Here is a 57157-nt window from a genome sequence, read left to right as displayed (position 1 = left end):
CTGGAAGTCCATCATCGTCCAGTCCGGGCCCCTGGGACGACCCCCCGGGCGGGTCCGTCTCCGGGTACATCCTGGCTCCGGGCCACTGCGCGGCGATCGCGGTCTGGACGTGCCGGGCCGTGCGTCCGGCGGCGTGGTCCAGCCGGACCCGCAGGTCGACGACGTCGGGCGCGGCGTCAGGCCCGAGCGGCACCAGACCCGCACCCGAGACGTGCACGACGGCGTCGGCGATGCCCGCCCCCAGCTCGGCCAGGTCCGCGAGCGCCTGGCGCGCGACCGCGGCGTCCGTCACCGCTCCCGCGGCGGCCCGCCGGTCGCGGACCGCCGCGACCATCGCGCGCGTGCGTGCCCCGGACTCCTCGAGCCGCTCGACACGCAGACGCCCGGCGGCGACGGCCCGGCTCAGCGCGTCGTACGACTCGGTGTACAGGCCGGGGTCGAGGCCCAGGCAGAGCAGGTCGGCCCCGGCCTCGATCGCGCGGACGGCGGCCTCGCCGACCGAGCCGGTGAGCTGGCGCAGCGCGCCCATGTCCAGGGCGTCGGTGATGATCGGGCCGTCGTGGCCGAGGTCGCGCAGCAGGCGCGTCGCCGCCGGCTCCACGGACGCGGGCGCCGGCCCGACGGCGGGGAAGAGCACGTGCGCGGTCATCACCGCATCGAGCCGCGACTGGTCGAGCCGAGACTGGTCGAGCCGCGACTGATCAACACGAGACCGGTCCAGCCCAGCCCGGTCCAGCCCAGCCCGCCCCTCGGGGCACAGCGCCCGCGCGAACGGCACGAGGTCACGCTCCCGGACCACGTCGAGCGGCTCGTCCACCACGGGCAGGCCCACGTGCGAGTCCACCGTGGTGGCGCCGTGCCCGGGGAAGTGCTTGCCGCACACGCCCACGCCGGCGCTGCGCACGCCGCGGGCGAACGCGATCCCGTGCCGCGCGACGGCGTCGGGCGTGGTGCCGAACGCGCGTACCCCGATCACGGGGTTGTCGGGGGCGGAGACGACGTCGAGCACCGGGCCGAGCAGCAGGTCGATGCCGGTCGCGGCGAGCACGCGGCCGAGGGCCCGCCCGGCGTCCAGCGAGATGGTGCTCGGCAGCTCGCCGAGCGCGGCCGCCCCGGGCAGGGACGAGCCGTCGGCCGCCTCCAGCCGCGACACGTCGCCGCCCTCCTCGTCGACGGCGATCACCAGGTCCGGCGAGATCGCGTGCAGGGCAGCCGAGAGCGCCGCCGTCGTCGGGACGTCCGGCGTGTTCCGCGCGAAGTAGACGACGCCGGCCAGCCCGGCCCGGGCGGCGTCGGCCAGCCAGGCGGGGACCGCGCCCCCGAGACCGCCGGAACCACCGGAGCCGCCGGAGCCACCGGAGCCGCCGGGGCCACCGACAGAGCTCTCGAACCCCGGCAGGAGCACGCCGTTGACGGCCCGCTCCGTCCGGGTCGGCCCCGCCGGCGCGTCGGTCATTCCCCCGCCCCGGTCATTCCTCAGCCCCGGTCATTCCTTCACGGCCCCCGCCGTCAGACCCGAGGCGAGCCGGCGCTGGACCAGGATGAAGAAGATCATCACCGGCACCGTGATGATCGTGGAGGCCGCCATGATGGCGCCCCAGTCGTTGGAGTGGACGCCGAAGAACGAGCGCAGCCCGATCGCCACCGTGTAGTTCTCGGTCGCCCCGCCGAGCATCGTCATCGCGAAGATGAACTCGTTCCACGCGGTGATGAAGCCGAAGATGCTGGTGGCGACCAGCCCGGGTGCCACCAGGGGCAGCAGCACGGACCAGAACATGCGGCCCCAGCTCGCGCCGTCGAGGTAGGCGGCCTCCTCCAGCTCGACCGGCACTGCCGCCACGAACCCGCGGAGCATCCAGATGCCGAACGGCAGGGCGAGCGCGACGTACACGACGATCAGGCCGGTCAGGGTCTCCAGGAGCTGGAGGTCGCGGACCTGCACGAACAGCGGGATCACGAGCGCCTCGAGCGGCACCATCTGCACGATGAGCACCAGCATCAGGATCTGGGTGCGCATCCGGAACCGGAAGCGGGCCACCGCCACCGACGCGAGCAGCGCGAGCGCCGAGGAGATGACCACGGTGCCGAGCGCGACGAGCAGGGAGTTGCGCAGGAAGGTGCCGAACCCGCCCTCCGTGAGCACGAACACGTAGTGCTCGAGCGTGGGCTCTGCGGGCCAGAAGCTGCTGGTGTGCCCGGCCTGCGCGTCGAGCGAGCTGTTCAGCATCCAGTAGACGGGGAACAGCGTGAACACGAGCAGCAGCGCCACGAGCACGCCCTTGCCGAGCTGCCGCAGGGGCGACCGGCGCCCGCCGCGCCGCAGCACCTGCGGGCCCGGCCGGGTGCGGCTCACCGCGCGCGGGGGCGTGCGGGTGGCGCTCATCGTTCCTCCTCCGCCAGGACGGTCCGCACGTAGACCGCGGTGATGGCGAGCAGCAGCAGGGTCAGCAGCACGGCGATCGCCGAGCCGAAGCCGTACCGGTTCTGCCCGAACGACTCGACGTAGGACCACACGCCCAGGTTGAGCACGGACCTGTTGGAGCCCGCGCCGCCAGGCATGAGGTAGACCTGCGCGAACACCTTGAAGTCCCAGATGGTCGACAGGATGATCACGACGGCGAACACCTGCCGCAGCTGCGGCACGACGATCGAGAAGAACCGCCGGAACGAGCCGGCGCCGTCCATCTCGGCGGCCTCCAGCATCTCCTTCGGCACGCCGAGCAGCCCCGCGAGCACGGTCACGGCCACGAACGGGAAGCCGTGGTGGATCACGTTGAGCAGCACGATCGCGTAGAACGTCCACCGGTTGGTGAACCAGTTGGTCGGGTCGTCCAGCAGCCCGAGGTTCATCAGGACGTCGTTGAAGACGCCACGGTCGGCGTCGAAGATCCACACCCACACGTACGTGCCGGTGACGGCGGGCATGGCCCAGGCCGCCATGATCGCGCTGGAGGTGACGGTGCGCCAGAAGGTGCCGAGCGACGCGAGCAGCACCGCGACCGCGGTGCCGAAGGCGACGGTGCCGACCACGGACAGCACGGCGAACCCGACGGTGTTGGGCAGCACCACCGTCCACAGCTCGGGCGTCGCCAGGATCTCGCGGTAGTTCTCCAGGCCGATCCAGTTGGGCTCACCCGTGGTGATCTCGCGCAGGCCGTAGTCCTGCAGCGAGAACAGGCCCACCCGCACCAGCGGCCACAGCAGCAGGACCGCCAGGACCAGCAGCGCGGGCGCGAGCAGCAGCCAGGGCCGCACGGCGGCGGCCCGGGCCCGTCCCGCCCATCCGCCGGCCACCCCGCCGGCCGCACCGGCCCCGTCGGGGGCCGCTGCGCGCGTCGAGGGCATGGGCGTCGAGGGCGTGGGCGGGGCGGGCGCCGTCATCCAGCGCCGTTCAGGATGCTCGTCATCTCCTCGGCGGCGGCGGTCGACGCCGTGGCGACGTCGGCGTCACCCGAGAGGATCGACTGCATCATCGTGCTGGTGGTGAGCTTGGCCTGCACCGCGCCGTAGGTGGGCGCTGCCGGGACGGACGCGCCGCCGTCGACGAACTGCTCGGCGAAGGGGGCCACCAGCGGGTCGGTGCTGGCCAGGGTCTCGTCCAGCAGCGACACCTGCCCCGGGAAGTACCCGGACTGCTCGGCCCACTGCTGCGCGAACTCACCGGTCGTCATCATCTCGACGAACGTCCAGGCGAGGTCCTTGTCGTCGGCCGTCTCGAACATGCTCAGGTGCGACCCGCCGAGCACGGACGGGGCGATGCCGCCGTCCTGGCCGGGGATCGGCACGGCGGCGAACTTGCCCTCCATGTCGGGGTTGGCCTCGACGATCGCGCCCGGGGTCCACGACCCCATGACGGCCATGCCCACGTCGCCCGCGGCGAACGAGTCGAGCACGTCGGTCTCGCGCCAGGTGGTGGCGCCGCTGGAGGAGTACCCGCCCTCGGTGGCCAGGCCCGTCCAGAACCCGATGCCCTCCTGCGCCTCCGGGCTGTCGAGGCCCGAGGTCCAGGTGTCGCCGTCCAGCGTGGCGACCTCTCCGCCGGCCGCCCACACCCACGGGTAGACCGTGAACTCGGCGTCCCCGGGGACCGCGACGGCGACCTTGTCGGGGAACTCCTTCTTCAGCGCGGCCGCGGCGTCCTCCAGCTCGGCCCACGTGGTGGGCGGCTCGACGCCGGCCTGCTCGAACATCTCCGTGTTGTAGACGAGCGAGCGCACGCCGGCGTACCAGGGCATGCCGTAGAGCTGCTCGTCGTAGGTGCCCGCCTCGACGAGGCCCTCGACCAGGTCGTCGGTGACACCGGCGCCGTCCACGTACTCGTCGAGGGGCGCGAGCGCGCCCGCGTCGGCGAACTCGGGGGTCCAGGTGGTGCCGGTCTCGGCGACGTCGGGGGTGGTCCCGCCCGCGATGGAGGTGACGAACCGGTCGTGGGCGTCGCCCCACTCGACGAACTCGACGTCGAGCGTCGCGCCCGTCTCCTCCTCGAACGCCGTGGAGACGTCGGCGAAGAAGTCTTCCGCGTCGGGGTTGGTGCCCTGCATGATCCAGACGCTGAGGGTGCCGTCACCCTCGCTGTCACCGCTACCACCACCGCCGCAGGCCGCCGTCGTGGCCGCGACAAGCAGTGCTCCGGTTGCCGCCGCCAGGGAACGTCGCATCGCTCGGGTCATCGTCTGGGCTTCCTTCCGCTGGTCCTGCGCTGGGTCTTGCGGTGGGTCCTGCGCTGGGTCTTGAGGGGCCTTGCGCCGAGAGCCGCGAGAGTAGCCAGGTCACATTTCCAAGAAATGAAATTCCCAATACGCGGCATTGCGTGGAGATTACTGACCGGGTGAAGTATCTGCTAGGGGTGTTACCAAACCGTGATTGCCCATCATGGCACGCCCCCTTTTCGCCCGCTGCTAAGGCACGCGCGCGGTCCATTCCGGTGTGCCGAACTTCGAATCCACCAGGGCCTGGGCCCGCCGCCACTCGTCGGCCGTGACCTCGCCCGGCACGGTCCGGTACCGCTCGCGGAACGAGGCCTCCAGCGCGTCGAGCACCTCGGCACGGGTGAGCCCCGTCTGCGACCGCAGTGGGTCCACGCGCTTGTTCGCGCTGCGGGTCCCCTTGTCGCTGAGCTTCTCGCGGCCGATCCGCAGCACGTCCGTCATCTTGTCGGCGTCCATGTCGTAGGCCATGGTCGCGTGGTGCAGGACGGCGCCCCCGGCGAGCCGCTTCTGGGCGGCGCCGGCGATCTTCCCGGCGGGCGAGGCGATGTCGTTCAGGGGCACGTAGGTGGCGTCGATCCCGAGCCCGTGCAGGGCGCCGATCACCCAGTCGTCGAGGAACGCGTAGGACCGCTCGAAGCTCAGCCCGTCCACGAGCGAGCCCGGCACGTACAGGGAGTAGGAGATGGTGTTGCCGGGCTCCATGAACATGGCCCCACCCCCCGAGATCCGCCTGATCACGCGGGCGCCGTGCCGTGCGGCACCCTCCGAGTCGACCTCGTTGCGCAGCGACTGGAACGACCCGATGATGACGGCGGACTCGTCCCACTCCCAGAACCGCAGGGTCGGCCCGCGGCGCCCCGCGCCCAGCTCCTCGGTGAGCACCTGGTCGAGCGCCACGTTGAGCAGCGGCGAGACGGCGGGGGTGCGGATCACCTCGAACTCGTGGTCGTCCCAGGCCGTCGCGTGGCCGAGCGCGCGCCGGGTGGCGACGGCCACGGCGTCGGCGTCGAAGCCGACGGCGGTGGCGCCGTCCAGGGCGGTCCGCACCGCCTCCGCGAGCTGCGCCTTGGAGGCGTCGGCGGGCATCCCGTCGAGGGCCTCGCCCATGGCCTCCAGGGCCTCGTCGGGCTCCAGGAAGAAGTCCCCGCTGACCCGCGTGCCCACCAGACGGCCGGGTGGTCCCGCCGCCGAGTCCACCTCGGTCTCGACACGAACCAGCTTTCCGAGTGGAACCTTGAACTCTCCTCGCACGTGTTCACACTAGGCGACGGTGCCTGTGGTGTCCGACGTCGGAGCCGCCTTAGGTACGGAAGGCAGGCGCCGACGTCGGGCACGTCCGATATTTGGCGAGAAGGCGCAGCAGAACAGACCAGAATTTCCTCTTCTCTTTAGACAACCTTGCCCTGGTTTCGTGTCAGAATGACCTGGTGTCGGAACTCTCACAGGGCATTGATGGAGTGGCGGTCGAGGCCGTTGACGCCTGGGTCGTCGCTCTCGACGTAGGCGGTAGCGGCTCGCGCCTGGTCGCCGAATTCGGCAACTCCGTGAACCCCGAGCGCATCAGCCTGAGCGGGCGCGCCGTCAAGGTGAACCACCACGGCAGCGACGCCTCGGCAGTCGTGGCCTCCCTGTGCCAGTCGTTCAACGCGTGGGCCGCCCGCATGGGCCACCACGGCATGAGCGACGGCAGCACCGCGCCCGTCTCCTCGGCCGCCGTCGGCGTGACCGGGCTGACCTCCCTGGTCGAGAAGCCGCTCGACATCCACGACATCCTGGCGCGCGAGCTGCGGACCAACCGCACCGCCGTCGCCGGTGACGCGCTCACCGCCCACCTCGGCGCCCTGCGCGGACGCGCCGGTGCGGTGCTGTCCGTCGGTACCGGCGCCGTGGCGTTCGGCTACGACGGCGTGAACCGCTGGCGCCGCGCCGACGGCTGGGGCCACCTGCTCGGTGACCTCGGTGCGGGTGTCTGGGTCGGTGGCGAGGCGCTGCGCGCCGCCGGTCGCTACCACGACGGCGCGAGCCGTGGCGCATCGAAGCGCCTGCTCGAGGCGGCCGTCGCCAAGTTCGGCCTCATCGAGAGCTGGCCCAACCAGTTCTACAAGAACGCCGAGCGCGCCAAGCAGCTCGCGTCGATGGCTCCCGAGGTGATGATCGCGGCCGCCGAGGGCGACAGCACGTCGATCCGCATCCTCGAGGAGGCCGGCCGGCACCTCGCCGACACGCTCGCGAGCGCGCTGGGCCGTGACATCCCGCCGCTGGCCTCCACGACCGGTCGCCTGGTCCAGGAGGAGTCGCCGCTCACGGTGTCGCTCACCAAGCACCTCTCCGAGGACCGCCCCGACGTCTCGCTGGTGCCGAGCCAGGGCTCGCCGCTCGACGGCGCGCTCCACCTGGCCCGCCGGCTGCGCGAGGCGCCCCACTCGGTGACCGGGTTCCGCCCGTGGCTCACCATCCGCGTGGACGGCCACCACACCAGCCGCGACACGCCGGAGGACGTGGGCGCCGCCGACGTGCTCACCGCTCAGCTGTCGGCCACCGACCTGCCCGGTGACGAGCTTCAGTGAACGACGGCAGTCACCCGCATGGTCCTTCACTGACGTGCTGTGCCCGGATCCCCGGTACGGGTGTATGTTCTCGACCCAGCCTCACCACACCATCCCGGGAGATGCGACATGACAGGTGACGTCCTCGTCCGACTCAGGCGCGCACTGCCGACCCTGCGACCCGCAGAGGCGCGAGTGGCGCAGACGGTCCTCGACGACCCGAACACCGTCGTCGCCTCGACCATCACGGAGCTCGCCGGGCACGCGGACACGTCACAGGCCACCGTGGTGCGCTTCTGCCGCGCCGTCGGCTACGCCGGCTACCCCGAGTTCCGCATCGACCTGGCGCAGGCGACCAGCCGCCGCGAGGTCGAGATGGAGCGGTCGGGCATCGCCGAGGGCGAGATCAACCAGACCGACGACATCGAGGCCGTCGTCTCCAAGATCGCGTTCCACGAGGCGCGCACCATCGAGGAGACCGCGCGCATGATCGACACCGAGGCGATCGAGCGGGTCGCCACGGCGATCTCCGAGGCCAAGCGGGTCGACGTCTACGGCGTCGGGTCGTCCAACCTCGCCGCCGCCGACCTCGCGATGAAGCTGCAGCGCATCGGCGTCTTCGTGTTCAGCTCGCCCGACCCGCACCAGCAGCTCGCCTCGTCGGCGCTGCTCGAGCCGGGCAACGTGGCCGTGGCCGTCTCGCACTCGGGCCAGACCCGCGAGACCAACCAGGCCCTGGAGATCGCCCGCAAGCGCGGCGCGCTGACCGCGGCGATCACGAACTTCCCGGACGCCCCGATCGGCCTGGTGTCCGACGTCGTGCTGGCCACCACGGCCCGCGAGACGCAGTTCCGCGTGGGCGCCATGTCGAGCCGCATCGCGCAGCTCACCGTCGTGGACTACCTGTTCGTCCGCGTCGCGCAGCGCACCTACGACCGCTCGTCGATCGCGATCAAGGCGACGTACGACGCGGTGCGCGACCAGCGCCTGGACTTCGGGACGACCAAGGCCGAGCAGCGTCCGGCGGCCCCGGTCGCCTGACCCACCCCGCCGAACTCACCCTGCCGAAGTAGAACCAGGGCGAGATAGAACTGGGGCGAGATAGAACTGCTGCAGTTCTATCTCGCCCCAGTTCTACTTCGGCAGGATGGGTTCAGGGCCGCGGGTCCACGCCCGACTTCAGCAGGCCGTACACGTACGCCTCCGTCACGGCCTCCCACGCGGCCTCGACCACGTTCGGCCCCACGCCCACCGTCGACCACGACCGCTCGCCGTCGCTGGTCTCGGTCAGCACCCGCGTGATCGCGTCGGTGCCGAGCTCGGTGTCCAGCAGCCGCACCTTGAAGTCGATGAGCTCGAACCGGGCCAGCTCCGGGTAGACCCGCGAGAGCGCGGTGCGCAGCGCCTGGTCCAGCGCGTTGACGGGGCCGTTGCCCTCCCCCGTCGTCACGATCCGCTCGCCGCCGGCGCGGAGCTTGACGGTCGCCTCGGCCACCGCGACGGCGTCCGGCGCGTGGACCGACGGCGGGGCCGCGCCCGCGGGGACGGTCTCGACGATGGTGCGCCACGACTCGACGGTGAAGAAGTCCGGCCGCTGCCCCAGCTCGGACCGCAGCAGCAGCTCGAACGACGCGTCGGCGGCCTCGTAGGTGTAGCCGGCGGCCTCGTCGTCCTTCACGCGGTTCGTGACGCGGGAGAGCAGCTCGCCCTGGCCGGCCAGGTCGAAGCCCAGCTCGCGGCCCTTGAGCTCGATCGAGGCGCGGCCCGCCATGTCGGAGACCAGCATCCGCATGTCGTTGCCGACCAGCGTGGGGTCGGTGTGCTGGTACATGTCGGGGTCGACCCGGATGGCGCTGGCGTGCAGGCCGCCCTTGTGCGCGAACGCGCTCGCCCCGACGTACGGCTGGCGCGCGAACGGCGAGATGTTCGTGATCTCGCTGATGGCGTGCGAGATCCGGGCGGCCTCGCGCAGGCCGCCGTCCGCCAGGAGGGTCATGCCGGCCTTGAGCTCGAGGTTCGCCACGACCGTGACGAGGTCGGCGTTGCCGGTGCGCTCGCCGTAGCCGTTGACCGTGCCCTGCACGTGCGTGGCGCCCGCCTCGACGGCGGCGAGCGAGTTCGCGACGGCGCAGCCCGTGTCGTTGTGCGCGTGCACGCCGAGCATCTGCTCCGGCCCGACGCCGGTGCCGGCCCGCAGCTCGCTCACGATCTCGCCGACCCAGGTGGGCAGCATGCCGCCGTTGGTGTCGCAGAGCGTGACCACCTCGGCCCCGGCCTCGAACGCGGTGCTGACGGCGCTGGTCGCGTAGTCCCGGTCGAACCGGTAGCCGTCGAAGAAGTGCTCGGCGTCCAGCACCACGCGGCGTCCCTCGCCCACGAGGAAGCTGACGGTGTCGCCGATCATCGCGAGGTTCTCGGCGCGCGTCGTCTTCAGCGCGCGCTCCACGTGCCGCACGTCGGACTTGGCGACGAGGGTCACCACGGGGGTCGCCGCGTCGAGCAGCGCGCGCACCTGCGGGTCGTCGCCCGCGCGGACGCCCGCCCGCCGGGTGGCGCCGAAGGCCGCGAGCACCGCGTTCTTCAGGGTCAGCTCGGTGGCGGCCCGGGCGAAGAAGTCGGTGTCCTTGGGTACGGCCCCCGGCCAGCCGCCCTCGATGTAGCCGACGCCGAGCTCGTCGAGCAGCGCCGCGATCGCGAGCTTGTCGGAGACGGAGAGGTTCATACCCTCCTGCTGCGCGCCGTCACGCAGCGTCGTGTCGTACACCTGGAACGAGGCGGTGGTCATCGATGCTCCCAACGATGTGTCTGGCTTGCGTGGCTGAGGTCAGATCTTCAGGCCAACAAAAAAGACCCTCCAGGGTGTGGAAGGTCTGCGCGTCCGGTGCGGTTCTCGCCGGACGCGCTACGAAATGATGATCACCTGTCGCAGGGTGGAGCTCGGGGTGAGGCACTGATTCATGCGGGTCATAGTGCCACAGCGTGGCGGGGCCCGGTAGCGGTGACCACCTGCCGGGCGGCGACCGTCCAGGGAGGCACGCCTCCTCGCCCTTGGCCGAGGCACCGGGGAGATCCCGCCGATGTCGGGAATCTCGCTTATCGCGAACGACTTTGAACTTTTGTTTGCTAATCGCCATAAGTGGGACTAGCGTGCTCGCGACGACGCCGTCGGACTGGGGAGCGATGATGCACCACGCCTCTGCACGCCACAAAGCAACCGCACGAACCGGTATCTGGTTCGTCGGGGCCCGCGGATCGGTGGCGAGCACCGCCACCGTAGGACTCGCGGCCATCGCCGACGGTCAGGCACCACCGACGGGCTGCGTCACCGCGCGGGAGCCGTTCGCCTCGGCCGGCCTCCCGGCGTTCGCCGACCTCGTGGTGGGCGGGCACGACATCTCCTCGGTCACCATGACCAAGCGCGCGGAGTGCCTGGTCGAGACCGGCATGATCGGGCCGCGCCTGTTCGCCGCCACCCACGACGCTCTCGAGCGGGCGGACGCCGAGGTGCGCCCCGGCTACGACCCGCACGGCTCGCAGACTTCCGGCTCGCCCGCCGACGGCGCCCGGGCCGAGTCCCAGCAGGCCGCCGCCGAGCGGCTCGCCGCCGACATCACGTCGTTCCAGGAGCGGCACGACCTCGCGCGCGTCGTCGTCATCGACCTGTCGTCGACCGAGCCGCCCGTGGTCCCGGCGCCCGAGCACGACGACGTCGACGCGCTGCTCGCGGCCCTGGCCGACCCGGCGCGCGCGGTGCTGCCGGCGTCCTCCGTCTCGGCGTACGCGGCGATCCTTGCCGGAGCCGCGTACGCCGCGTTCACGCCGTCGGCGGGCATGGGCCTGCCCGCGCTGACCCGGCTCGCCCGCGAGCGCGGCATCCCCGTGGCCGGGCAGGACGGCAAGACTGGGCAGACCTGGCTGCGCACCGTGCTGGCGCCCGCCTTCGCCGCCCGTGGCCTCAAGGTGCTCTCGTGGGCCGGCACCAACCTGCTGGGCGGGGGCGACGGCGCCACCCTGGCCGACCCGGACACCGTGCGCAGCAAGCTGGCCAGCAAGAACCGCGGCCTGACGGCGCTGACCGGCAGCGACACCACTCCCCTGCACATCGACAACGTGCCCGACCTGGGCGACACGAAGGTGGCCTGGGACCACGTGCACGTCGAGGGTTTCCTCGGGTCGCGGCTCACGCTGCAGACCACGTGGAGCGCGCACGACTCGATGCTCGCCGCGCCGCTCGTGCTCGACCTGGCTCGCCTGCTCGCGCTCGCGCACGCCGCCGGGATCAGCGGTCCGGTGCCGGAGCTGGGCTTCTTCTTCAAGGATCCCTGGGGCTCCGACGTGCACGACGCCGCCGACCAGGCCCGGGCCGTCGAGGAGTGGGTGCGCGGCACCGCGGCACAGGTCGGCCGATGAGCCCCCGGCCGACGGGCAGGCCCGGCCTCGCCGACGTCGCCGAGCTGGTCCGCGCCCCCGCCGCGCTCAGCGTCGTCGGCGACACCCTGGCCGGTCTCGCCGCCGGCCGGGCCGGTGCGCACGCCGCGTCCGGGGTACCGACACCGCTCCGCGCCCGGCACGCCCTGCTGCCCGTCGCCTCCGCCTGCCTCTACCTGGGCGGCATGGCGCTGAACGACTACGGCGACCGGCACGTCGACGCCGTCGAGCGGCCCGAGCGGCCCATCCCCTCGGGCCGGGTCACGCCGCGGGCCGCGCTGGCGATCGGCGCGACGCTCACCGCGGGCGGCATCGCGGCGGCGGGCCTCGCGGGCGGACGGCGCGCGCTGGCCGTCGCCGTGCCGCTGGCCGCGTGCGTCTGGACCTACGACCTGGTCGCCAAGGACCGGCCGGCCGGACCCGTCGTCATGGCAGCGTGCCGCGGGCTCGACGTGCTGCTGGGCGCCACGCCCGGCCGCCTGCGGTCGGCCCTCCCGGCCGCGGCGGGCCTGACGGCGCACACCCTCGGGGTGACCGTGCTCTCGCGCGGCGAGGTGCACGGCACCACGCCGCAGGTCGCGGGCGGGGTGGCCGCCGGGACGGTGGCGGGCGCGATCGCCGTGGCGGCCGCTCGTCCGGGCGCGGGCGCCGCGTTCGGCACTGCCGCCCGCTCGACCACTGCCCGCTCGACCACCGCCCGCTGGATCACGGCCGCTGCCGCGGGGGCCTATGCCGCGGCCACGCTGCCGGGGCAGGTCCGGGCCACGGCCCGGCCCACGGCCGCCAACGCGCGGACCGCGACCCGGGCCGGGATCCAGGCGATGGTCCCGCTGCAGGCAGCGTGGGCGGCCCGCGCCGGGGGCCTCGGCACCACCGCGCTCCTGGCCGGCGTCGCGGCGGCCGGCCACGGGCTGCGCCTGCTGGGCCGCCGGCGCGGTCGGGCCGGGGTGAGCATCACGTGAGGCCCCCGTTCCTGCTCGGTTACGGCACGAACGGCTTCGGGGACCACCCGCTCCGTGCTGCCCTGGACGTGCTCGACGACGTCGGGTACGACGCCGTCGCGGTCACGCTCGGCTTTCCGCACCTGGACCCGTTCGCGCCCCTGGCCGGCGACGACGTCACCGCGCTGCGCGCTCACCTGCGGCGGATGCGCGGGGGCACCGGGGCCGCCGCGGTCGTGGAGACGGGCACCCGGTACCTGCTCGACCCGCTGCACAAGCACCGGCCCACGCTCGTGGACCGGGACGCGACCCTGCGCATGCGGTACCTGGAGCGCGCGGTCGAGATCGCGGCGGACCTCGACGCCCGGTGCGTCTCGTTCTTCTCCGGCATCCTGCCCGACGACGCGAGCGCCGCCGACGGCTGGTCCCGGCTCAGCGAGCGCGTCGGTGAGCTCGTCGAGTTCGCCGGGGAGCGCGGTGTGCGGCTCTCGCTCGAACCCGAGCCGGGCATGCTCGTCGAGACGGTCGACGACGCGCTCCGGCTCCTCGGCGACCTGGGCACGCCGCCCGAGCTGGGCATCACCGTCGACGTGGGGCACTGCCTCGTGGTGGAGCCCGGCGGGGTCGAGGGGGCGCTGCGCGCCGCCGCGCCGTACCTGAGCAACGTGCAGCTCGACGACATGCCGACGACGCACCACGAGCACCGGCCGTTCGGCGAGGGCGACATCGACCTGCCGCTGGTGCTCGCGACGCTCGCCGACATCGGCTACACGGGGGTGGCCGCCGTCGAGCTGCCCCGGCACTCCCATGACGCGCCCCGGCTCGCCCGGGACAGCCGCGCCGCCCTGATGCGGGCGTGGGCGCAGGCGAGCAGCACCGGCACGACCAGCAACGACGCCAGCAGCACAGACGCCATCAGCAGCGAGGGGGCCCTGTCATGAACGTCGACACCACCGCAGGTCCGGACAGCATCGTGGGCAACTCCCCCGGGGCCGCCTGGTTGGACGAGGCGCGCGCCGAGGTCGCCCGTGATCCCGACAGCGTGACCCGCGCCTTCGCGTTCGCGGCCCGCCGGGTGGGGCGCGCGCCGCTGCACCCGGAGACCGACCCGAACGGCGTCGTGCACGGGACGGTGGACGACGCCGCGCGCGCCGCGCTCGTCGTCGCCCTCGCCGACGCCGTGGGTGTCGGCATGGGCGTGGGCACGGCCGTAGGCGCCGTCGCGGACCAGGACTGCGCCGACCGCCTGGTGCTCCTGTACCGGCAGGGCGACGGCGCCGAGCGGCGCGGCGTGCTGCGGGGGCTGGACGCGCTCACCACCCTGGGCGACCTCCACCCGGGCGCCGAGCCCACCACGCTCGTCACCGCCGGGCTGGAGCTCGCCGCCGACGCGCTGCGGGCGAACGACCCCAGCCTGGTCGCGGCCGCCGTCGGCCCGTTCGGGGCGCGGTACCTGGACCAGCACACCTGGCGGCACGCGATCCTCAAGCTCGTCTTCCAGGGCACGAGCCTGGCCGCCGCGAGCGACCTGGAGCGCCGGGCCGACGAGGAGCTGGCCCGCATGGCCCGCGACTTCGCCGCGGAACGCCGGGCGGCGGGCCGGTCCGTCCCGGACGACCTCGACCGCCTCACGGCCACCCGGCCCACGAACGCCCGGCAGGCAGACGCCCGGCCGACGGTCACGGCCACCACGGACACCCGGCTCAGCACCACGAAGGAGTGACGTTGCGCATCCTCGACCCGCACATCCACATGACGAGCCGCACCACCGACGACTACGAGGCCCTGTACGCCGCGGGCGTCCGGGTCGTCGTCGAACCCGCCTTCTGGCTGGGGCAGCCGCGCACCAGCGTGGGCTCGTTCACCGACTACTTCGACTCCCTGCTGGGCTGGGAACGGTTCCGGGCGGCGCAGTTCGGCGTCCGGCACCACGCGACGATCGCGCTCAACCCCAAGGAGGCGAACGACCCGCGGTGCCGTGAGGTGCTCGCCGAGGTGCGGCGCTACCTGCTGAAGGACGGCGTGGTGGCCGTCGGCGAGGTGGGCTACGACTCGATGACGCCCGAGGAGGACGAGGTCTTCGCCGCCCAGCTCGAGATGGCCAAGGAGGCCGGGCTGCCCGTGCTGGTGCACACCCCGCACCGCGACAAGCTCGCCGGCACGCGCCGCACGCTCGACGTCGTCCGCGAGTCCGGGATCGCGCCGGAGCTGGTGCTGGTCGACCACCTCAACGAGACCAACGTCGCCCTGGTGCGCGACGCCGGCGCGTGGGCCGGGTTCTCGATCTACCCCGACACCAAGATGGACGAGCACCGCATGGTCGCCCTGCTGCAGGAGCACGGGACCGACCGGATGATCGTGAACTCCGCGGCGGACTGGGGCCGCTCGGACCCGCTCAAGACGGTCCGTACGGGCCAGGAGATGCTGGCGGCCGGCTTCTCCGACGACGACGTCGACCAGGTGCTGTGGCGCAACCCCGTCGCCTTCTACGACCAGTCGGGCAACCTCGTGCTCGACCCGGTGCCCGGGTTCAGCGCGGGCGAACCGCCGACGCCGGGCGTCGAGTTCGAGGGATCGTCCGTGCTGCGCGGCGCGCGGGCCTGAGCGGACCTGAGCGAACCTGAGAAGGGATTTCCCGATGCTGCTCTCCTACTGCACCAACGTGCATCCTGCCGAGGACCTCGACGGGGTGATCGACCAGCTCGCCCGGTACGCCGGGCCCGTCCGCGAGGCCGCCGGCCTGGACACCCTCGGCGTCGGGCTGTGGCTGCCCGCGGAGCTGGCGCACCGCCTGGACACGTCTGCCGCGGACCGCGAGCGCCTGCGCGCGGCGCTCGCCGAGCACCGGCTCCAGGTGCACACGCTGAACGCGTTCCCGTACGGCGGGTTCCACCGCGAGGTCGTCAAGCTCGCGGTGTACTCCCCCACCTGGGCCGAGCGGGCGCGGCTGGAGTACGTGCTCGCGTGCGCGCGGGTGCTGGCCGACCTGCTGCCCGAGGGCGTCGCCGGGTCGATCTCGACCCTGCCGCTCGCGTGGCGCGCGCCCTGGACCCGTGCCGACGACGACGAGGCCACGCGCGCGTTCGCCACCCTGTCCGCCGAGCTGCGCGAGCTGGCACGGCGCACGGGCCGCACGGTGCGGGTCGCCGTCGAGCCGGAGCCGGGCTGCGTGCTGGACACCGTCGAGGACGTCGTCGCGTGGCTGGCGCCGCGGACCGGCGCCGAGTTCCCGGACGACCGGCGCATCGACCCCGAGCACGTGGGCGTCTGCCTGGACACGTGCCACCTGGCGGTGTCGTTCGCTGACCCGGCGGGCGCCGTCCGGAGGATCACGGACGCGGGCCTGCGGGTGGTCAAGGTGCAGGCGTCGGCGGCGCTGGAGGTCGCGGACCCGTCCGCCCCCGGCGCGCGGGACGCCGTCGGCCGGTTCGTCGAGCAGCGGTACCTGCACCAGGTGCGCGAGCTGACGGCGGCGGGCGACGTGCTGGCCTCGGACGACCTGCCCGTGGCGCTGGGCAACGAGGACCGGCGGCCCGGACTGCCGGGCGACGGGCCGTGGCGGGTGCACTTCCACGTGCCGCTGCACCACGAGCCCGCGGCCCCGCTGGCCGCGACCACCGACGTGCTGCGCGACGCCGTCGCCGCGGTGCGGGAGGCGCCGCACGGTGCCGAGGCGCACCTCGACGTCGAGACGTACACCTGGTCGGTCCTGCCGCCCGATGCTCTCCCCACGCAGCGGCCCGACGGCGCGGACGAGCTCGTCGCGGGGATCGCGGCCGAGCTGCGCTGGGCCGGCGAGCACCTGCTGACCGAAGGAGTCAGCAGCGTCGCCGAAGGAGTCAGCACCGTCACCGAAGGAGTCAACGCATGAGGCCCGTCCTGCTGCTCGACGTCGTCGGGCTGACCGCCCGCGCCCTGGCGCACATGCCGCGGCTGCGGCGGCTGGCGGAGTCCGGCTGGCACTCCGAGCTGGCCACGGTGCTGCCCGCGGTGACCTGCAGCGTGCAGTCGACGATGCTCACCGGCCTGATGCCGGCGGAGCACGGCGTCGTCGGCAACGGCTGGTACTTCCGCGAGCTGGGCGACGTCTACCTGTGGCGGCAGCACAACCGGCTCGTCGGCGGCGAGAACGTGTGGGAGGCCGCCCGGAGGCAGGCCCCGGGCTACCAGGCCGACAACGTGTGCTGGTGGTACGCGATGGGCATGTCCACCGACGTCACGATCACGCCGCGCCCGATCTACCACGCCGACGGCCGCAAGTCGCCGGACGGGTACGTGCGGCCGCCCGAGCTGCACGACGAGCTGGTGGGCCGGTTCGGCGACTTCCCGCTGTTCCAGTACTGGGGTCCGACGGCGTCGATCGCGTCGACCCGCTGGATCGTGGACGTGACGCGGCACCTGCTGCGCACCCGGACGTCCAACCTCACGACGGCGTACCTGCCGCACCTGGACTACGACCTGCAGCGGTTCGGGCCGCAGTCGCCCCAGGCCGACCGGGCGGCGGCCGAGCTGGACGCCGCGCTCGCGCCCCTGCTCGACGACGCCGAGGCCGCGGGCGTCACCGTCGTCGCCGTCTCGGAGTACGGCATCGGGCCGGCGGACCGGCCGGTGGACATCAACCGGGTCCTGCGCCGCGAGGGCCTGCTGGAGGTCTACGTGCAGGACGGGCGCGAGCAGCTCGACCCGTGGACGTCGCGCGCGTTCGCCGTCGCGGACCACCAGGTGGCGCACGTCTACGTGGACGACGCCGCGGACCTGGCCCGCGTGGCGAGCCTGCTGCGCGAGGTGCCCGGCGTCGACGAGGTGCTGGACCGCGAGGCGCAGGCCAAGTACGGCCTGGACCACGAGCGCGCCGGTGAGCTGGTGGTCGTGGCGGAGCCGGGCGCCTGGTTCACCTACTACTTCTGGCTCGACGACGACCGTGCGCCCGAGTACGCCCGCGGCGTCGACATCCACCGCAAGCCGGGCTACGACCCCGCCGAGCTGTTCTTCAACCCGGCCGACCCGCTCGCCAAGGCCAAGGCCGGCCTCAACCTGGTGCGCAAGAAGCTGGGCCTGCGGTACGCGATGGGCACCACCCCGCTCGACGCCTCGTACGTGCGCGGCACGCACGGCCGCCTGCCGGACTCGTCCGAGGACACGCCGCTGGTCCTGTGCTCGGACGGCCAGGTGCCGACGTCGGTCGCCGACTGGGTCGAGGCCGACGCGGGCCAGGTGCCGGCGTCGGCGGTGAAAGGCCTGGTGCTGGACCTCCAGGGCTTGCGCTGACTCCTGCGCTGACTCCTGCACTGACTCCTGCACTGACTCCTGCACTGACGTGTCAGACCCACAGATCCCTCTGGTGACCTGTGGGTCTGACACGTCGGTCCGGGTGCTAGCTCAGCTCGACGAGCCGATCGCGGTGAGCACGACGAACGGCTCGTCCTGCGCCACGTAGACGTCGGTGCTGTACCCGCCCCCGGACACCGCCGCGTCGAGCTCGTCCGACGACAGCCAGGTGCCGTCGGGGATCCGCTCCTCGATGGCGCTCACGACGTCGGGCGGGGTACTCACCTCCTCAGGGAGATAGGTGGCGCGCAGCTCGTCGGCGACCGCGGGATCCACCTCGACCACGGCGTCGATCCAGTACGTGCTGGGCCCGGGGGCGTCACCCAGGGTGCCGCCCATCCACTCGGCGCCGACCGGCGTGCCCAGGGCCGGGAACCGCTTGGTCAGCGGTTCCAGGTCCGTCCGCAGCTCACCGTCGCCGATCTTCTCACCCATCGTCGACTCCTCGGACATGCCGCCTCCTCCTCGTCCACCCGTACCGCTCGTCCCGTCCGGCCCGCCGCAGGCGGTGAGGAGGAGCACGACGGCTCCGACCCCAGCGACCAGCGCCCTGCCGGCCATGCCACGACCTGTCGTCATCACCGACCTCCTTCCGGCTCGGCGACCTGCACGCTGCCCGGGTCGCCCACGGTCCACGTGACCACGCGCGTGACCTGGCCGTGGCTCTCGAACGGCTTGGCCCACCCCAGCTCCGTGAACCGCCCGTTGACCGTGTCCGGCGTGCCGCTCGCGATGTCCTCGTCGCCGGCGTTGAAGTTGTAGTAGTCCTCGGCGTGCACCGTCACCGTCATGGTCGCCTGGTTCCCCTCGACCTTGACGTCGGCGCTGCTCCACTGCTGGTAGCCGCCGATCGTCTTCTGCCAGTTCTCCGTGGAAGGGTAGAGGTTGTCGTCCGACGTCGCGTGCGCGTCCCCGGTCACGGAGAACTCCCCGTTCGCGCCGGAGGCGATGAGCTCGTCGACGCCCTGCTGGGTCCGGGCGATCTCGTTGTCCACGAGCTGTCGCACGTTGTCGTCGTCGCCGTACGCCTCCTCGTAGTCGAACTCCTTGGGCAGCCCGGTGTTGTCGCGGTAGTGGCTGTAGAAGTCCGCGGCGTCCTGCAGACCCGGGTGCAGGTGTGCCGCCTTCTCCTTCAGGCCCCAGGTGTTCCAGTCCACGTAGTCGCCGAAGCCCGGGTCCGCGGAGCCGTACTCGAAGTCGTCGTCCCACGTGATGTCGGGCTTCGTGGGCGGCCCGATCACGTAGCCGGGTCCGCCCGCCTCGCCCGGCCGAGCCCCGGGGGCGAACGGCCCCATCGGCGGCGGCGCGGGCGCCGGAGCGTCCGCGGTGTCGTCGCCGCGGTCCCGGCCCGCGTCGGTGCTCGCCGCGGCCAGCTGATAGCCCGGCTGACCCGTGGCCGTCGCCGCCGAGACGCCCGCGACGGTCCCGCCGACCGCGGCTCCCCCGACCGCGGCTCCCCCGAGGTCGGCACTCGTCCGCTCCTGGGCGTCGGCGTTGGCCCGCAGCTTCTCGGCCAGGTCGGAGAGCGCCGCCGCCGCCAGCACGGCCGCCGGGCGGTGCCGTTCGTGCCACTCGTCCTGGAACATCTCGGACGACGGCCCGAACCACGGCACCTCGCCGACCTGGCGGGTCACGATCTCCAGCGCGCTCGACAGGCGCTCTGCCTCGCCGTCCAACGACGTGGCCATGTCCCGCAGCTGCTCGATGTCAGCACCGACAAACCCGTCCACTGCCCGCCCCTGTCGCCGCCGTGCCTGCCGATGCCCGTGCCTGTCGAGCCCGTGCCTGTCTGTTTCAAGGCCACTCGATACGCGTCATGCCTGCTCAGACGATAGCCATCGGGCCGTCCGGACACCATGGGCACCACTCCCCACCCCGGCGGCGTGGCGCGCCGGCGCACCTGGAGACCGTAGACCGTGCAGCGTCGTCCGATCCGTGGTCTAGTGGAGATAGGGCTACCCAAACCGGGAGGTAACGCTATGAGCGACCCGAACCGCCCCTACGACCCCGACTACGGCGAGCAGCCGCCGCCGGCCTACCCGCCGCCTGCCCAGACGCCCGGTGTCCCGACGCAGCCCGTGGGCCAGCCGCCCGCCGACGCGCGGGCCCAGCCCGTCACGACCGGCACCGAGAACCCGCGCCTCGCCCTGGAGGTCGGCCGCTACTGGGCCGGCGCCCTGGCGACCATGCTGGTGGCCGCGCTCATCGGCCTGGCCGCGAGCTTCATCCTCGAGGAGGTGCTGGGCCTCGACGTGCAGCCGCAGGCCGACCTGCTCGGCACCGGCTCCGACACCATGGCCTGGGTGGTCGCGGGCGCGCTCTTCGCACTGCTCGCCGCGCTCGTGCTCTGGCTGCTGGTGCTGAGCACACCGCGCCCCCGGTCGTTCTTCGGCTGGGTGGTCGCCCTCGCCACGGTGATCCTCGCTGCCGTGCCGTTCGCCGGGCGCGCCGACCTGGTGCCGGCGATCCTCGCAGCCGTGGTCTGGATCATCATCGGCTCGGCCGTGTACTCCCTGCTCACGGGGACGCTGAGCCGCACGGTGGTGCAGCGCACCTGATCCGCTGACCCGCCCCGGCTCCCAGTGCGGGTCAGGGCGGGCGCGGGTCAGGCCAGGCCCGCGTCCCGGGCGGCGATCGCCGCCTGGACGCGGGAGGTCACGCCGAGCTTGGCGAGCACCCGCGACACGTGGGTCTTGGCCGTCGCCTCGCTGATGGTCAGCGCCGCGGCGAGCTCCGCGTTCGACAGGCCCGAGCCGAGGCCCGCGAGCACGTCTCGTTCCCGCGGGGTCAGGTCGGCGGGCAGGCTCGCCGCACCGGCGCCGTCGCCGTTCCCCCAGCCCCTAACTCCCCGGCCGACGCCGTTCGGGCCGACGACACCGTTCCGGTCACCGGGGCGGGCCCGGGGCGCGGACAGCTCCGCGATGATCCTCCTGGTGACCTCCGGCGCCACGACGCCGTCCCCCGCCGCGACGTGCCGGACGGCGTCCACCAGCGCGGACGCCTCGGCGGTCTTCAGCAGGAAGCCCGCGGCACCGGCCCGGAGGGCGCCGAACACGTACTCGTCCAGGTCGAAGGTCGTGAGCACCAGGACCTCGGCCAGCCCCTCGTCGACGATCTGCCGGGTCGCGGTGACGCCGTCGGTCCCCGGCATGCGCACGTCCATCAGCACCACGTCGGGGCGCAGCGCGCGGGCGTTCGTGACCGCGACGGCGCCGTCGCCCGCCTCACCGATCACCTCGATGTCGCCGGCCGTGGCGAGCAGCATGCGCAGGCCCGCCCGGATCGCCGCGTGGTCGTCGGCGAGCAGGACCCGGATCACGCGTGGACCTCCGGTGACGGCTGCTGCGGTGACGGGTGCTGCGGTGACGGGTGCTGCGGTGCCGGCTGCTGCTGTGAGGGCTCCTCCGGGACCGAGCCCGCGCCCGCCCGGTCAGGAAGCGGCAGGACGGCGCGCACCAGCCACCCCGACCCGGGCGTGGCACGGGACGACGGCGGTTCGTCGGGGCCGGCGTGTTCCGGACCCGCCCAGAACGACCCGCCGAGGGACTCGACGCGCTCCCGCATCGACACCAGGCCGATCCCGGTCCCCTCGCCGACGTCCCCCGCGACGTGGGATCCCGGCACGTGGCCCGTCCCCACGTCGCGCACCCCGATCTCGAGCCGCCCGCCGGCGGCGAAGCTCAGGTCGGCGCGGGCGCCGCCGTGCCGGTGGACGTTCGTCAGCGCCTCCCGGACCACCCGGTACACCGCGTGGTCCACCGCGGCGGGCAGGGGCGTCGCGCCCGTCAGCACTCCGTCGGGGTCGGAGACCGCCAGGTCCAGGCCGGCCAGCCGCGCCTGCTCGATCACCGGGGCGAGCTGCGCGGCCCGCGACGGCGCCACGTCCTCCGGCCCCACGTCGTCGGCCCGCAGCACGCGGATCATCGCCTGCATGTCCTGCAGCGAGGCCAGGCTCTCGGCGCGGATGCTGCGCAGCGCGGCCCGGTCCCGGTCCGGCTCGGCGGCGCCCGCGAGCGCCCCGCCTGAGGTGATGGCGATGGCGGAGAGGTGCGAGGCGACGACGTCGTGCAGGTCGCGGGCGACGGTGGCCCGCTCGGCGCGGACGGCGTCGTGCCGCGAGGCCTCGGCGAGGCGGAGCAGCGCGGCGCCGCGCTCGCGCTCGAGCCGTTCCCGCTCGCGGGCGGCGGCGGTGAGCTCGCGGCCCTGTCGCACGTTGGTGCCCCACCACATGGGCATGACCAGCAGGGTCAGGGCCTGGAGCCCGACGAGGACCGTCGGCCGGAGCCCGCCCGTGACGACGGCGATGACGGTCATCAGCGCGGCGGTCAGGATCGTGACCCCGACGATGCTGACCCGCCGTGCGGTCCGGGTGCCGTGCAGGTGGACGGCGTACAGCGCCTCCCAGAGCACGACGATGAGGCCGACGCTCCCGCCGAGCACGACGTCGAGCACGAAGGCGACAGTGGCGACGCCGAGCACGGCGAGCGGGTGGATCCGGCGCCAGATCAGCGCGGTGCAGCCGATGGCGGCCGGGATCGCGAACCACCAGGACGGGACGTCGGGCAGGCCGCTCCAGGAGGTCCGGATCAGGCCGAGCGCGTCGAGCGCGAGGGCGGTGACCAGGATTCCGCCCGCCGTGATCATGTCGCCGCGCCGGTCCTCGGCCGTGACGACCTTGACGACGGGTGCGATCAGCTCGGACAGGCGGGGCATGCGTCCATCTCAGCACGACGCGGCGCGCGACGGGTCATCCGAAGGATGTACGGGGTCTCGGCGGTTCGGCGGATGTGCTCGTGCGCCGCGGGCACCAGGGTGGACGGCATGGACCTCATCTCCGGCGAGCTCACGGGTGCCGCGCTGATCGGTGCGCTGGCCGTGCTCGCGCTCATCGACTCGACGAGCTTCGGCACCCTGCTCATCCCCGTGTGGCTGCTCATGTCGCCCGGGCGGGTGCGCGTGGGCCGGATGATCGTCTACCTCGGCTCGATCGCGGGCTTCTACGCCCTGGTCGGGCTGGCGATCCTGCTGGGGGCGGGCGCGCTGAGCGACACGCTCACGTCCCTGTCGGGCTCGCGGCCGTTCCTGATCGCGCAGCTCCTGGTCGGCGTCGGCCTGTTCGTGTGGAGCTTCAAGCTGGAGCCGTCCAAGGAGCGCAAGGCCGAGGAGGCGGCGGCGCAGGCGGGCGGAGCGAGAGCAGGCACCGCCACCCCGGCAGCCGGGACCGCGGACGCCGCGTCCGGCGCGACTCTCCCGGCGCGCCCGGGCAGGTTGAACCGCTGGCGCGAGCGCGCGCTCGGCAGCGAGTCCGGCAGCTGGCCGGCGCTGGCCGGGCTGGCGGTCGGGGCCGGCCTGGTCGAGGTCGCGTCGATGCTGCCCTACCTCGCCGCGCTGGGCCTGATCGGCACGCAGGGTCCGGGGTGGCCGACGTCGGGCCTCTGGGTCCTGGGGTACTGCCTGGTCATGATCCTGCCGGCCCTCGTGCTGACCGCCGCGCGGGTGTTCGCGTCGCGGCTGGTGGAGCGGCCGCTCGGCCGCCTGGACGGCTGGCTGACACGGAACGCGGCGAGCACGACGGCGTGGGTCGTCGGCATCGTCGGGTTCCTCGTGGCCCGCGACGCGATCGGCCGCCTCTGGGGCTGACCGACCGCGCCGACAGTGATCAGGGCCGACAGCGATCAGGCAAGGCGGCGCATCCAGCCGTGCCGGTCCTCGGCGCGGCCGTACTGGATGTCGGTGAGCTCCTGGCGGATCGCCATGGTCAGCTCGCCCGGCTCGCCGCCGTTGACCTCGTGGTCGAACGTCGAGCCGGCGAGCCGCCCCACCGGCGTCACGACGGCTGCGGTGCCGCACGCGAAGAACTCCTTGACGGCGCCCGACTCGAGGCCCGCGACGACCTCGGCGAGCGGGATGCGCCGCTCCACCACGTCGTAGCCGCGGTCGGCGGCGAGCTGTAGCACGGAGCCGCGCGTGATGCCCTCCAGGATGGAGCCGAGCTCAGGCGTGTGCAGCGTGCCGTCCTCCATCACCACGAAGACGTTCATGCCGCCGAGCTCTTCGAGGTAGGTGTTGGTGGCTGCGTCCAGGAAGCACACCTGGTCGAAGCCCTCCTTCTGGGCCTCGAGCTGCGGCAGGAGGCTCGCGGCGTAGTTGCCGCCGAACTTCGCGTCGCCGGTGCCTCCGGGCGGGCCCGCCCGGTGGTACTCCTGGGACACGTAGATCGACACGGGCCGGACGCCGCCCGCGAAGTACGGGCCCACGGGCGAGGCGATCACCAGGTACTCGACCTCGAGCGACGGGCGCACGCCGAGGAACGCCTCGGACGCGTACATGAAGGGCCGCAGGTAGAGGGAGGAGTCCTCGCCGTCGGGCACCCAGTCGATGTCGGTGCGGACCAGGGCGGCCAGCGAGCCGATGAAGTCGTCCACGCTCAGCGACGGCAGCGCGAGGCGGTGCGCCGACCGGGCGAAGCGCGCGGCGTTCTGGTCCGGGCGGAACGTCCAGACCGAGCCGTCGGCGTGCTTGTAGGCCTTGAGGCCCTCGAAGATCTCCTGCGCGTAGTGCAGGACGGCGGTGGCCGGGTCGAGCAGCAGCGGACCGTACTTCTCGATCCGCCGGTCCTTCCACCCGTCGGCGCTGCTCCAGGAGATGCGCGCCATGTGGTCGGAGAACTTGGTCCCGAACTTCGGGGCGCGGAGCGCCTCGACGCGGTCCTCGTCCGACGTCGGCGCGTCGGTGGGCCGCACGTCGAAGAGCGCCACCAGGTCTTCGAGCCTGGTCGGGAGGATGGGGTCCGTCGTAGTTGTCATGTCGATGCCTTTCACCGGAATGCTGCTGTCAGTCTTCCACGCCCGGCAAGGCGGCGGAGCGATCCGAGCCGGACGTCTGCCCGGACGGCTCCCGACATACGAGAGCGGCGCCCGGGGATCGGTCTGCGAGACCCGGGCGCCGCCTTCGTGAAGCGTGCTACCCGATCACGCGGGCCGCGATGTCGCGGCCTACCTGGTCGGTCGTGCGTACTACGTCGCCGCGCGCCGCGAGGTCGGCGGCGACGGCGTCCTGGACGCGCGCGGACTCGGCCGCGAAACCCAGGTGGTCGAGCAGCAGGGCGACGGAGAGGATCGTCGCGGTGGGGTCGGCCTTGCCCTGGCCGGCGATGTCGGGCGCGGAGCCGTGCACCGGCTCGAACATCGACGGGGCGGTGCGGTCCGGGTTGATGTTGGCCGACGCCGCCAGCCCGATGCCGCCCGAGATCGCGGCGGCCTGGTCGGTGAGGATGTCGCCGAACAGGTTGTCGGTGACGATGACGTCGAACCGGCTCGGGTTGGTCGTCAGGTAGATGGTCGCGGCGTCGACGTGCGCGTAGTCGGTGGTGACGTCGGGGAACTCGGCGTTGACCGCCTCGACCGTGCGGCGCCACAGGTGGCCGGCGTGCACCAGCACGTTGTGCTTGTGCACCAGCGTGAGGTGCTTGCGGGGACGGGCCGCGGCGCGCGCGAAGGCGTCCCGGACCACGCGCTCGACGCCGAACGCGGTGTTGACGCTGACCTCGGTGGCGATCTCGGCGGGGGTGCCGACGCGCAGCGCGCCGCCGTTGCCCACGTACGGGCCCTCGGTGCCCTCGCGGACCACCACGAAGTCGATCTCGCCCGGGTTCGCGAGCGGGCTGGAGACGCCCTCGTAGAGCTTGGTCGGGCGCAGGTTCACGTAGTGGTCCAGCGCGAAGCGCAGCTTGAGCAGCAGCCCGCGCTCCAACACACCGCTGGGGACCGACGGGTCGCCGATCGCGCCGAGCAGGATCGCGTCCTGGGTCTTGATCCGCGCGAGGTCCTCGTCGGTGAGGGTCTCGCCGGTCGCGTGCCAGCGCCGCGCACCGAGGTCGAACTCGGTGGTGGAGAGCTTGGTACCCGACGGCGCCAGCGCCGCCTCGAGGACGGAGAGACCCTGCTCCACGACCTCGGTACCGATGCCGTCACCCGCGACCACCGCGAGATTGATGCCGTCTGTAGTAGCCACCTGTGCCATGTCCGGAGCCTACGCGTGCGATCACCCCGCTGAGACGCGGGTCTCACGGTATGGACGAAACCTGGGGCCGGTCGGGCGGGCGGAGGGGCTGGCTCGGTTCAGTCGAACTCGAACGACGTCGCGCCGCCCTCCTCCCGCACGTAGAGCGCCGTCGCCCGGGTGGGCGTCACGCGGTAGACGTGCCACGGCGCCGGCCCCGCGGACGGCGCGCTGTACGGGGCGGTGAGCGCCGTGCCGGACGCGTCCGGCTCGCACGGCCAGCCGCCCTCGTTGAGCCGCCGGGACACCTCGGCCACCTCCTCCCGGTCCGTGACCAGGCGCGCCGTGCCGTCCACGACCGTGTCGTAGTCGGCCGTCGCCACCGCGACGGCGCACCTCGGGTCGCGCTCCAGGTTCCGGGCCTTGAGCGCGCTGCGGCCGGACACCACCCAGTAGGCGCCGTCGAACCAGATGGCGCCGATGCCGGTGACGTGCGGGCTCCCGTCCGCGTTGACCGTGGTGAGCCAGTGCGAGTGCCGGTCCGGGCCGCCGGTGCCCGGAGCCTGCGTGAGCCGGTCCAGGTTGGCCGCCACGGGCGCCCAGTCCAGGGTCGGCAGGTCATAGAGGGTCGCGAGATTCTTGGTCTTCATACCCTGGCCGACCGACCCGGCGGCAAGAACTCATCGGCGGCCGCACGCCTGCTGCTCCGGACCGCTGATCCGGACCGCTGCCCCTGGGCTACTGGTCCCGGGTTACCGGTCCCGGACTACTGGTCCCGGGCCGACAGCACGCAGAACTCGTTGCCGTCCGGGTCGGCCAGCACGGTCCAGGTCGCCTCGGCCGGCTGGCCGACGTCGATCACCGTGGCGCCCAGCTCGACCAGCCGCGCGATCTCCGCGTCCCGGTCGTCGCTCGTGTGCGGCGCGAAGTCCCAGTGCAGCCGGTTCTTGCCGGACTTCTCGTGGTCGACCGGGACGAACACCATGCCCGGCGGCACCTGGTGGAAGTCCAGCTTGCCGGAGAGCTCGAGCGCCCACGGCGGCACCACGACCACCTCCGAGTCCAGGTCGAAGACGACCTCCCAGCCCAGGGCCTCGGCCCACCAGCGGGCCAGCTTCCGGTGGTCCGTGGACTCCACCACGTTCGAGTACCAGCGCAGCGCCATCGCCTTCACCTCTCGTCGAGACCGATGCCCCCACGCTAGACGGACCCACTGACACTCCCTGGGCCCCTCCCGAGCACCGTGGTCGAACGTAGGCTTCGTCGGCGCAAGAGCCTCCTTGCGCCGACGAAGCCTACGTTCGACGGCTCTACCCGGGTGCAGTGGGCAGGGTTGAGTCAGCGCTTGGGGTAGAGGAGCTCGAAGCGCTCGCACACGACCGGCATGTCCGCCGAGAACTCGCGGCCCTCGCCCAGGGTGCGGCGGAAGTACGCCTCGTGCCCGGCCCGCCATGACTCCAGCGTGCGGTCGCCCTCGCCCTCTGCGGCCGCGAAGTCGTCGTCGACCTCGTCGAACGTGGTGGTCTCGACGCTCGTGGTGCGGATCAGCGCGCGCGGGTGCCGCTCGCCGTCCAGCAGGATCGACAGCTCGCCGACCACGGGGAGCGGCGCGCCCTCGTCGTCGTAGTCCCACAGGGCCGACGACGTCGCCGTCTTGTCCCCCGCCAGGACCGCCGCGAGGAGCGTCTCCGCCAGCTCGGGCTCGTCGCCGAACGACCAGGCGGGCGGCGGCACTGTCTCGCTCACGGTGTGCCCGACGACGATGCTCGCCTTGGCCATGCCGGCGTACTGGCGCGTCGCGCCCCAGAAGTCGAGCACCTCGGCGGCGAGCTCGGCGTCCTCCACCGGAACCGACTCGGGGTCGAACGTCGCGGGATCGAACGTCGCCGGGTCGAACTCCTCCGGCTCCGCAGCAGACCCGGCCGCAGCAGACTCTGCCGCAGCGGACCCGGCCGCAGCAGACCCGGCCGCAGCGGACTCCGTCACAGCCGGCTCAGCCTCGGCAGGCTCACGCTCCGCGCTGTCGCGGGACTCCGCCCCGGCGGCGGCGGTCTGCTCGTTGTCGTCCGCGGCCTGCGGATTCGCGTCGTTGGTCACGGGGACATCTTGCCCTAACGGCCCGTGCCCGACGAGGTCCGGCGGGCCGTAACGAACACTGAACGATCCGATAACGAACGCTTACCTAATTTGCATGTGTGTGACTGGACATGGTCTGGTGAAGGGCGGTTCACGTTGTACCGACATATTTTCCTGCAATTTTCCTGCCACCAGACCAATTTCCCGCCAAGACAAGGGGGCTTCGTGCCAGCTATCGAGGCACACCACCTGTACAAGGTGTTCGGCCGCAAGGGTCGCGAGGGCGTCAAACGCCTCGAGGCCGGTGCCGGCACCGACGAGCTGAAGGATGCCGGTCTGACACCCGCGGTGATCGACGCGTCGTTCACCGTCGAAGAGGGAGAGATCTTCGTCGTCATGGGCCTGTCCGGGTCCGGCAAGTCGACGCTGATCCGCATGATCAACGGGCTCCACGCCCCGACCTCCGGGCACGTGGAGCTCTACGGCGAGAACATCACCGCCGCCACCGGCAAGGACCTGCGCCGCCTGCGGCGCAAGCGGATCAGCATGGTGTTCCAGCACTTCGCGCTGTTCCCGCACCGCTCCGTCATCGACAACGCCGCCTACGGCCTGGAGACCCAGGGCGTCGGCAAGGAGGAGCGTCGCGCGCGTGCGCACGAGGCCCTGGAGCTGTGCGGCCTGAGCGGCTGGGACGAGCACCTGCCGAGCGAGCTCTCGGGCGGCATGCAGCAGCGCGTGGGCCTGGCCCGGGCGCTGGCCGCCGACACCGACATCCTGCTGATGGACGAGGCGTTCAGCGCGCTCGACCCGCTGATCCGCCGGGACATGCAGGACCAGCTGATCGAGCTGCAGCAGAAGCTCGGCAAGACGATCCTGTTCATCACCCACGACCTCAACGAGGCCATGCGCATCGGCGACCGGATCGCCATGATGCGCAACGGGCGGATCGTCCAGGTCGGCACCGCCGAGGAGATCCTCACGGACCCGGCGAACGACTACGTCGCGCAGTTCGTCGCCGACGTCGACCGGACCCGCGTCCTGACGGCGGCGTCCGTCATGGAGAAGCCGGCCGCCGTCCTCGGGGCCGAGCAGGGGCCGCGCGCCGCGCACAAGCTCATGCGCGAGCACCAGATCCCGGCCATGTTCGTCACCGGGCGCGACCGCACCCTCAAGGGGTACGTGACCGAGGACGAGGTCGGCCGGCACCTGGAGCAGAAGGACCTCACCGGCCTGCTGCACCCGGTCCCGGACGGCGCCCGGGTGTCCCCGGACACCTCGCTCGCCGACCTCTTCGGCCCGGCCGCCGAGACCCCGGCCATCGCCGTGGTCGACGACGCCGGGCGGCTCAACGGCGTCGTCCCGCGCATCACCCTGCTCTCGGCGCTCGCCGCGCACGCAGAGACCGACGTCGCGGACGCTCCCGTGACGGCCGACCACGAGAACAAGGACGACGAGACCAAGGAGGCCGCCCGTGCCTGAGAGCGCCGCCCCCGTGACGATCGTGCCGCCGATCCCGATCGGCACCTGGCTCGAGACCGGCTTCACCTGGTTCAAGCAGACGTTCGACGCGCTGTTCGACGTGATCGGCGACCTCATCACCGGCGCCATCAACGGCATCGCCGACCCGCTCCTGGCCCTGGACCCGCTGGTCCTCGCGATCATCCTCGCGCTGCTCGGCTGGCTCCTGCGCAACTGGAAGCTCGGGGTCGGGACCCTGGTGGGCCTCGTCCTGATCATCGGGATGGACATGTGGGAGCCCGCCGTCGAGACCCTCGCCCTCGTGGTGGTCGCGACCGTGGTGGCCCTGATCCTCGGCATCCCGCTGGGCATCCTCGCGGCCCGCTCGCCCGTGGTCAGCCGCATCGTCAAGCCCGTCATGGACTTCATGCAGACCATGCCCGGCATGGTCTGGCTGCTGCCGGTGCTCAAGCTGTTCAGCATCGGCGTGGCCGGTGCCCTGGTCGCCACGGTGATCTTCGCGCTGCCCCCGGCCGTCCGGCTCACCGAGCTCGGCATCCGCCAGGTCGACGGCGAGGTCGTCGAGGCCGGGCAGGCCTTCGGCGCCGGACCGCGGCAGATCCTCAAGGACATCCAGCTGCCCCTGGCCCTGCCGACCGTGATGGCCGGCGTCAACCAGGTGATCATGCTGGCCCTGTCGATGGCCGTGATCGCGGGCCTGGTCGGCGGCGGCGGCCTCGGCAACGAGGTGGTCGGCGCGATCTCGACCCTGAACCTCGCCCGCGGTTTCGACGCCGGCATCTCCGTGGTGATCCTGGCGATCTTCCTGGACCGCCTGACGGCGTCGATCGGCTCCCGGCGCCCGGGGCACGGCCGCCTGCGCGAGCTGCGCGACCGGTTCACCCGGACCCCGGCGACCGCGACCAGCGCCTCCTGACCCTTTTCCCAGACCTACCTCCATACATAACGAACCCCAGATATACGAAACGGAAGGACACCGATGATCGGCACGACCGGCAAGCGGATCGGAGCGGCCGCACTGGCTCTCGGCCTGGGCCTGAGCCTCGCGGCATGCAGCTCGGGCGACGAGAGCGGCGACGGCGACAAGACCATCACGCTGGGCATCATCCCCTCGTGGACCGACGGCCTGAGCACCGCCTACCTGTGGAAGAACATCCTCGAGGAGGACGGCTACACGGTCGAGATCACCGAGATAAACGACGCCGCGCCGCTGTACACCGGGCTCGCGGAAGGTGACATCGACATCTTCCCGTCCGCGTGGCCCGAGGTGACCCACGCCGCCTACATGGACGAGTACGGCGACGACCTCGAGGACCTCGGCACCTACTACGACGGCGCCAAGCTGACCATGGCCGTCCCCGAGTACTCCGAGCTCCAGTCCATCGAGGACCTCATCGGCAAGAGCGCCGACTACGACGGCAAGATCGTCGGCATCGAGGCGGGCGCGGGCCTGACCAAGGCCACGCAGGAGCAGGTCATCCCGGAGTACGGCCTGGACGCGGACGGCTGGACGCTGCAGACGTCGTCGACGCCGGCCATGCTGAACGCCCTCGACGAGGCCGTGCAGGCCGAGGAGGACATCGTCGTCACGCTGTGGCGGCCGTTCTGGGCGAACAACACGTTCCCGGTGCGCGACCTCGAGGACCCGAAGGGCGCCCTCGGCGAGGCGGAGGGCCTGCACGAGCTGGCCACCGCCGGGTTCAGCGAGGAGTTCCCCGAGGTCGCCGAGATGATCGGAAAGGCCAAGCTGGACGACGAGCAGTACGGCAGCCTGGAGGACCAGGTCGTCAACGAGCACGAGGGCGACCCGGCCGCCGGCGTCGAGGCCTGGCTCGCGGACAACCAGGACTGGGTCGACTCGCTCAAGAGCTGACGCCCGAGCGCGGATGATCGGTAGTCCGTCACATGATCGGCACCCCGGGTTGCCGACCAACTGACGGACTGCCGACCACGCTTCCCGCAACAGAGCAGCGCCCCATCCTCCGCACGGAGGATGGGGCGCTGCTCTTGTCGCTCGCGCTACCGGGTCAGCGCGCGGCCGAACCCTCGACGTAGTCCGAGTCGGCCGGCTTGATCCACGAGAACATCTTGCGCAGCTCGCGGCCCGTGGCCTCGATCGGGTGCTGCTCGCCCTTGGCGCGCAGCTCCTTGAACTCCGGGGCGCCCGCGTCCTGGTCCGCGATGAAGCGCTCGGCGAAGGCACCGTTCTGGATGTCGGCCAGGACGGCCTTCATGTTCTCCTTCACGCGCGGGTCGATGACGCGCGGGCCGGAGACGTAGTCGCCGTACTCGGCGGTGTCCGAGACGGACCAGCGCTGCTTGGCGATGCCGCCCTCGACCATCAGGTCGACGATCAGCTTGAGCTCGTGCAGCACCTCAAAGTACGCGACCTCCGGCTGGTAGCCGGCCTCGGTCAGCGTCTCGAAACCGTACTGGACCAGCTGCGAGGCGCCACCGCACAGGACGGCCTGCTCGCCGAACAGGTCGGTCTCGGTCTCCTCGGTGAACGTCGTCTTGATGCCGCCGGCGCGCAGGCCGCCGATGCCCTTGGCGTACGAGAGCGCCAGCTCCCAGGCGGTGCCGGACGCGTCCTGCTCCACCGCGACGATCACGGGCACGCCGCGGCCGTCGGCGAACTCGCGACGCACGATGTGGCCCGGGCCCTTGGGGGCGACCATGAGCACGTCGTGGCCGGCCTCGGGCTTGATGTAGCCGTAGCGGATGTTGAAGCCGTGCCCGAAGACGAGCGCGGCGCCCTCCTTGAGGTTCGGCGCGATGTCCTCGGCGTACAGGTGCCGCTGCACCTGGTCCGGGGCCAGGATGACCACCACGTCGGCGTCGCGCACGGCGTCCGGCACGGTCGCCACGGCGAGGCCCTCGTTCTCGGCCTTGGTGCGGGAGGAGGAACCCTCACGCAGGCCGACGGTCACCTGGGCGCCGGAGTCACGCAGGTTCAGGGCGTGCGCGTGGCCCTGGCTGCCGTAACCGATCACAGCAACCTTCTTCTGCTGGATGATCGACAGGTCAGCGTCGTCGTCGTAGAACAGCTCAGCCACGGTTCTTGCTCCTCAGTTGATTACTCGGGTGGAAAGAAGTATCGATGGGTCGCGCGCTCAAGCGGACCTCACCGCGCGCTCGAACGCACGGTCGGTGATGGACCGGGCGCCACGGCCGATGGCCAGCGTCCCGGACTTGACGATCTCACGGACGCCGTACGGTTCCAGCGCCGCGAGGAGCGAGTCGAGCTTCGCCGCCGGTCCGGTGGCCTCGATGACCACCGAGTCCGGCACGACGTCGACGACGCGCGCCCGGAACATCTCGACGACTTCCAGCACCCCGGTACGGGTGGCGGCGTCCGCCCGCACCTTGACGAGCAGGAGCTCGCGGTGCACGGACGACTCGGGTTCGAGCTCGACGATCTTGATCACGTGGATGAGCTTGTTGAGCTGCTTCGTGACCTGTTCCAGGGGGTGTTCCTCGACGTCGACCACCACGGTGATGCGCGAGATCTCCTCGTGCTCCGTGGGGCCGACGGCCAGGGAGTGGATGTTGAACGCGCGACGGGCGAACAGTCCGGCGACGCGCGTGAGCACGCCGGGCTTGTTCTCCACGAGCACGGACAGGGTGTGCCTCGACATGGGGGTCAGTCCTCTGCTTTCTGGTCGGCCTGAGCTGCGTTCCGTTCCGGACGGGTGCCTCGTTCCTCGGCCCCCGCCCTCCACTTCACTCCGCTCAGTCCTCCCGCTCCCACGCCGGCGAGATGCCGCGTGCGTACTGGATGTCGTCGTTGCTGACGCCGGCGGCGACCATGGGCCACACCATCGCGTCACGCGAGACGGTGAAGTCCACGACCACGGGCCGGTCGTCGATCTCGTTGGCCCGCTTGATCGCGGCGTCGACGTCGGAGGCGTGCTCCACGCGGATGCCCTCGCAGCCGTACGCGTCGGCGAGCTTCACGAAGTCGGGCACGCGCATGGTGCCGTGCCCGGTGTGCAGGTCGGTGTTGGAGTAGCGCGACTCGTAGAAGAGCGTCTGCCACTGCCGCACCATGCCCAGCGAGCTGTTGTTGATCAGCGCCACCTTGATCGGGATGTCGTTGATCGTGCAGGTGGCGAGCTCCTGGTTGGTCATCTGGAAGCAGCCGTCGCCGTCCACGGCCCACACGGTGCGGTCCGGCTGGCCCACCTTCGCGCCCATCGCGGCGGGGATGGAGTAGCCCATCGTGCCGAGGCCACCGGAGTTGATCCAGGTGTTGGGGTGCTCGTAGCTGATGAACTGGGCGGCCCACATCTGGTGCTGGCCCACGCCCGCGACGTAGATCGCGTCCGGCCCGGTCATCTCGCCCAGGCGCTGGATCACGTGCTGCGGCGAGAGGTGGCCGTCCTCGGGCTCGTTGTAGCCGCGGGGGTAGGTGCGGCGCCACTCGTCGAGCTGGCGCCACCAGCCCTCGACGTCCGGCTTGCCGTGCGCCTCGTGCTCCCTGGCCAGCTCGGGCAGGAGGTCGCCGATGACCTCGCGGAGGTCGCCCACGATCGGGACGTCCGCCTCGCGGTTCTTGCCGATCTCGGCGGGGTCGATGTCCGCGTGGATGATCGCGGCCAGCGGGGCGAAGCTGGACAGCTTGCCGGTCACGCGGTCGTCGAACCGGGCGCCGAGCGCGAACACGAGGTCCGCCTTCTGCAGCGCCGCGACGGCGGGCACCGTGCCGTGCATACCGGGCATGCCCAGGTGCTGCGGATGGCTGTCGGGCACCGCGCCCCGCGCCATCAGCGTGGTGACGACGGGCGCGCCCGACAGGTCGACGAGCTGGCGCAGCAGGTCCGCCGCGCCGGCGCGGATCACGCCGCCACCCACGTACAGGACCGGGCGCCGGGCCGTGGCCAGCAGCTTCGCGGCCTCACGGATCTGCTTCGAGTGCGGCTTGGTCACGGGGTGGTATCCCGGCAGGTTCAGCTCCTGCGGCCACGAGAACGTGGTGCGCGACTGCATCGCCGACTTCGCGATGTCCACCAGCACCGGCCCCGGCCGGCCCGTCGAGGCGATGTGGAACGCCTCGGCGATGGTGCGCGGGATCTCCGCCGGGTCCGTGACCAGGTAGGAGTGCTTGGTGATCGGCATCGTGATGCCGACGATGTCCGCCTCCTGGAACGCGTCGGTCCCGATCGCGGCGCTCGCGACCTGGCCCGTGATCGCCACCATCGGGATCGAGTCCATGTTCGCGTCCGCGATGGGCGTCACCAGGTTGGTGGCACCGGGGCCCGACGTCGCCATGGTGACGCCGACGCGGCCCGTCGCGTGGGCGTAGCCCGACGCCGCGTGGCCGCCGCCCTGCTCGTGCCGCACCAGGATGTGCCGCAGCTTGGCGGAGTCCATCAGCGGGTCGTACGTCGGCAGGATCGCGCCGCCGGGAATGCCGAAGACGACGTCCGCACCGACCTCCTCAAGGGAGCGGACGATCGACTGCGCCCCCGTCACCTCCTCCGGCCCGACGCGCGGTGCGGCGACCTCGGTCTCGGCCTTGCCGCCTACGCGGGACCGAAGCTCGGTGCGCACCTGGTCACGCGCCTCGGCGCGCGCGGCGATCTGTGCGGGTGTCGGTGTGCCGGTCATACGGATCTCCTGCCGTCGCGCCCCGTCCTGGGGCGAAAGCGAGCGTTCGTGACAACAAAAAAACCCCGGGTCCTTTGGTGAGAAGGACTGCCAGGGTGAGCGCGCGGACGATGCCTGTGCTGGGCCTAGGCCGCGCGCTCAGGAAGTACTACGAGAATGATCGTCTGCACGCCACGCACGTTACGCCGAAAACCAGCCGGTGTCACCCAGCGGGCCAAAGGTCCCACGATCCGAGACACCACGGCCGTCCGGCCGGGGATCACGGGGCTCGCGGGGAGTTCGGCCCGCTGCCCCCAGCCTACGTCTCGGCGTAGGTCCGGGCGTACGTCGCGCGTGATCTCAGCGCACGTCCCGACGTCGGAAGACCACGGAGCCGAGCAGGGCCACCACCACCGCGATGCCCAGCAGCAGGAGCCCGCTGTGCAGCAGCGGGTCCGCCAGCAGACCGTCGCCGGACGGGACCGTGCGCGTGCCGCGCACCCAGGCGTCCGCGTTGCTGAACGGCAGCCAGTTACCGACGCCGGCCGACACCCCCGGCACCACCTGCTCCTCGACCAGGAACCACGCCACCGCGAGCCCGACCGCCACCCACCAGCGGCGGACCAGCAGGCCGAGCGCCGCACCGCTGACCGCCGCGCACACCGCGAGGGCGAGCACGCGCACACCGCACCAGACGAGCGCCTCCGCCAGGTCCGACGGCGTGCCGCCCAGCACCCCGGCGCGCTCGTGCGTCCAGTACATGCCGAACGCGAGCACCGCACAGGCCGCCGCGATGCCGGGCACCACCGCCAGCCCGGCCGCCGCCAGCTTGGTCCAGTAGACGCGGCCGCGCCGGGGCTCGACGGTCAGCACCGCCCGGGTCCCGCCCGACGCCGCCGCCCCGGTCACCAGCAGCACACCCGCCACGTAGGCGAGGAACACCGACGTCATCGCGTAGAACGAGATCTGCCCCTGCTGGAGCATCGCCGCCAGCGTCGACGCCTCCGGCTCGAACGCCGTCATGGCGACCGCGAGCGCGACGTGCGCCAGCATCGCCACGGCGATCCACCGGATCGCCGGCCGCGCGGCGAACCGGCGCAGCTCGGCCCACAGCAGCCCCATCATCGCCTCCCCTTGGAACGCTTCTTGGCCCGGCCGGAACCCTGCCGGCCGGAATCCTGGCGGTCAGAACCCTGCCGGCCCGAACCCTGCCCCGAACCCTGCTGTCTCGTCCCCTGCTGACCAGGATGCGGCCGTCCCTGGTCCGCCCCGCCTCGGGGGCCGGGCCCCGGGCCGCTCTGTCTCGCGCCGTCCGGTCTCCCGCCGTCAGCTCCGGGATCGTCCGGCTCCGAGTCGTCCAGGTCCGGGTCGTCCGACCAGTCGTCGTGCGCGTCGCTGCCGTCCCGGTCGGTGTGGTCCGGTTCGGCGTCACCCCACTCGTCCTGGTCGGGATCGACGTCGCCCCGCGCGGTGCCGTCCGGATCGAAGTCGTCCGGATCGAAGTCGTCCAGATCGGTGTCGTGCAGGTCCGCGTCGTCCGGCTCGGTGTCAGCCAGGTCGGTGTCGTCCGGGTCGAGGTCCTCGAGCCCGGCGCGCTCCGCCTCGAGCCGTTCGAGCTCGAGGTCGTCCGGTTCCCGATCTTCCGCCCGCGCCGCCCCCGACTCAAGCCCCTTCGGGTCGCTCGCCGCATCCTGGCCGCCGGACGTCTCCGCCGCGCGCCGGCCCAGCAGCGACCGGGCCCCGTCCTTCCGGGCCGACAGCCGGGTCGCTCTCGCCTCGGCGGCATCCTGCTCCCGGGCAGCCCGGGCATCGGACTCGGCCTGCCTGGCGTCGAGCGCCGCCTGCCGGGCGTCGGCCCGCTCCTGTTCCGCGGCGGCCTTCGCGGACGCCTTCTCCGCGGACGCCGCCTCCTTGGCCTCGACCTCGGCCTGCTTCTGTGCCGCCCGGTCGTCGATCCTGGCCTGCTTCGCGTCCGCCTTCGCCTGCCGTGCGTCGAGCCTGCTCTGCTTCTCGGCGGCCTTGGCGTCCTCCGCTGCCTGCTTCTCGGCCTGCCTGGCCGCTGCGGCGGCGCGCTTCGTCTCGGCGGCGGCCTCCTTGGCCGCGACCTTCGCGTCCGCCGCCGCCTGTCGCTCGGCGAGCCGCGCCTCCTCGGCCGCCTGCTTCTCCGCGACCTTGGCGTCGAACTCGGCCCGCCGCTGGGCGAACCTCGACAGCTTCGGCGGCGCGTCGACCTCGCCGAACTCGGTTCCCTCGCCCTGCGCACCCGGAGCGGACGCCGGAGCCGGTTTCGGGGTGACCCGCGCCGAGTCCGCGGCAGGCGCTGCCGCCCTCGCCCCGCGAGCACCGGGCTTTGCGGCGGCGGGCTTGACCGCTGCGGACTTCCCGGCACCCGGGCTCTCGACCGCCGAGGTCGTCGTTGAAGCGCCGGCGGACTTTGCGGCGGCCGGCTTCGCGGCGGCCGGCTTCGCGGCGGCGGGCGTTCCGGCAGCCGGCCTTCCGACGCCAGGCTTCGGAGCACCAGGCTTCGCAGCAGCCTGCTTCGCAGTGGCAAACTTCCCCGCTGCCGCCTGCTCAGCGCCGTCCTTCTCGAGCCCGGCCTTCCCAGCCCCGCCCTTCTCGACACCGCTCGCCTCAGCACCACTCTTCGCATCACGGTCCTTCATCGCGCTGCCCTTCGCGACAACGACCCCCGCCGCGCCCCGCGCGGCAGCCACCACCCCGGCCCCCGCCTGCGGACTCGACCCCCGAGCCTCCTTGGCGGCGGCCCGCTCAGCCCGCGCCGCCTCCTTCGCCGCCGCACGCTCGTCCGCTGCCGCCTGCTTCGCGGCGGCCCGTTCGTCCACTGCCGCCTGCTTGGCCGCGGCACGTTCGTCGACCGCCGCCTGCTTCGCCGCGGCGTCCTCGGCCGCCTTCGTCTCGGCGGCCGCCTGCCGGGCGGCCGCCTCCTTGTCGGCCTTGCGCTGCTCGGCCGCCTTCTTCCGCTCCGCGGCCTTGCGTTCGGCCGCCTTGCGGGCCGCTCGTTCCTCGGCGCGGCTCGGCGGCACGGGCGTCGGCACCACCACGGGGCGCAGGCGTCCGACCACGGCGGCCAGGTCCTCCCGCTGGGGCACCAGCTCGCCCGCGAAGAGCTTCTGCTTGGCGAGCGCGCGGGAGATCTCCGCGGGCTCCGCGACGTCGTCGACGTGCAGGGTCTCGCCGTCGGCGCGCACCTTGAACCCCGCGGCGCGCAGGGCCGCGGCCGCCTTCGCCGGCTCGTCCACCCCCACGCGGACGCTCACCCGGGCGTCGCCCAGGAGCTCGGCGACGCCGCCCTGCGCGAGGACCCGTCCGGCGTCGAGCACGGTCACGGTGTCCGCGATCTGCTGGGCCTCGATGAGCACGCCGGTCGCGATCAGCACCGTGGTTCCCCGGTCCGCGAGGCGGCGCAGGGCCTGGCGGATCTCGCGGGTGCCCACGGCGTCGAGCCCTGCGCTGGGGTCGTCGACCACCAGGAGGTCGGGATCGCGCAGCAGCGCGGCCGCGAGCGCCAGGCGGCGTCCTTCGTCGGGCGAGTAGGTGCCGTAGGCGGCCTTGGCCCGGTCGGCGAGGACCACGCGGGTGAGCAGCTCGTCGACCCGGGCGCGGGGCACGCCGGCCGCGCTCGCGAGGAGGGCCAGGTTGCGGCGGCCGCTCAGCCGGGGCTGGAAGCCGGGGTCGCCGACGACGGCGCCGATGCGGCCCGCGAGATCGGGCAGGCCGTCGGGGACGTGGGTGCCGAAGATCCGCATGGCTCCGCCGTCCGCGTGGGCGAGGCCGGTGAGCAGGCGCAGCGTGGTGGTCTTGCCAGAGCCCGCGAGCCCGAGGAGCGCGTGCACGCCGCCGGCCGGGACCCGCAGGTCGATGCCGTCCACGCCCACGGCGCGGCCGCGTACCGAGCGGTACGCCTTGCGCAGCTCGAGCGTCTCGATCGCGACGCCGTTCCCTGGAATCACCCGCACAGGGTAGGGCATTCCGGACAACCGCCGAACGTGTCGGACGTACAGGTCACGGGAGGGACCTGTACGTCTGACACGTGGGGCTACCAGCTCATCGCGCCGTGCAGCGACGTCGGCGCGGGGTCCACGCCGAGGCGTTCCCGCAGCACCGTGAGGTCGTAGGTGCGCTCCATGGCGAGGTGGCTGATGGCGTAGCGCGTCAGCCGGGGCTCGCGCCCGGTCCACCGGGCCACGCGCTCGCCCACCCAGGCGAGCGCGTTGGCCAGCCGGAGCGGGATCTCCACCACCTGCACCGGACGGAACCGGGCGAACATCAGCAGCTCGAGCGTCTGGTCGAGGTCGACGGGACTGGCGTCCGCGACGTTCGCGACGAGCGGCCGACCGGCGGCGATCTCCGGCTCGACGTCCACGTCCAGGGCGGCACGCACCGCGCGGGCCAGGGTGTCGACGTGCGTGAGGTGCTGGCGCACCCGGCCGCCACCGGGGAGCGGCAGCCAGGCCCCGATCGCCGCGGACTCGAGCCGCGGCAGCAGCGTGGTGTCGCCCGGGCCGTAGACCGCGTGCGGCCGCAGCACGACGACGGGGCCGCGGTCCTCGCGCGCGGCGTCGGCCGCGAGGTACCGCTCGGCGGCGGCCTTGGTCTTGCCGTAGGGGTTCACGTAGCCGCGCGCGGGCGCCTCGGCCTCGGTCGCGACGACGCTCGGCGTCCGGGGGTCGTACACGCTGCCGGACGACAGGTGGACGAACCGCGCGTCCGGGAACGTCTCGCGGACCGCGCGGGTGCCCTCGACGTTGACCACCCAGGCGCGGGCGTGGCTGCCGCCGTCGCCGACGGCCGCGCCGCAGTGCACCACGACGTCGACGTCCTCGGGCCGGTCCTCCTTAGGCAGTGGGCCGTCGCGCAGGTCCCAGAACTGGTGGGCGACCCGGTCGAGGAGCTCGGCGGGCACCCGCGGGACGCGCCGCGAGAACGCGATCACCTCGTGCCCGTGCGCCGCGAGGTCCCGCACCACAGCCCCACCAACGAAACCCGACGAACCGGTCACTGCCACCCTCATGCGCGCACTGTACCCGCGAGTGGTGAAACCAGGTCGACCAGGGCATGACGGTCGGGTTTCCGGGAGCGGCCCGCCAGCGGTACGTGCGACGCCTCGACCACCAGGTCCGGCAGCGCGCCGTGGTCCAGGACCCGCCCCACCTGGGCCTCGACCGCCCGCGCCAGGTCCGTGCCGGCCCGCACCTCCGGGATGCCCTGGTTCCGAGGAGAGCCCTGGTTCCGGGGTGCGTCCCCCTGCGCAGCGTCCTCGGCGGTCACCACGAGGACCACCCGCTCGTCGCCGTCGGGCATGGGGACGCCCACCATGACGGCGTCGGCGACCACCGGCAGGTCCCGCAGCCGGGGCTCGAAGAGGCCCGGGTAGATGTTCACCGTGCCGCGGATGATCATGTCCCGGTTGCGGCCCACCAGCACGATCCGGCCCTCCGCGTCCTGGTAGGCCAGGTCACCCGTGCGGTGCTCGGTCGCCCGGGGCTTGCCGGCGTCGAGGTCCGCCAGGTACCCCGCCATCAGGGACGGCCCCGTGAGCACCAGCTCCCCCACCACGGGGGCCTCGCCGGGGGCCCCTGCTCCGCCGTCCGCGCCGGCTCTGGCGTCCGCGCCGCCCCCAGAACCAGCCCCGGGCGGGTCCTCGTCCAGTCCGACGACGGCGGTGTCGATCCGCACGCCGATGCCGTCCAGCGGGCGGCCCACGAGATCGCCCGACGCTTCGCCGGCCGTCCCGGATCCGCTGGCGGCCGCGATCTTCTCGTCGGCGTCGGTCATCGCGGCGGGCAGGATCTCGGTCGCGCCGTAGACGGCGATCCAGCGCGTGCCCGGCAGGACCCGCCGGCCGCGTTCGAGCAGCGCGACGGTCACCGGCGCGGCCCCGACCGCGAGCACGGCCGGGCCGACGGCACTGCCCGCAGCCGGGCCGGCCGCGGAGTCCACACCACTGCCCGCACCAACACCGCCCGGATCACCGTCCGCGCCCTGAGCCTCCAGGACGTCGAGCAGCGCGGTCACGTCGGCGGGCACCAGGAACGACGAGTCGGCGCCCGCGACCCCGCGCGCGAACGCCGCGGGGTCGTCCTTGGGCGCGCGCGCCGGGATCTCCCACGTGCCGCCCGACAGGACCGCCGGGAGCCCGAGGAACATCTGGTCGGTGTGCGCCCGCTGGCCGGTCCGCAGCCCGCCCACCTGGGCGAACAGACCCAGCATGCCGCCGAGCGTGCCGGCCGTGTGCACCACGGCCTTGGGCTCGGCCGTGGTCCCGGACGTGAAGACGATCAGGGCCGGGTCGCCGCCGTCCGCCCTGCCGTCGGGCCCGCCCTCGGCCCCTCCGTCCGCCGTCGGGAACCCCGCCGTCCGAAGCCCCGCCGTCCGGAGCCCCGCCGTCGGACGAACGTCGTCAGCAAGAACCCGAGCCGCACGCCGCGCACCCCGCGGGACCCCGGGCAGCCACCTGCCGGAGTACAGGTGCCGCACGGGCAGCCGCCCGTAGTCGGGCAGCAGGAGCCCGCGCGACCGGGCGATGCCGCGCAGGGGCCCCGACGACGCCGCGTAGAGCAGCGCCTCGGTCGCCGCCCAGCGCGGCCGCGCCGCCGCGATCCGGGCCGCGAACAGCTCCGGCGTCGAGCCCGGGTCCACGAAGACGACGGCGCCGCCCGCGCGCAGGATCGCGAGGCACAGGACGACACCCTCGGGCCGGGGCCGGATGCTGAACAGCACCCGGTCGCCGGGCTCCATGCCCAGCGCCCGCAGCCCGGACGCCGTCCGCTCGACGCGCTCCGCGAGCCCGGCGAACGTGACCTCCTCGCGCACGCGGGCGCCGTCGCGGCCGCCGAACCAGCGCAGCGCCACGGCGTCGGGCGTGTCCCGGGCCAGGGACGCAAGCACGTCCAGGAAGTGGGTCATGCGCTCTCCCCCAGGCTCAGCTCCAGCGACCGGTACGCCGGGACCAGCACGCCCCGCGCGGCCCGGCGCCGCCCCACGACCGGGACGCGCCCGTCCGACGCCGCGGCCGCGAGCGCGTCCAGGACGGCGTCCACCTGCGCCATCGCGAGCGGCATGCCGAGGCAGAAGTGTGGTCCCGCGCCGAACCACAGGTGCCGCACCGCGGGGTCGACGGGCCGGTCGGGATCGAAGCCGCCGGCGGCCCGGCAGCAGTTCACGGTGGCGATCACCACGCGCTCCCCGGCGGCGACAGGCAGCCCGCCCACCGTCGCGTCGGCCCGCACCGAGCGCAGCATCGCGGGCGTCGGCACGGTCACGCGCAGCCCTTCCTCGACGGCCCGGCGCCGCAGCGCGGCGTCGTCCGCCAGCAGCCGCGTGGTCCAGCCGGTGTCGTGCGCGATAGCGACGAGCCGCGGCACGAGCGACTGGATGGTCTCGGTACCGGTGAGCACGAACGCGCCGACGGCGCCCATCGCCTCCCGCTCGGAGAGCCCGAGGTCCCGCATGCGCCCCGGCACGGTCGCCGGGTCCCCGGCGCGGTAGGCCACGCGGGCGGGCGCCGTCAGCCGCTCCAGCACGGCCCGCGCCCGCACCACCTGGGACCGCGTGAGCCCGTGGCGGTGCAGCCGCACCATGCCGGTGATCGTCCGGGCGGCCGACATCGCGGAGCGCACGGCGTCGTCCGTCGGCGGCAGGCCGACCATCCCGCAGATCACCGCGCCGGCCTGCGCCGTCACGGCGGCCGCCAGGTCGACCTTCTCCCCTGCGGCGAGCCGCCGCGTCAGGTCCGGCAGCACGCCGCCGCCGTCCGCTCCGGCGCCCGGCGTCCCGGCACCGCCAGCGACGTCCGCCCCGGACACCAGCTCCCGCACCGCCCGGGGTGAGAACAACGGCCCGAGCGCGCGCCGCAGCGCGGCATGCTCCGCGCCCTCCATGTTGAGCAGAACGGACGGCCCCAGCACGGGCGTCCACAGGTCCGACGGCGCTCCCGGGCCCACCTTGGAGAAGTGGTCCAGGTCGAGCAGCACCTCGCGCGCGATCGCGGCGTCGCTCACCACCACGCCGATGCGCGGGACCCGCACCACCGGGCGTCTCCGCGCGGACCGCAGCGCGGGATACGCGAGCGGGTGCGCGGCCCGCTGCACCCGCTCCTCCCAGACCCCCTCGGCCCCGGTCCCCGGGTCCCCGGTCCGCGCGTCCCCGCCCGCCCGGCCTCCGTCGACCACAGCGGTTCCTGCCAGAGCGGGCCCCGTACCGGCAGGAACAGCTGTGGTCGACGACGGCCCGGCAGCGGGCGGCAGATGGCCCTCCGTGGGTACGTCCGTGGTCATCGGATGTCCACGACCTCGGGCCGGTAGCGGTGGTCGGCGTACCAGCCGAGCGTCCGCACCAGGCCCCACGCGTGCACGCGGCGGGTCGACGCCCGCACCCAGACCTCGCGGTGCTCCGCGTACCGCGTCGTCAGCCGGCGCACGGCGTTGACCAGGGCGCGGTCCTCGTGCACGTCCTCGATCCGGGTGCGCGGGAACCCGCCCGCCCGCTCGTACAGGGACGCCGTGATCGCCATGTTGCAGCCCGGCGCCATCACGTACGGCCCCAGGTACCCCTCGTCCTGGTTCCCGGGCCGCACCTTGCCGAACGCGCTGGAGACCCACAGCGCGAACGACAGCACGCCCTGCTGGAACCGCGAGACCGGCAGGTCGTCCCTGCGTGGCACGAGCCGCCCGGCGACCAGCTCGTCGCCCGACGCGAATGCCGCGCGCACCGCACGGGTCCACCCGGGGGGCGGCAGGCAGTCGGCGTCGGTCCGCGCCAGCAGCTCGGCGCCCTGGGCGATCGCGGTCCGCATCCCCGTGTCGGCCGCGGCCCCGGTCCCCTTCTCGGGTTCGGTCACCACCTGCCAGCGCAGCCGCCCCCACTCGGCGATCGCCTTGCGGACGACGTCGGGAGTGCCGTCCGTGGAGCCGTTGTCCACCACGACGAGGTCGAAGTCGTCGTCCTCCTGGGCGTGCAGCGCCTCGAGCGTCCGCAGGATCCCGTGCTCGTGCGCCTCGTTCAGCGCGGGCACGACGACGGTGAGACGGGCTCTGCTCTCTCGCGGGTTCACCACCGGACCACCATCGCACCCATGCTGATGCCGCCCGCGAGCCCCAGGAGCAGCACCACGTCACCGCGCCGCAGCCGGCCCGACTCCAGGGCCGTCACGAGCTGCAGCGGCAACGTGGCCGAGGCCAGGTTGCCGTGGTCGGCCACCGTGACGATCGTCCGGTCGGCCGGCACGCCGAGCGCCGCGTGCACGTCGGCGAGGTAGCCGACGGCGACCTGGTGCACCGCGACGAGCGCGACGTCGTCCATGGTCACGCCGGCCTGGTCCAGCGCCTCCCGCACAGGGCCGGGGCCGAGCGCGAGGAACGCCTCGCGCAGCCGCGAGCCGTCGATCTCGAAGTAGCTGCGCTCCGGGTCGCGCGGGTTGACGGTGCCGCCGCCCGGCAGCATGCCGACGTCCCAGTGCTGCGACTCGGCGGTGAACGCCGAGCCGAGGATCCCCGACGGGCGGTCACCGGACGACACCAGGCCAGCCAGCTCGGCGGCCAGCTCGTCCTCGAAGCCGGACGGCGCCTCGGCCGCCTCCACCAGCACCGCGGCCCCGCCGTCGGACATCGTGTAGCCAGCCGCGGACATGGCGTACGTCGCCCGGTCGGGCACGTCCCACCGGACGCCGCGCGTCGGCATCTCGCCGCACGCGACCAGCACGCGCCGGTACCGGCCGGTCCCGATGAGGGCCTCGGCCACCTCGATCCCGTTGAGCACGGAGTTGCAGGCGTTCTTGACGTCCATCACGGGCGCCCGGACGCCCAGCTTGGCCGCCGTGATGTGGCTGGTTGCGGGCTCGATCATGTCCTGGGTCGCGGACGCGAAGATCAGCAGGTCGACGTCCTGGGGCCCCAGGCCCGCCCGCTCCAGCAGGGTGCGGGAGGCGGCGACGGCCAGGTCGGAGGCCTGCTGGTCGGCGTCGGCCACGTGGACGCGGCGCACGCCGGTCAGGCGCGACACCATCGGGATCCGGGGCGCGACCTTCGGGTTCCTGCGGTGCAGGTCGCGCTCGGCCTCGGCCACGTCGCGGCTGTTCTCGGGCAGGTGGACGGCCACCTCGGCGATGCGGGCGACGGGTCGCGGGCCGGAGCGTGGGCCCGGGGCGGGCGACTGCTGGGTCGACGGGACAGGCTCGGCGGATCGGGCAGGTGCGGGGCTCAGCACCGCGGCCGGTTCGGGAAGCACGCGCCACACGGTAGCGGCCCGACATCTCACGCTGGTGACGGCCGGACCCGCGGGTGCCGGTACGCATAGGGTGACGGCCGTGATCCAGACCTTCGCGACGACCCGGCACGAGCTGGGCCTGCTGTACCGCGCCCGGCCGGCGATGGCCGGGCTGCTCCTGGTGGGCACCGCGGCCCGGAGATGGCCCGCCACGGGCTCGCCGGTACGAAAGGTGCCGGGAATCGGCTGGGTGACGTCCGACCCGGTCGTCGCCCGCACCGTCCTGCGGGACCATCGTTCGTTCACGATCCTCGGCGAGGGCGGCGTGGGTGACCTCTGGACCCAGATCCTGGGCGACTGGGTGCCCGGCGTCTTCGACGGCCCCGGACACCATGCCCTGCGGTCCCGCTCGCGCGAGCTGTTCACGGAGGCAGGTTCGGCCGCGCTCGTCGCGAACACCTGGGGCCCGGTCCTCGCAGACGCGGGCGACACGCTGCGCGCGGGCGGGCGGGTGGACGTCGCGCGGCTCGCCCGCGTGCTGGTCGGCCGCATGATGATCTCGCTGCTCGGGCTGCCGGCCCCGGCCGACGCCGGCGACGCGTGGCCGAGCGACGAGGACGCCCTCGACGCCTTCGCCACCGGGGAGCGCCTCGCCACCGTCGCGCTCGGCACCGCGGGCTCCACCCGGCTCTCCCCTGACCAGATCGCCACCGCACGGACGATCGTCGAGGAGCTCACCGCAGGGGTCCCGGAGGGCTGGCGCACCGCACCGCCCGACCGGCTGCTCGGCCGGTGCCGCGAGCTGGGTCTGGGCCTCCAGGAGACGACGGGTCTCGCGAGCCTCCTCATGGTGGCGGGCACCGAGACGTCGGCGAGCGCCATGATGCGGACCACCGCGTTGCTCGTGGACACCAGCGAGCAGCACAAGCTGATCGCACGCATGTCCCGGGCCGTCGACGACGGCGCGCCGGGCAGCCTCCTGCCCGGCGAGGGTGACCCGGTCGAGAACGCGGTCCGCGAGGGTCTGCGGGTGACGAGCCCCGCGTCGGTGATCGGGCGCGGCGTCGCGCAGGACGTCGAGGTGGGCGGGGCGAGGCTGCGGGCCGGCGAGCGGATCATGCTCCTCGTGTGGTCGGCGAACGCCGCGGCGGGGCCGTTCCGGGCGGACCGGCCGTACGTGCCGGAGACCCGGCAGCTCTGGTTCGGGGCAGGCCGGCACCTGTGCCTGGGCGCGGCGCTCGCCAGGGCCGAGATCGCCGCCCTGCTGCGGACCCTCTGGGGCGACGGCGCGCCCCTGCGTGTGGTGCGCCGGCGCGCGCAGCGGCAGGTGCTCGTCCCCGCGTACTCGGAGCTGGTGGTGGCGCGCGCCTGACCGCAGGTCCCGGGCCCTATCGGGTGGCGCGGTAGATCTCGCGCACGACGTCCTCGATGTCCGGCTCCTCGATCGACAGGTCCAGCACCTCGGCCCGCTCGGAGATCGCGGCGAGCACCCGGGCCGCCGTCGTGCGCTGCGGGTCGAACGCGAGGCGCTGCCGCAGGCCACCGGAGTCGCTGCGCACGTGCTCCGCGCCGTCGACGTCGACCAGGTCCGGGCTCGCGGCGGCGAGGTCCACCACCAGCTCGCGGCGCGCGCCCACGGTGCGGGCCAGCCCGTCGAGGGTGCCGTCGAAGGCGAGCCGGCCGTGGTCCACCACCAGGACCCGGTCGCAGAGCCGCTCGACGTCGCCCATGTCGTGCGTCGTGAGCAGCAGCGTCGTGCCGTGCTCGCGGCGCTGGGCCACGAGGAACTCACGCAGCCGCTGCTTGGACAGCACGTCCAGGCCGATCGTCGGCTCGTCGAGGATCACGAGATCCGGGCGGTGCAGCAGCGCGGCCGCGACCTCGGCGCGCATGCGCTGCCCCAGGGACAGCTGGCGCACCGGCGTGGCCAGGAACTCCCCCATCTCCAGCATCTCGACGAGCTCGGCGGTCCGGGCGCGCTCGTCGGCGGCGGTCAGGGAGTGGATCGCGGCCAGGATCGAGAACGACTCCCGAACCGGCAGGTCCCACCACAGCTGCGAGCGCTGCCCGAACACCACGCCGATCCGGCGCGCGAGCACGCGGCGCTGCTTCAGCGGGTGCAGCCCCATGGTCGTGACCGTGCCGCTCGTGGGCACCAGGATGCCGACCAGCATCTTGATGGTGGTCGACTTCCCGGCGCCGTTGGCGCCGATGTAGCCCACGGACTCGCCCGCCTCGACGGTCAGGTCGAGGTCGTCGACGGCGACGTGCCGCGAGCGCCGCAGCCGGTTGCCGCGCTCCGGCCGCCCGGTGAACACCCGGGTCAGGCCCTCGGTCTCGATGACGTTCATCCACCCGCTCCTCGGTAGTGACGTAGGCCCCAGCGCCAGGACAGGGCCGCGACCCCGACCGCCCAGAGCGCCGCGACCGGTGCGCACCAGCCGAGCCAGCCCGGCAGGCCCGCGACTCCCGGCGCGCCGAGCAGGGTGCTGACCGGCAGGAAGGCCGCGAACGCCACGGGGAAGATCACCCCGAAGACCACCAGCAGGCTGCGCGGCCACACGCTCGGGGGCTGCGTGGCCGCGTACCGGCCGCCGTACACGAACGCGTTGGTCATCTCGGCGCCGTTGACCAGGAAGAACTGAAGCCCGGCCGCGGTGACGAACTGAGCCGTGAAGATGACGAACCCGCAGGCCAGCGCCAGGACCAGCAGCCCGACGGTGCCCACGGTCCAGTCGATGTCGTTCAGCACCAGGCCGACGGTGAGCGACGTGGCGCCCACCAGGCAGCGCCCGATGCGGCGCAGGCTCAGGTCGCTCGTGACGAGCTGTGCCAGCACCGGCTGCGGGCGCAGGAAGAACACGTCGAGCGTGCCCGCGCGGACGTACACCGGGAGGTTGTCGCAGTGCCCGGCCACGAGGTCGGCCAGGGAGAAGGCGAGGTCGGACAGGCCGAACACGAGCATGATCTGCGCGAGCGTGAACCCGCCGATCTGGTCCGTCGCCGAGTAGAGCACCCAGATCTCGCCGAACTCGATGAGGCCCACGAAGAGCGCGCCGACCAGGTCCATACGGAAGCTCGCGCGGTGGCTCGCCTGTGAGCGCGCCCGGCTGGCGACGACGGCCCGGTAGGCGCGCAGGGTCTGCCGGCCACGCGCCGGGGACCCCGCCTCCGGCTCACCCACCCTGCACCTCCAGCCGGCGGCGGCCCGCCCGCGTGGTCAGGTGCCCGACGGCGAGCACGATCGCGAGCCACAGCGCCTGCACGCCGAGGTGCTGCCAGGCCCCCGCCCCGGTGACCTGGCCGGAGAGCACGTCGACCGGGAGCTGCATCATCGACGGGAACGGCGTGAGCAGCGCGAGGGTGAGCAGCCAGTCCGGGAAGAGGTAGATCGGCGTGTACAGGCCGGCGAACAGCCCGGAGAACGACATGTAGAACACGGCGACGCCGCGGGACTCCACGAGCCAGAACCCCGCCGTCCCCACGGCGTAGATGCAGGCGTGCGAGATGGCGATGCCGAGCAGCAGGCTGATCAGGCCGAGCGCGTACGCGCTCGGGTCGGACGGCAGCACCATGCCGCCGATCGCGACCCCGATGAGCACGCTCGGCAGCCCGCGCGGCAGCAGGCCGAACAGGCCCTTGCCGACGTCGGTCAGCACGTGGGAGGCCTGGACGCTCACGGGCCGCAGGAAGTCGACGGCGACGTCGCCGGACTTGATCCGGGTCTGCAGGTCGCTGCCGCCCCACAGGTTCACGGACCCGAGCAGCCCCTGTCCCAGCCAGACGAACGCGGCCATGCTGCCTGCCGTGTACCCGGCCAGCTCACCGCCGGAGCTCTCGACGGCGGCGCCCATGATCGAGCCCTTGAGCACCCCGAACGTCGCGTTCGCGACCAGCCCGGCGAGCGTCGCCAGCGGGTACGCGGACTGCCCGCGGAAGCCCGCCACGAGGAACCGCCAGTAGGGGTTCCGGGCGGGTGGGGTCAGCGGGCGCACAAGCGCGAGACATTACCCGCCCACGCAGGCGAGCACATCTTTTTTCCGCGGGGCTCAGAACTCGCCCTGCCACGTGCACACGCACGCCTCGTTGCCCTCGGCGTCGGCCAGCACCCACCACGACGGGGCGTACTTGTCCGTGACGAGCCGCCCGCCCGCGGCGACGGCCGCCGCCACGCGGGCCTCGGCCTGGTCGTGCGGCACCGAGACGTCCACGTGGATGCGGTTGCGCTGCTCCCGGCGCTCGTCGCTCTGCTGGAACCAGAACATCGGCAGCCGGCCGTCCGTGTCGAGCAGCCGCCCCGCGGCGGTGTTCCCGCCCCGGTAGGGCTGCGGCTCGTGCCCCAGGACCGCCTGCCAGAACGCCTGCACCGCGGGTCCCACCACGGCGTCGACGGCGATGGCGACCTCGCGCAGCCCGGTCGTGTTCGCCGCGACGCCGACGTTCCGGGCGGCCGCCGAGATCGCGCGCGCGAGCCCGAGGTCCCGCTCGGACAGCCCGCCGATGTCGTGCGACCAGGTGCGCACCGTCACGGTCCCGTAGCGCAGGTCCACGTCCGGGTGGTGGTTCGCGGCCTCGGCGAGCTCGCCGATCCGGGCGACCAGCACCAGGCCGGTGGCGAACGACCCCGTGGTGAACCGCGCGAGCGCCGAGTCCTTGAGCACCCGCCAGTCGTCCGTGCCTTCCGCCGCCGTGAACTCGGCAGGCGTGATCGCGTCGCTCATGGGTCGTGCCTTCCCTCGTGCAGCGTCTCGTCCGGGTACCCCCACCATGGCACGAGACACCGACAGCCGATAGGGCCCCTGGTACCGCTCCCCGCCGGCAGCACGCCACCAAGGACACGTCCGGCGGCGGACCCTGGTCGGGTCCGCCGCCGGAGGCGTCAGCAGGGTGTGCCGGTCAGCTGCGCCGCAGCCGCGCCACGTCGCGCACCGCACCGCGGTCGGCCGACGTCGCCAGGGCCGCGTACGCCTGCAGCGCCGGCGACACGTAGCGGTCGCGGGCGACGGGCTGCCACGGCCGCTCCGAGGACTCCATCTTGGCGCGCCGCTCGGCGAGCACCTCGTCCGGCACGTTGATGTGGATCTTGCGGGTGTCGACGTCGATCTCGATCTCGTCGCCGTCCTCGACCAGGCCGATGGTGCCGCCGGCCGCCGCCTCCGGGGAGACGTGCCCCACGGAGATGCCGCTGGAGCCGCCGGAGAACCGGCCGTCGGTGATCAGCGCGACCACCTTCCCCAGCCCGCGGCCCTTGATGTACGAGGTCGGGTAGAGCATCTCCTGCATGCCCGGCCCGCCCGACGGGCCCTCGTAGCGCACGACCACCACGTGGCCCGGCTCGACCTGCTTGGTCAGGATCTTCTCGACGGCCTCGTCCTGCGACTCGCAGACCAGCGCCTTGCCCACGAAGTGGAAGACGTCGGGGTCCACGCCCGCCGTCTTGAACACGGCGCCGTCCTCGGCGAGGTTGCCGCGCAGCACGGCCAGGCCGCCCTCGACGGTGTAGGCGTGCTCGACGTCGCGGATGCAGCCGCCCGCACCGTCGGTGTCGAGCGACTCCCACTGGTTGTTCGTGGAGAACGCCTTCGTGGTGCGCACGCCGCCGGGGGCCGCGTGGAACAGGCCGAGCGCGCGCTCGGTGGCCTTGCCGCCGCGCACGTCCCAGTCGTCGAGCCAGGCGCGCAGCGTGGGCGTGTGCACCGAGGTGACGTCGTGGTCCAGCAGGCCACCGCGGTCGAGCTCGCCCAGCAGGGCGGGGATGCCGCCCGCCCGGTGCACGTCCTCCATGTGGTAGTCCGGGTGGTTGGGCGCCACCTTGGACAGGCACGGCACGCGACGGCTGATGTCCTCGATGTCCGCCAGCGTGAAGTCGACCTCGGCCTCCTGGGCCGCGGCCAGGATGTGCAGCACCGTGTTGGTCGAGCCACCCATGGCGACGTCGAGCGCCATGGCGTTCGAGAACGCGGCCTTGGTGGCGATGCCGCGGGGCGCGGCCGAGTCGTCCTCGTCCTCGTAGTACCGGCGGGCCAGGTCGACGATGGTGCGGCCGGCCTCGAGGAACAGCTCCTTGCGGGCGGCGTGCGTGGCCAGCGTCGAGCCGTTGCCCGGCAGCGACAGGCCGAGGGCCTCGGTGAGGCAGTTCATGGAGTTCGCGGTGAACATGCCGGAGCACGAGCCGCACGTGGGGCACGCGTTCTCCTCGACCAGGCCGAGCGCGGCGTCGTCCACGTTCTCGTCCGCCGAGTAGTTGATCGCGTTGATCAGGTTCAGCGGGGTCTTCGCGACGCCGTTCGCCACGACGGCCTTGCCGGCCTCCATGGGCCCGCCCGACACGAAGATCACCGGGATGTTCAGCCGCAGCGCAGCGTTCAGCATGCCGGGCGTGATCTTGTCGCAGTTGGAGATGCACACCAGCGCGTCGGCGGTGTGCGCCTGCACCATGTACTCCACGGAGTCCGCGATGAGGTCGCGGCTCGGCAGCGAGTAGAGCATGCCGGCGTGGCCCATGGCGATGCCGTCGTCGACGGCGATGGTGTTGAACTCCTTGGCGACGCCGCCGGCCTCACGGATCGCCGAGGCCACGAGGTCGCCCATGTCCTTGAGGTGTACGTGCCCCGGTACGAACTGCGTGTACGAGTTCGCGATCGCGATGATCGGCTTCCCGAAGTCCTCGGAACCCATGCCGGTGGCGCGCCAGAGCGCGCGGGCTCCGGCCATGTTGCGGCCGTGGGTGGACGTCCGGGAGCGCAGGGGACGACTCATGACTGTTCAGCTCCTTCGATGCTGGGTGGCCGTGCGCGATGCGGGCGAACGGCCTCGTCACGCTACCTCCGCTCCCCCGGGTCCGACAGCGAGCGTCCACAGGGTGACCCTCGTTCGCGAACTTTGCCCCTGTCTGAATTTCGCCCGGTGTCGTACCGTCGTAGCAGGGGGTCGCAAGGACGCGGCCCCCGCCGTGCACTCGATGGAGGTATCCGATGCGGGTGACAGAGGCATTGCGGCGCAAGGGCGGCTCGGTGGTCACCATCTCCAGGGACCGGAGCGTGCGTGACCTGCTCGCCCTCCTGGCCCGGCACCGGATCGGCGCGGTGGTCGTGTCCGACGACGGCGTCGCCGTCGACGGGATCGTCAGCGAGCGTGACGTGGTACGCCGGCTGCACTCGGACGGCGACGGCGTGCTGGACGGCCCGGTGGAGGCGATCATGACGGCCGCCGTGCACACCTGCGGCCCCGACGCCACGCTCGACGAGCTCATGCCCGTCATGACGGAGCACCGGGTGCGGCACGTGCCCGTGCTCGTGGACGCGCGGCTGGCCGGCATCGTGAGCATCGGCGACGTGGTCAAGCACCGGATCGCCGAGGTGCAGGCCGAGCGGGACCAGCTCACGGAGTACATCGCGGGCGGGCCGTAGCCCGCCCGCTCAGCCCTGCCCGCCCGCTCAGTCCTGCAGAGCCCGCCACTCGTCCTCGAGGATGCTCATCACGATCGCGTCGGCCCAGGTGTCGCCGTCGCGGTAGACGTCCCGCAGCCGGCCCTCCTGCCGGAACCCGAGCGACTCGTAGAGCGCCTCGGCACGCGGGTTGATGCTGAGCACGTCCAGGCTCACCCGGTGCAGGTGCGGGCCCGGGTCGCTCTCGACGCCCTCGAACGCGAACCGCAGCACCTCGTCGATGGCCTCCCGGCCGTAGCCGCGACCACGGTAGTTCGGCAGGAGCTGGAGCCGCAGGTTCGCCGAACCCACGGCCTCGTCGAGGTCGTTGAGCACGATCTCGCCGATCATGTCGTCGCTGACCGGCTTGCCGTCCCGCATCGCGGCCGGGCAGATCGCCCAGTCGTACCGGCCGGGCCGGTCGCTGACCGTGCGCGCCCACTCGTCGATCTGGTCGCGCGTGAAGACGGCCGTGGTACCCGTCAGGCGGGTGCCCTCCGGATCCTGGACGGCCTCCCACAGGCGCTCCGAGTCGCGAGCCTCGATGGGCCGCAACCGGGTCATGTCGCCGTGCAGGAGGGGCCCGCGGGTCACCGGCCCGGCCTCGCAGCCGGGGTCGGCACAGCCCGGGTCGGCACAGCCCGGGTCGGCACAGCGGCCCGCGACATCACTGGCCGATCCGATCCAGCACCAGCTCCCGGACGCGCTTGGCGTCGGCCTGGCCCTTGGTCGCCTTCATGACCGCGCCGATGATGGCGCCGACGGGCCCCTGGTTGCCGCCGCGGACCTTCTCGACGATGTCCGGCTGAGCCGCCAGCGCCTCGTCGATCGCGGTGAGCAGGGCGCCGTCGTCGGACACGACCTCGAGGCCGCGCGCCACGACGACCGCCTCCGGGTCGCCCTCGCCGGCCAGGGTGCCGTCAAGCACCTGACGAGCGATCTTGTCGTTGATGCGGCCGGACTCGACGAGGCCCTGCAGCTGCGCGATCTGCGCGGGGGTGACCGACAGGTCCTCCAGCGAGACCTCGTCCTGCTTGGCCCGGCGGGCCAGCTCGCCCATCCACCACTTGCGGGCGCCCCCGGCGCTGGTGCCGGCGGCGACGGTCGCCTCGATCAGGTCGATGGCACCGGCGTTGACGACGTCGCGCATCTCGGCGTCGGCGTAGCCCCACTCACCCTGGAGCCGCCGGCGGCGCGCGGTCGGCAGCTCCGGCAGCGCGGCGCGGATCTCCTCGACCCACTCGCGGCTCGGGGCCACTGGCACCAGGTCGGGCTCGGGGAAGTAGCGGTAGTCCTCGGCGTCCGACTTCACGCGGCCCGACGACGTGGTGCCGTCCTCCTCGTGGAAGTGGCGCGTCTCCTGGATGACCGGGAGGCCGGCGTCGAGCACGCCTGCCTGACGGGACACCTCGTAGCGCACGGCGCGCTCGACCGAGCGGAACGAGTTCACGTTCTTGGTCTCGGTGCGCGTGCCGAGGGGCGACTCCGGCGTCGGACGCAGCGACAGGTTCACGTCCGCGCGGACGTTGCCGCGCTCCATCCGCGCCTCGGACACGTCGAGCGCCCGGAACAGGTCGCGGAGGGTCTGCACGTAGGCCCGTGCGACCTCGGGGGCGCGGTCGCCGGCGCCCTCGATGGGTCGCGTGACGATCTCCACCAGCGGGATGCCGGCGCGGTTGTAGTCCACCAGCGAGTACTCGGCGCCCTGGATGCGGCCGGTCGCGCCACCCACGTGGGTGTTCTTGCCGGCGTCCTCCTCCATGTGCGCGCGCTCGATCTCGACGCGGAACACGGCGCCGTCCTCGAGCTCGACGTCGATCCAGCCGTCGTAGGCGATCGGCTCGTCGTACTGCGACGTCTGGAAGTTCTTCGGCACGTCCGGGTAGAAGTAGTTCTTCCGGGCGAAGCGGCAGCTCTCCGCGATGGTGCAGTTGAGCGCCAGGCCGATGCGGATCGCGTACTCGACGGCCTTGCCGTTCACCACCGGGAGCGCGCCCGGCAGGCCGAGGCTCACCGGCGTCACCTGGGTGTTGGGCTCGCCGCCGAAGGCGACCTCGGCCGCGCAGAACATCTTGGTGAGCGTGCCGAGCTCGACGTGCACCTCGATGCCCAGCACCGGGTCGTAGCGGCGGACGGCGTCCTCGTAGGCGACGAGGCTGGTGGCCGTGGCGGTCGACGGTGCGGTCATCGGGCGAGCTCCGTGGTCTTGAGTTCGGGTGCCTTGTTCAGGAGGGGGCCGCCCCAGCCGCTCTCGAGGGCTGCCTCGAGGGCGGCGCCGACGCGGTACATGCGGTCGTCCGCCTTGGCGGGGGCCAGGATCTGGAAGCCGACCGGGAGGCCGTCGTCCGACAGGCCGTTCGGCAGGGACATGCCGGGGACACCCGCGAGGTTCGCGGGGATCGTCGCGACGTCGTTGAGGTACATGGCCAGCGGGTCGTCGAGCTTCTCGCCGAACCTGAACGCCGTGGTGGGCGCGGTGGGCGAGACGAGCACGTCGGCCTTCGCGAACGCGGCCGCGAAGTCACGCTGGATCAGCGTGCGGACCTTCTGCGCGCTGCCGTAGTAGGCGTCGTAGTACCCGGCGGACAGGGCGTAGGTGCCGAGGATGACGCGGCGCTTGACCTCGTCGCCGAAGCCCGCGCCGCGGGTGGCGCCCATGACGCGCTCCGCCGTGACAGGGCCCTCGGCCGGCTCGACGCGCAGGCCGAACCGCATGCCGTCGAACTTGGCCAGGTTGCTGGAGGCCTCGGCGGGCATGATCAGGTAGTACGCGTCGAGCGCGTGGGCGAAGCTGGGGCAGGAGACTTCGACGATCTCGGCGCCCAGCGCCCGGAGCTGCTCGAGCGACTCCTCGAAGCGGGCGGAGACGCCGGCCTGGTAGCCCTCGCCCGAGAGCTCCTTGACGACGCCGACGCGCACGCCCTTGAGGTCGCCGGTGGCGCCCTGGCGGGCAGCCGCGACGACGCCGGGGACCGGCTCGTCGATCGACGTGGAGTCGTGCGGGTCGTGCCCGCCGATCAGCTCGTGCAGCAGCGCAGCGTCGAGCACGGTGCGGGTCACGGGACCGGCCTGGTCGAGCGACGAGGCCATGGCGATGAGGCCGTAGCGTGAGACGCCGCCGTAGGTCGGCTTCACGCCGACGGTGCCGGTCACGGCGCCGGGCTGGCGGATGGACCCGCCGGTGTCGGTGCCGATCGCGAGCGGCGCCTCGAAGCCGGCCACGGCGGCGGCGGACCCGCCGCCGGACCCGCCGGGGATCCGGTCAAGGTCCCAGGGGTTCTTCGTGTTGCCGAACGCGGAGTGCTCCGTCGAGGAGCCCATCGCGAACTCGTCCATGTTGGTCTTGCCGAGGATCGGCAGGCCCGCGGCCTTGATCCGCTCCACGAGGGTCGCGTCGTACGGCGGGACCCAGTCCTCGAGGATCTTGGAGCCCGCGGTGGTGGGCAGGCCTTTGGTCACCACGACGTCCTTGACCGCGATCGGCACACCCGCGAGCGGGTGCAGCTCCTCGCCGGCCTGGCGCCGCGCGTCGACGTCGGCGGCGGTCGCCAGCGCCTCCTGCGTGGAGACGTGCAGGAACGCGTTCAGGTCGCCGTCGACGGCGGCGATGCGGTCCAGGTGCGCCTGCGTCGCCTCGACGCTGGTGAGGTCCTTCTTGCTCAGGGCGGACGCGAGGTCGGACGCGCTGAGCCGGGTGATGTCGTTCGTCATGTCGCTGGTACCCATCTCACTCTTCGCCAAGGATCTGCGGGACGGCGAACCGGCCGTTCTCCTGCTGCGGGGCTCCGGCCAGGACGTCCTCCACGGGCAGCGGGGCCTCGGGGACGTCGTCACGGAACACGTTCGTCAGCGGGAGCGGGTGGCTCGTCGCGGGCACGTCTGCGGTGGCGACCTCGCTGATGCGAGCGACCGACTCGACGATCACGTCGAGCTCGCCGGCAAGGCGGTCGACCTCGTCCGGTCGCAGGTCGATCCGTGCCAGCGCAGCCACGCGCGCGACCTCGTCGCGGGAGATGGTGGACATGGCCGCAAGTCTAGTCGCCGGAGCGCGTTCGATCTCCCGCATCCGCGGCCCTCGGGTGTGAAATCTTCCCCGGAAACTGTCCGGGAATGCAGGTAGGGGGTGGGATCACCAACCCCGTCAGGGCTAGCAACCCCACCCCCTCCTGGGAATGGTTGTCCGGCGGCGTCCTACTCTCCCACCCCGTCACCAGGGCAGTACCATCGGCGCTGTGAGGCTAAGCTTCCGGGTTCGGAATGGGACCGGGCGTTTCCCCCACGCTATGACCACCGTAACACTATCGAGAACAAGCAAACCCACAACACCCAGACCCGCTATCCCTAGCAAGCATGGTGGGGGTTGGTGCCCGTGACTCGGGAACCGCATAGTGGACGCGTAGCACAACAAA

The 57157-nt window shown here is 72.9% G+C and carries 50 protein-coding genes and 1 rRNA gene (1 of these 51 cut by a window edge); 16 read left to right on the top strand and 35 right to left on the bottom strand.

Annotated features, from left to right (window positions below):
• The 5 genes from H291_RS34760 to H291_RS0103890 all read right to left on the bottom strand — a co-directional run.
• Positions 1-1456 carry the 5' portion of a glycoside hydrolase family 3 N-terminal domain-containing protein gene (locus tag H291_RS34760; protein WP_020013672.1) on the bottom strand. The gene continues 392 nt to the left of window position 1, outside the view, so the window shows 1456 of its 1848 coding nt (coding positions 1-1456); it begins with the start codon at positions 1454-1456; its stop codon lies beyond the left edge, outside the window.
• 30 nt (positions 1457-1486) lie between these two features.
• Positions 1487-2383: a carbohydrate ABC transporter permease gene (locus H291_RS0103905; protein WP_020013671.1), complete on the bottom strand. Its 897-nt coding sequence runs from the start codon at positions 2381-2383 to the stop codon at positions 1487-1489.
• Complete coding sequence (locus H291_RS0103900; RefSeq protein ID WP_020013670.1) at positions 2380-3381, bottom strand: carbohydrate ABC transporter permease; 1002 nt, start codon at positions 3379-3381, stop codon at positions 2380-2382. The genes H291_RS0103905 and H291_RS0103900 overlap by 4 nt, the downstream gene beginning before the upstream one ends.
• Positions 3378-4658, bottom strand: a complete 1281-nt coding sequence (locus tag H291_RS0103895) for a sugar ABC transporter substrate-binding protein (protein WP_026365374.1) — start codon at positions 4656-4658, stop codon at positions 3378-3380. The genes H291_RS0103900 and H291_RS0103895 overlap by 4 nt, the downstream gene beginning before the upstream one ends.
• Before the next feature lie 240 nt (positions 4659-4898).
• A complete protein-coding gene (locus H291_RS0103890; RefSeq protein ID WP_026365373.1) occupies positions 4899-5960 on the bottom strand; it encodes a lipoate--protein ligase family protein in 1062 nt (353 codons plus the stop codon).
• A 176-nt stretch (positions 5961-6136) separates the two neighbouring features.
• Here H291_RS0103890 and H291_RS32215 point away from each other — a divergent pair, with 176 nt between their 5' ends.
• Both H291_RS32215 and H291_RS31995 read left to right on the top strand, forming a co-directional pair.
• Positions 6137-7276, top strand: a complete 1140-nt coding sequence (locus H291_RS32215; RefSeq protein WP_158610366.1) for an N-acetylglucosamine kinase — start codon at positions 6137-6139, stop codon at positions 7274-7276.
• Positions 7277-7384: 108 nt separating this feature from the next.
• Positions 7385-8296, top strand: coding sequence for a MurR/RpiR family transcriptional regulator (locus tag H291_RS31995; RefSeq protein WP_051109376.1), 912 nt, complete (start codon positions 7385-7387; stop codon positions 8294-8296).
• Between the two features lie 112 nt (positions 8297-8408).
• Here H291_RS31995 and cimA read toward each other — a convergent pair whose 3' ends face one another.
• The gene (cimA, locus tag H291_RS0103875) at positions 8409-10040 is read right to left on the bottom strand and encodes a citramalate synthase (RefSeq protein WP_020013665.1); all 1632 of its coding nucleotides are present in this window, start codon (positions 10038-10040) and stop codon (positions 8409-8411) included.
• A gap of 395 nt (positions 10041-10435) precedes the next feature.
• Between cimA and H291_RS0103870 the strand changes: the two genes are divergently transcribed.
• From H291_RS0103870 to H291_RS0103840, 7 genes are read left to right on the top strand one after another with little or no spacing between them, the layout of a single operon-like run.
• Positions 10436-11665: an inositol-3-phosphate synthase gene (locus H291_RS0103870; RefSeq protein ID WP_198012469.1), complete on the top strand. Its 1230-nt coding sequence runs from the start codon at positions 10436-10438 to the stop codon at positions 11663-11665.
• The gene (locus H291_RS0103865; RefSeq protein ID WP_020013663.1) at positions 11662-12645 is read left to right on the top strand and encodes an SCO3242 family prenyltransferase; all 984 of its coding nucleotides are present in this window, start codon (positions 11662-11664) and stop codon (positions 12643-12645) included. The genes H291_RS0103870 and H291_RS0103865 overlap by 4 nt, the downstream gene beginning before the upstream one ends.
• Positions 12642-13565: a sugar phosphate isomerase/epimerase family protein gene (locus H291_RS28525; protein WP_232215985.1), complete on the top strand. Its 924-nt coding sequence runs from the start codon at positions 12642-12644 to the stop codon at positions 13563-13565. The genes H291_RS0103865 and H291_RS28525 overlap by 4 nt, the downstream gene beginning before the upstream one ends.
• Complete coding sequence (locus H291_RS34065; protein ID WP_026365370.1) at positions 13562-14347, top strand: EboA domain-containing protein; 786 nt, start codon at positions 13562-13564, stop codon at positions 14345-14347. The genes H291_RS28525 and H291_RS34065 overlap by 4 nt, the downstream gene beginning before the upstream one ends.
• Positions 14344-15228, top strand: coding sequence for a TatD family hydrolase (locus tag H291_RS0103850; protein ID WP_020013662.1), 885 nt, complete (start codon positions 14344-14346; stop codon positions 15226-15228). The genes H291_RS34065 and H291_RS0103850 overlap by 4 nt, the downstream gene beginning before the upstream one ends.
• Before the next feature lie 34 nt (positions 15229-15262).
• On the top strand, positions 15263-16495 hold the full coding sequence (eboE, locus tag H291_RS0103845) for a metabolite traffic protein EboE (RefSeq protein WP_020013661.1): 1233 nt from the start codon (positions 15263-15265) through the stop codon (positions 16493-16495).
• The gene (locus tag H291_RS0103840) at positions 16492-17892 is read left to right on the top strand and encodes an alkaline phosphatase family protein (protein ID WP_020013660.1); all 1401 of its coding nucleotides are present in this window, start codon (positions 16492-16494) and stop codon (positions 17890-17892) included. The genes eboE and H291_RS0103840 overlap by 4 nt, the downstream gene beginning before the upstream one ends.
• Positions 17893-18003: 111 nt before the next feature.
• Here H291_RS0103840 and H291_RS0103835 read toward each other — a convergent pair whose 3' ends face one another.
• Entirely contained in the window at positions 18004-18405 is a 402-nt protein-coding gene (locus H291_RS0103835) for a hypothetical protein (RefSeq protein ID WP_020013659.1), read from the bottom strand.
• A gap of 125 nt (positions 18406-18530) precedes the next feature.
• On the bottom strand, positions 18531-19682 hold the full coding sequence (locus tag H291_RS32210) for a type VII secretion target (RefSeq protein ID WP_157236703.1): 1152 nt from the start codon (positions 19680-19682) through the stop codon (positions 18531-18533).
• A gap of 249 nt (positions 19683-19931) precedes the next feature.
• On the opposite strand from H291_RS32210, the gene H291_RS28515 reads away from it, so the two are divergent.
• Positions 19932-20510: a DUF6069 family protein gene (locus H291_RS28515; protein ID WP_020013657.1), complete on the top strand. Its 579-nt coding sequence runs from the start codon at positions 19932-19934 to the stop codon at positions 20508-20510.
• A 47-nt stretch (positions 20511-20557) separates the two neighbouring features.
• Here the strand turns inward: H291_RS28515 and H291_RS0103820 are convergent, their stop codons facing one another.
• Both H291_RS0103820 and H291_RS28510 read right to left on the bottom strand, forming a co-directional pair.
• Entirely contained in the window at positions 20558-21271 is a 714-nt protein-coding gene (locus H291_RS0103820) for a response regulator (protein WP_020013656.1), read from the bottom strand.
• Positions 21268-22665: a sensor histidine kinase gene (locus H291_RS28510; RefSeq protein WP_020013655.1), complete on the bottom strand. Its 1398-nt coding sequence runs from the start codon at positions 22663-22665 to the stop codon at positions 21268-21270. Before H291_RS28510 ends, H291_RS0103820 begins: the two co-directional genes overlap by 4 nt.
• Before the next feature lie 108 nt (positions 22666-22773).
• Between H291_RS28510 and H291_RS0103810 the strand changes: the two genes are divergently transcribed.
• Positions 22774-23592, top strand: a complete 819-nt coding sequence (locus H291_RS0103810) for a GAP family protein (protein ID WP_033325984.1) — start codon at positions 22774-22776, stop codon at positions 23590-23592.
• Between the two features lie 35 nt (positions 23593-23627).
• Here H291_RS0103810 and H291_RS0103805 read toward each other — a convergent pair whose 3' ends face one another.
• The 5 genes from H291_RS0103805 to H291_RS34415 form a co-directional block, all read right to left on the bottom strand.
• Positions 23628-24758, bottom strand: coding sequence for a branched-chain amino acid aminotransferase (locus H291_RS0103805; protein ID WP_026365367.1), 1131 nt, complete (start codon positions 24756-24758; stop codon positions 23628-23630).
• 157 nt (positions 24759-24915) lie between these two features.
• Positions 24916-25974, bottom strand: coding sequence for a 3-isopropylmalate dehydrogenase (locus H291_RS0103800; protein ID WP_026365366.1), 1059 nt, complete (start codon positions 25972-25974; stop codon positions 24916-24918).
• A 98-nt stretch (positions 25975-26072) separates the two neighbouring features.
• Positions 26073-26603 (bottom strand): pyridoxamine 5'-phosphate oxidase family protein, encoded by a 531-nt coding sequence (locus tag H291_RS0103795; protein WP_020013651.1) that lies wholly within the window; start codon positions 26601-26603, stop codon positions 26073-26075.
• Between the two features lie 116 nt (positions 26604-26719).
• On the bottom strand, positions 26720-27118 hold the full coding sequence (locus H291_RS0103790; protein ID WP_026365365.1) for a VOC family protein: 399 nt from the start codon (positions 27116-27118) through the stop codon (positions 26720-26722).
• Between the two features lie 173 nt (positions 27119-27291).
• Positions 27292-28050, bottom strand: coding sequence for an ASCH domain-containing protein (locus H291_RS34415; protein WP_020013649.1), 759 nt, complete (start codon positions 28048-28050; stop codon positions 27292-27294).
• A gap of 204 nt (positions 28051-28254) precedes the next feature.
• Between H291_RS34415 and H291_RS0103780 the strand changes: the two genes are divergently transcribed.
• From H291_RS0103780 to H291_RS0103770, 3 genes are all read left to right on the top strand, one after another.
• Entirely contained in the window at positions 28255-29508 is a 1254-nt protein-coding gene (locus tag H291_RS0103780; protein WP_033325691.1) for a quaternary amine ABC transporter ATP-binding protein, read from the top strand.
• Complete coding sequence (locus H291_RS0103775) at positions 29501-30424, top strand: ABC transporter permease (RefSeq protein WP_020013647.1); 924 nt, start codon at positions 29501-29503, stop codon at positions 30422-30424. The genes H291_RS0103780 and H291_RS0103775 overlap by 8 nt, the downstream gene beginning before the upstream one ends.
• 63 nt (positions 30425-30487) lie before the next feature.
• Positions 30488-31381 (top strand): glycine betaine ABC transporter substrate-binding protein, encoded by an 894-nt coding sequence (locus tag H291_RS0103770; protein WP_020013646.1) that lies wholly within the window; start codon positions 30488-30490, stop codon positions 31379-31381.
• A gap of 154 nt (positions 31382-31535) precedes the next feature.
• Here the strand turns inward: H291_RS0103770 and ilvC are convergent, their stop codons facing one another.
• The 10 genes from ilvC to H291_RS0103715 all read right to left on the bottom strand — a co-directional run bounded on the left by ilvC (position 31536) and on the right by H291_RS0103715 (position 45342).
• Positions 31536-32564, bottom strand: a complete 1029-nt coding sequence (gene ilvC, locus H291_RS0103765) for a ketol-acid reductoisomerase (protein WP_020013645.1) — start codon at positions 32562-32564, stop codon at positions 31536-31538.
• A gap of 57 nt (positions 32565-32621) precedes the next feature.
• Complete coding sequence (gene ilvN / locus H291_RS0103760) at positions 32622-33146, bottom strand: acetolactate synthase small subunit (RefSeq protein WP_020013644.1); 525 nt, start codon at positions 33144-33146, stop codon at positions 32622-32624.
• A gap of 94 nt (positions 33147-33240) precedes the next feature.
• Positions 33241-35118: an acetolactate synthase large subunit gene (locus tag H291_RS0103755; RefSeq protein ID WP_020013643.1), complete on the bottom strand. Its 1878-nt coding sequence runs from the start codon at positions 35116-35118 to the stop codon at positions 33241-33243.
• Between the two features lie 339 nt (positions 35119-35457).
• Positions 35458-36222, bottom strand: a complete 765-nt coding sequence (locus H291_RS0103750; protein ID WP_157236702.1) for a hypothetical protein — start codon at positions 36220-36222, stop codon at positions 35458-35460.
• Entirely contained in the window at positions 36219-39068 is a 2850-nt protein-coding gene (locus tag H291_RS34410) for an ATP-binding cassette domain-containing protein (RefSeq protein ID WP_232215984.1), read from the bottom strand. The genes H291_RS0103750 and H291_RS34410 overlap by 4 nt, the downstream gene beginning before the upstream one ends.
• A gap of 86 nt (positions 39069-39154) precedes the next feature.
• On the bottom strand, positions 39155-40129 hold the full coding sequence (locus tag H291_RS0103735; RefSeq protein ID WP_026365364.1) for an NAD-dependent epimerase/dehydratase family protein: 975 nt from the start codon (positions 40127-40129) through the stop codon (positions 39155-39157).
• Positions 40126-42024: a class I adenylate-forming enzyme family protein gene (locus H291_RS32205; protein WP_020013639.1), complete on the bottom strand. Its 1899-nt coding sequence runs from the start codon at positions 42022-42024 to the stop codon at positions 40126-40128. The genes H291_RS0103735 and H291_RS32205 overlap by 4 nt, the downstream gene beginning before the upstream one ends.
• Positions 42021-43289 carry a cytochrome P450 gene (locus H291_RS0103725; RefSeq protein ID WP_020013638.1) on the bottom strand — a complete coding sequence of 423 codons (1269 nt, stop codon included), beginning with the start codon at positions 43287-43289 and terminating at the stop codon, positions 42021-42023. Before H291_RS0103725 ends, H291_RS32205 begins: the two co-directional genes overlap by 4 nt.
• Positions 43290-43390: 101 nt before the next feature.
• Positions 43391-44173, bottom strand: a complete 783-nt coding sequence (locus H291_RS0103720) for a glycosyltransferase (protein WP_020013637.1) — start codon at positions 44171-44173, stop codon at positions 43391-43393.
• The gene (locus tag H291_RS0103715) at positions 44167-45342 is read right to left on the bottom strand and encodes a 3-oxoacyl-ACP synthase III family protein (RefSeq protein WP_232215983.1); all 1176 of its coding nucleotides are present in this window, start codon (positions 45340-45342) and stop codon (positions 44167-44169) included. The genes H291_RS0103720 and H291_RS0103715 overlap by 7 nt, the downstream gene beginning before the upstream one ends.
• A gap of 79 nt (positions 45343-45421) precedes the next feature.
• On the opposite strand from H291_RS0103715, the gene H291_RS0103710 reads away from it, so the two are divergent.
• Entirely contained in the window at positions 45422-46693 is a 1272-nt protein-coding gene (locus H291_RS0103710; RefSeq protein WP_232215982.1) for a cytochrome P450, read from the top strand.
• A 16-nt stretch (positions 46694-46709) separates the two neighbouring features.
• Here the strand turns inward: H291_RS0103710 and H291_RS0103705 are convergent, their stop codons facing one another.
• The 5 genes from H291_RS0103705 to ilvD form a co-directional block, all read right to left on the bottom strand.
• Positions 46710-47672, bottom strand: coding sequence for an ABC transporter ATP-binding protein (locus H291_RS0103705; protein ID WP_020013634.1), 963 nt, complete (start codon positions 47670-47672; stop codon positions 46710-46712).
• Entirely contained in the window at positions 47669-48505 is an 837-nt protein-coding gene (locus tag H291_RS0103700; protein WP_020013633.1) for an ABC transporter permease, read from the bottom strand. The genes H291_RS0103705 and H291_RS0103700 overlap by 4 nt, the downstream gene beginning before the upstream one ends.
• A complete protein-coding gene (locus tag H291_RS0103695; RefSeq protein ID WP_020013632.1) occupies positions 48498-49316 on the bottom strand; it encodes an ABC transporter permease in 819 nt (272 codons plus the stop codon). The genes H291_RS0103700 and H291_RS0103695 overlap by 8 nt, the downstream gene beginning before the upstream one ends.
• A 54-nt stretch (positions 49317-49370) precedes the next feature.
• Positions 49371-50042 (bottom strand): VOC family protein, encoded by a 672-nt coding sequence (locus tag H291_RS0103690; protein ID WP_020013631.1) that lies wholly within the window; start codon positions 50040-50042, stop codon positions 49371-49373.
• A gap of 175 nt (positions 50043-50217) precedes the next feature.
• Positions 50218-52080: a dihydroxy-acid dehydratase gene (gene ilvD / locus H291_RS0103685; protein WP_020013630.1), complete on the bottom strand. Its 1863-nt coding sequence runs from the start codon at positions 52078-52080 to the stop codon at positions 50218-50220.
• A 215-nt stretch (positions 52081-52295) separates the two neighbouring features.
• On the opposite strand from ilvD, the gene H291_RS0103680 reads away from it, so the two are divergent.
• A complete protein-coding gene (locus tag H291_RS0103680; protein WP_026365362.1) occupies positions 52296-52730 on the top strand; it encodes a CBS domain-containing protein in 435 nt (144 codons plus the stop codon).
• Positions 52731-52757: 27 nt separating this feature from the next.
• Here the strand turns inward: H291_RS0103680 and H291_RS0103675 are convergent, their stop codons facing one another.
• The 5 genes from H291_RS0103675 to rrf all read right to left on the bottom strand — a co-directional run bounded on the left by H291_RS0103675 (position 52758) and on the right by rrf (position 57043).
• The gene (locus H291_RS0103675; RefSeq protein WP_020013628.1) at positions 52758-53342 is read right to left on the bottom strand and encodes a GNAT family N-acetyltransferase; all 585 of its coding nucleotides are present in this window, start codon (positions 53340-53342) and stop codon (positions 52758-52760) included.
• 73 nt (positions 53343-53415) lie between these two features.
• Complete coding sequence (gatB, locus tag H291_RS0103670) at positions 53416-54936, bottom strand: Asp-tRNA(Asn)/Glu-tRNA(Gln) amidotransferase subunit GatB (protein WP_020013627.1); 1521 nt, start codon at positions 54934-54936, stop codon at positions 53416-53418.
• The gene (gene gatA, locus H291_RS0103665) at positions 54933-56474 is read right to left on the bottom strand and encodes an Asp-tRNA(Asn)/Glu-tRNA(Gln) amidotransferase subunit GatA (protein ID WP_020013626.1); all 1542 of its coding nucleotides are present in this window, start codon (positions 56472-56474) and stop codon (positions 54933-54935) included. The genes gatB and gatA overlap by 4 nt, the downstream gene beginning before the upstream one ends.
• Before the next feature lies 1 nt (position 56475).
• On the bottom strand, positions 56476-56772 hold the full coding sequence (gene gatC / locus H291_RS0103660; protein WP_020013625.1) for an Asp-tRNA(Asn)/Glu-tRNA(Gln) amidotransferase subunit GatC: 297 nt from the start codon (positions 56770-56772) through the stop codon (positions 56476-56478).
• A 154-nt stretch (positions 56773-56926) separates the two neighbouring features.
• Positions 56927-57043 (bottom strand): 5S ribosomal RNA (gene rrf, locus H291_RS0103655).
• Positions 57044-57157 lie beyond the last annotated feature (114 nt).

Source organism: Promicromonospora sukumoe 327MFSha3.1 (genome assembly GCF_000385135.1).
Classification (GTDB): domain Bacteria; phylum Actinomycetota; class Actinomycetes; order Actinomycetales; family Cellulomonadaceae; genus Promicromonospora; species Promicromonospora sukumoe_B.
The sequence above is the reverse complement of the archived record's forward strand: the minus strand, read 5'-3'. Positions and strand labels throughout refer to the sequence as shown.

What these genes read in the sequence shown, in the direction of transcription:
- H291_RS0103705 (WP_020013634.1), bottom strand. Translation starts at nt 47,672, where the DNA reads ATGAACGTCATCGAGACCGAGGGCCTGACCCGGGTGTTCACCGGGCGG.
- ilvN (WP_020013644.1), bottom strand. Translation starts at nt 33,146, where the DNA reads ATGTCGAGGCACACCCTGTCCGTGCTCGTGGAGAACAAGCCCGGCGTG.
- H291_RS28510 (WP_020013655.1), bottom strand. Translation starts at nt 22,665, where the DNA reads ATGCCCCGCCTGTCCGAGCTGATCGCACCCGTCGTCAAGGTCGTCACG.
- H291_RS32205 (WP_020013639.1), bottom strand. Translation starts at nt 42,024, where the DNA reads ATGACCCACTTCCTGGACGTGCTTGCGTCCCTGGCCCGGGACACGCCC.
- H291_RS0103790 (WP_026365365.1), bottom strand. Translation starts at nt 27,118, where the DNA reads ATGGCGCTGCGCTGGTACTCGAACGTGGTGGAGTCCACGGACCACCGG.
- eboE (WP_020013661.1), top strand. Translation starts at nt 15,263, where the DNA reads ATGCTGCTCTCCTACTGCACCAACGTGCATCCTGCCGAGGACCTCGAC.
- H291_RS31995 (WP_051109376.1), top strand. Translation starts at nt 7,385, where the DNA reads ATGACAGGTGACGTCCTCGTCCGACTCAGGCGCGCACTGCCGACCCTG.
- H291_RS0103750 (WP_157236702.1), bottom strand. Translation starts at nt 36,222, where the DNA reads ATGATGGGGCTGCTGTGGGCCGAGCTGCGCCGGTTCGCCGCGCGGCCG.
- gatC (WP_020013625.1), bottom strand. Translation starts at nt 56,772, where the DNA reads ATGTCCACCATCTCCCGCGACGAGGTCGCGCGCGTGGCTGCGCTGGCA.
- gatB (WP_020013627.1), bottom strand. Translation starts at nt 54,936, where the DNA reads ATGACCGCACCGTCGACCGCCACGGCCACCAGCCTCGTCGCCTACGAG.
- cimA (WP_020013665.1), bottom strand. Translation starts at nt 10,040, where the DNA reads ATGACCACCGCCTCGTTCCAGGTGTACGACACGACGCTGCGTGACGGC.
- H291_RS0103735 (WP_026365364.1), bottom strand. Translation starts at nt 40,129, where the DNA reads ATGAGGGTGGCAGTGACCGGTTCGTCGGGTTTCGTTGGTGGGGCTGTG.
- gatA (WP_020013626.1), bottom strand. Translation starts at nt 56,474, where the DNA reads ATGGGTACCAGCGACATGACGAACGACATCACCCGGCTCAGCGCGTCC.
- H291_RS28515 (WP_020013657.1), top strand. Translation starts at nt 19,932, where the DNA reads ATGAGCGACCCGAACCGCCCCTACGACCCCGACTACGGCGAGCAGCCG.
- H291_RS0103805 (WP_026365367.1), bottom strand. Translation starts at nt 24,758, where the DNA reads ATGACAACTACGACGGACCCCATCCTCCCGACCAGGCTCGAAGACCTG.
- H291_RS0103865 (WP_020013663.1), top strand. Translation starts at nt 11,662, where the DNA reads ATGAGCCCCCGGCCGACGGGCAGGCCCGGCCTCGCCGACGTCGCCGAG.
- H291_RS0103795 (WP_020013651.1), bottom strand. Translation starts at nt 26,603, where the DNA reads ATGAAGACCAAGAATCTCGCGACCCTCTATGACCTGCCGACCCTGGAC.
- H291_RS0103810 (WP_033325984.1), top strand. Translation starts at nt 22,774, where the DNA reads ATGGACCTCATCTCCGGCGAGCTCACGGGTGCCGCGCTGATCGGTGCG.
- H291_RS0103870 (WP_198012469.1), top strand. Translation starts at nt 10,436, where the DNA reads ATGATGCACCACGCCTCTGCACGCCACAAAGCAACCGCACGAACCGGT.
- H291_RS0103840 (WP_020013660.1), top strand. Translation starts at nt 16,492, where the DNA reads ATGAGGCCCGTCCTGCTGCTCGACGTCGTCGGGCTGACCGCCCGCGCC.
- H291_RS0103755 (WP_020013643.1), bottom strand. Translation starts at nt 35,118, where the DNA reads ATGACCGGCACACCGACACCCGCACAGATCGCCGCGCGCGCCGAGGCG.
- ilvD (WP_020013630.1), bottom strand. Translation starts at nt 52,080, where the DNA reads ATGAGTCGTCCCCTGCGCTCCCGGACGTCCACCCACGGCCGCAACATG.
- H291_RS0103770 (WP_020013646.1), top strand. Translation starts at nt 30,488, where the DNA reads ATGATCGGCACGACCGGCAAGCGGATCGGAGCGGCCGCACTGGCTCTC.
- H291_RS0103900 (WP_020013670.1), bottom strand. Translation starts at nt 3,381, where the DNA reads ATGACGGCGCCCGCCCCGCCCACGCCCTCGACGCCCATGCCCTCGACG.
- H291_RS0103835 (WP_020013659.1), bottom strand. Translation starts at nt 18,405, where the DNA reads ATGTCCGAGGAGTCGACGATGGGTGAGAAGATCGGCGACGGTGAGCTG.
- H291_RS0103800 (WP_026365366.1), bottom strand. Translation starts at nt 25,974, where the DNA reads ATGGCACAGGTGGCTACTACAGACGGCATCAATCTCGCGGTGGTCGCG.
- H291_RS0103680 (WP_026365362.1), top strand. Translation starts at nt 52,296, where the DNA reads ATGCGGGTGACAGAGGCATTGCGGCGCAAGGGCGGCTCGGTGGTCACC.
- H291_RS0103905 (WP_020013671.1), bottom strand. Translation starts at nt 2,383, where the DNA reads ATGAGCGCCACCCGCACGCCCCCGCGCGCGGTGAGCCGCACCCGGCCG.
- H291_RS0103690 (WP_020013631.1), bottom strand. Translation starts at nt 50,042, where the DNA reads ATGAGCGACGCGATCACGCCTGCCGAGTTCACGGCGGCGGAAGGCACG.
- H291_RS34065 (WP_026365370.1), top strand. Translation starts at nt 13,562, where the DNA reads ATGAACGTCGACACCACCGCAGGTCCGGACAGCATCGTGGGCAACTCC.
- H291_RS0103895 (WP_026365374.1), bottom strand. Translation starts at nt 4,658, where the DNA reads ATGCGACGTTCCCTGGCGGCGGCAACCGGAGCACTGCTTGTCGCGGCC.